The organism is Brevibacillus panacihumi W25, from assembly GCF_000503775.1.
Taxonomy (GTDB): domain Bacteria; phylum Bacillota; class Bacilli; order Brevibacillales; family Brevibacillaceae; genus Brevibacillus; species Brevibacillus panacihumi_A.
This window is the reverse complement of the sequence record NZ_KI629782.1, coordinates 1187182-1231887: the sequence shown is the minus strand read 5'-3', so window position 1 is coordinate 1231887 and position 44706 is coordinate 1187182. Positions and strand designations below refer to the sequence as shown.

Annotated in this window: 39 protein-coding genes and 4 pseudogenes; 24 read left to right on the top strand and 19 right to left on the bottom strand. The window is 48.8% G+C overall.

Going from position 1 to position 44706, the window contains the following annotated elements; all coding sequences use genetic code 11:
* Positions 1-942, top strand: a pseudogene (locus T458_RS0128465) (type I restriction endonuclease subunit R); the annotation flags it as partial.
* 61 nt (positions 943-1003) lie between these two features.
* Here the strand turns inward: T458_RS0128465 and T458_RS35260 are convergent.
* The 4 genes from T458_RS35260 to istA (T458_RS35250) form a co-directional block, all read right to left on the bottom strand.
* Complete coding sequence (locus tag T458_RS35260) at positions 1004-1621, bottom strand: hypothetical protein (RefSeq protein WP_023555735.1); 618 nt, start codon at positions 1619-1621, stop codon at positions 1004-1006.
* A 240-nt stretch (positions 1622-1861) separates the two neighbouring features.
* On the bottom strand, positions 1862-2119 hold the full coding sequence (locus T458_RS57875) for a helix-turn-helix domain-containing protein (protein WP_035316347.1): 258 nt from the start codon (positions 2117-2119) through the stop codon (positions 1862-1864).
* A gap of 30 nt (positions 2120-2149) precedes the next feature.
* Positions 2150-2872 carry an IS21-like element helper ATPase IstB gene (gene istB / locus T458_RS35255; protein ID WP_023555614.1) on the bottom strand — a complete coding sequence of 241 codons (723 nt, stop codon included), beginning with the start codon at positions 2870-2872 and terminating at the stop codon, positions 2150-2152.
* On the bottom strand, positions 2872-4380 hold the full coding sequence (gene istA, locus T458_RS35250) for an IS21 family transposase (RefSeq protein ID WP_023555613.1): 1509 nt from the start codon (positions 4378-4380) through the stop codon (positions 2872-2874). The genes istB (T458_RS35255) and istA (T458_RS35250) overlap by 1 nt, the downstream gene beginning before the upstream one ends.
* A gap of 166 nt (positions 4381-4546) precedes the next feature.
* On the opposite strand from istA (T458_RS35250), the pseudogene ltrA reads away from it, so the two are divergent.
* Positions 4547-5354, top strand: a pseudogene (gene ltrA / locus T458_RS35245) (group II intron reverse transcriptase/maturase); the annotation flags it as partial.
* A 95-nt stretch (positions 5355-5449) separates the two neighbouring features.
* On the opposite strand, the gene T458_RS57550 reads toward ltrA, so the two are convergent.
* The 3 genes from T458_RS57550 to istA (T458_RS56360) are packed head-to-tail and all read right to left on the bottom strand — an operon-like array spanning position 5450 to position 7699.
* Positions 5450-5548: an ATP-binding protein gene (locus T458_RS57550; protein WP_252989787.1), complete on the bottom strand. Its 99-nt coding sequence runs from the start codon at positions 5546-5548 to the stop codon at positions 5450-5452.
* 43 nt (positions 5549-5591) lie between these two features.
* Complete coding sequence (gene istB, locus T458_RS35240) at positions 5592-6194, bottom strand: IS21-like element helper ATPase IstB (RefSeq protein ID WP_252989786.1); 603 nt, start codon at positions 6192-6194, stop codon at positions 5592-5594.
* Entirely contained in the window at positions 6191-7699 is a 1509-nt protein-coding gene (gene istA / locus T458_RS56360; protein WP_023555611.1) for an IS21 family transposase, read from the bottom strand. The genes istB (T458_RS35240) and istA (T458_RS56360) overlap by 4 nt, the downstream gene beginning before the upstream one ends.
* Positions 7700-7907: 208 nt before the next feature.
* Between istA (T458_RS56360) and T458_RS35230 the strand changes: the two genes are divergently transcribed.
* Positions 7908-8636, top strand: a complete 729-nt coding sequence (locus tag T458_RS35230; protein WP_023555734.1) for a hypothetical protein — start codon at positions 7908-7910, stop codon at positions 8634-8636.
* Between the two features lie 125 nt (positions 8637-8761).
* On the opposite strand, the pseudogene T458_RS56355 reads toward T458_RS35230, so the two are convergent.
* From T458_RS56355 to istA (T458_RS56350), 3 genes and pseudogenes are all read right to left on the bottom strand, one after another.
* A pseudogene (locus tag T458_RS56355) lies at positions 8762-8912 on the bottom strand (IS3 family transposase); the annotation flags it as partial.
* Between the two features lie 94 nt (positions 8913-9006).
* Positions 9007-9603, bottom strand: a 597-nt coding sequence (gene istB, locus T458_RS35225; RefSeq protein WP_023555733.1) for an IS21-like element helper ATPase IstB, incomplete at its 3' end; no start/stop codon positions are given.
* Positions 9600-11108 (bottom strand): IS21 family transposase, encoded by a 1509-nt coding sequence (gene istA / locus T458_RS56350; RefSeq protein ID WP_023555611.1) that lies wholly within the window; start codon positions 11106-11108, stop codon positions 9600-9602. The genes istB (T458_RS35225) and istA (T458_RS56350), both read right to left, overlap by 4 nt.
* Positions 11109-11244: 136 nt before the next feature.
* Between istA (T458_RS56350) and T458_RS35215 the strand changes: the two genes are divergently transcribed.
* Entirely contained in the window at positions 11245-11634 is a 390-nt protein-coding gene (locus tag T458_RS35215) for a group II intron maturase-specific domain-containing protein (RefSeq protein ID WP_023555732.1), read from the top strand.
* Positions 11635-11739: 105 nt separating this feature from the next.
* Here the strand turns inward: T458_RS35215 and T458_RS35210 are convergent, their stop codons facing one another.
* From T458_RS35210 to T458_RS56345, 4 genes are all read right to left on the bottom strand, one after another.
* On the bottom strand, positions 11740-12564 hold the full coding sequence (locus T458_RS35210) for a leucine-rich repeat domain-containing protein (RefSeq protein WP_023555731.1): 825 nt from the start codon (positions 12562-12564) through the stop codon (positions 11740-11742).
* Between the two features lie 407 nt (positions 12565-12971).
* On the bottom strand, positions 12972-14267 hold the full coding sequence (locus tag T458_RS35205; RefSeq protein WP_023555147.1) for an IS110 family RNA-guided transposase: 1296 nt from the start codon (positions 14265-14267) through the stop codon (positions 12972-12974).
* A gap of 1222 nt (positions 14268-15489) precedes the next feature.
* Positions 15490-15702: a helix-turn-helix domain-containing protein gene (locus tag T458_RS35195; RefSeq protein WP_023555728.1), complete on the bottom strand. Its 213-nt coding sequence runs from the start codon at positions 15700-15702 to the stop codon at positions 15490-15492.
* On the bottom strand, positions 15659-15919 hold the full coding sequence (locus T458_RS56345; RefSeq protein ID WP_252989785.1) for a sigma factor-like helix-turn-helix DNA-binding protein: 261 nt from the start codon (positions 15917-15919) through the stop codon (positions 15659-15661). The genes T458_RS35195 and T458_RS56345 overlap by 44 nt, the downstream gene beginning before the upstream one ends.
* 600 nt (positions 15920-16519) lie before the next feature.
* On the opposite strand from T458_RS56345, the gene T458_RS35190 reads away from it, so the two are divergent.
* From T458_RS35190 to T458_RS35170, 6 genes are all read left to right on the top strand, one after another.
* A complete protein-coding gene (locus T458_RS35190) occupies positions 16520-17203 on the top strand; it encodes a response regulator transcription factor (protein ID WP_023555727.1) in 684 nt (227 codons plus the stop codon).
* Positions 17196-18605: a HAMP domain-containing sensor histidine kinase gene (locus tag T458_RS0128445; protein WP_031305456.1), complete on the top strand. Its 1410-nt coding sequence runs from the start codon at positions 17196-17198 to the stop codon at positions 18603-18605. Before T458_RS35190 ends, T458_RS0128445 begins: the two co-directional genes overlap by 8 nt.
* Positions 18606-18752: 147 nt before the next feature.
* Positions 18753-20417, top strand: coding sequence for an efflux RND transporter periplasmic adaptor subunit (locus T458_RS35185; RefSeq protein ID WP_023555726.1), 1665 nt, complete (start codon positions 18753-18755; stop codon positions 20415-20417).
* Positions 20414-21136, top strand: coding sequence for an ABC transporter ATP-binding protein (locus T458_RS35180; RefSeq protein WP_023555725.1), 723 nt, complete (start codon positions 20414-20416; stop codon positions 21134-21136). The genes T458_RS35185 and T458_RS35180 overlap by 4 nt, the downstream gene beginning before the upstream one ends.
* Positions 21133-22344, top strand: a complete 1212-nt coding sequence (locus T458_RS35175) for an ABC transporter permease (RefSeq protein ID WP_023555724.1) — start codon at positions 21133-21135, stop codon at positions 22342-22344. Before T458_RS35180 ends, T458_RS35175 begins: the two co-directional genes overlap by 4 nt.
* A 537-nt stretch (positions 22345-22881) precedes the next feature.
* Positions 22882-23085 carry a hypothetical protein gene (locus tag T458_RS35170; protein ID WP_023555723.1) on the top strand — a complete coding sequence of 68 codons (204 nt, stop codon included), beginning with the start codon at positions 22882-22884 and terminating at the stop codon, positions 23083-23085.
* 340 nt (positions 23086-23425) lie between these two features.
* Here the strand turns inward: T458_RS35170 and T458_RS35165 are convergent, their stop codons facing one another.
* Positions 23426-23761 carry a hypothetical protein gene (locus T458_RS35165; protein ID WP_023555722.1) on the bottom strand — a complete coding sequence of 112 codons (336 nt, stop codon included), beginning with the start codon at positions 23759-23761 and terminating at the stop codon, positions 23426-23428.
* Between the two features lie 159 nt (positions 23762-23920).
* Between T458_RS35165 and mscL the strand changes: the two genes are divergently transcribed.
* Positions 23921-24379 carry a large conductance mechanosensitive channel protein MscL gene (mscL, locus tag T458_RS35160; RefSeq protein ID WP_023555721.1) on the top strand — a complete coding sequence of 153 codons (459 nt, stop codon included), beginning with the start codon at positions 23921-23923 and terminating at the stop codon, positions 24377-24379.
* A 66-nt stretch (positions 24380-24445) separates the two neighbouring features.
* On the opposite strand, the gene T458_RS35155 is transcribed toward mscL, so the two are convergent.
* Complete coding sequence (locus tag T458_RS35155) at positions 24446-25045, bottom strand: undecaprenyl-diphosphatase (protein WP_023555720.1); 600 nt, start codon at positions 25043-25045, stop codon at positions 24446-24448.
* A 251-nt stretch (positions 25046-25296) separates the two neighbouring features.
* Here T458_RS35155 and T458_RS35150 point away from each other — a divergent pair, with 251 nt between their 5' ends.
* The 10 genes from T458_RS35150 (at position 25297) to T458_RS35110 (ending at position 36866) form a co-directional block, all read left to right on the top strand.
* Positions 25297-26517: an anhydro-N-acetylmuramic acid kinase gene (locus T458_RS35150; protein WP_023555719.1), complete on the top strand. Its 1221-nt coding sequence runs from the start codon at positions 25297-25299 to the stop codon at positions 26515-26517.
* A 23-nt stretch (positions 26518-26540) separates the two neighbouring features.
* Positions 26541-28109, top strand: coding sequence for an ABC transporter substrate-binding protein (locus T458_RS35145; RefSeq protein ID WP_023555718.1), 1569 nt, complete (start codon positions 26541-26543; stop codon positions 28107-28109).
* A 93-nt stretch (positions 28110-28202) separates the two neighbouring features.
* Positions 28203-29144 carry an ABC transporter permease gene (locus T458_RS35140; protein ID WP_023555717.1) on the top strand — a complete coding sequence of 314 codons (942 nt, stop codon included), beginning with the start codon at positions 28203-28205 and terminating at the stop codon, positions 29142-29144.
* Between the two features lie 16 nt (positions 29145-29160).
* Positions 29161-29994, top strand: coding sequence for an ABC transporter permease (locus tag T458_RS35135; protein ID WP_023555716.1), 834 nt, complete (start codon positions 29161-29163; stop codon positions 29992-29994).
* Between the two features lie 15 nt (positions 29995-30009).
* Positions 30010-31230, top strand: a complete 1221-nt coding sequence (locus T458_RS35130; RefSeq protein WP_023555715.1) for a serine hydrolase domain-containing protein — start codon at positions 30010-30012, stop codon at positions 31228-31230.
* A gap of 17 nt (positions 31231-31247) precedes the next feature.
* Positions 31248-32222 carry an ABC transporter ATP-binding protein gene (locus T458_RS35125; RefSeq protein WP_023555714.1) on the top strand — a complete coding sequence of 325 codons (975 nt, stop codon included), beginning with the start codon at positions 31248-31250 and terminating at the stop codon, positions 32220-32222.
* Complete coding sequence (locus T458_RS0128440) at positions 32219-33181, top strand: ABC transporter ATP-binding protein (RefSeq protein ID WP_031305454.1); 963 nt, start codon at positions 32219-32221, stop codon at positions 33179-33181. The genes T458_RS35125 and T458_RS0128440 overlap by 4 nt, the downstream gene beginning before the upstream one ends.
* 45 nt (positions 33182-33226) lie before the next feature.
* Entirely contained in the window at positions 33227-34132 is a 906-nt protein-coding gene (gene murQ, locus T458_RS35120) for an N-acetylmuramic acid 6-phosphate etherase (RefSeq protein ID WP_023555711.1), read from the top strand.
* Positions 34133-34153: 21 nt separating this feature from the next.
* A complete protein-coding gene (locus T458_RS35115) occupies positions 34154-35569 on the top strand; it encodes an FAD-binding oxidoreductase (RefSeq protein ID WP_023555710.1) in 1416 nt (471 codons plus the stop codon).
* Positions 35562-36866: a (Fe-S)-binding protein gene (locus T458_RS35110; protein ID WP_023555709.1), complete on the top strand. Its 1305-nt coding sequence runs from the start codon at positions 35562-35564 to the stop codon at positions 36864-36866. The genes T458_RS35115 and T458_RS35110 overlap by 8 nt, the downstream gene beginning before the upstream one ends.
* A gap of 75 nt (positions 36867-36941) precedes the next feature.
* On the opposite strand, the pseudogene T458_RS35105 reads toward T458_RS35110, so the two are convergent.
* Positions 36942-38177: pseudogene (locus T458_RS35105) on the bottom strand (pyridoxal-phosphate-dependent aminotransferase family protein).
* A gap of 252 nt (positions 38178-38429) precedes the next feature.
* On the opposite strand from T458_RS35105, the gene T458_RS35100 reads away from it, so the two are divergent.
* The gene (locus tag T458_RS35100; protein ID WP_023555708.1) at positions 38430-39698 is read left to right on the top strand and encodes a cation:dicarboxylate symporter family transporter; all 1269 of its coding nucleotides are present in this window, start codon (positions 38430-38432) and stop codon (positions 39696-39698) included.
* A 76-nt stretch (positions 39699-39774) separates the two neighbouring features.
* Here T458_RS35100 and T458_RS35095 read toward each other — a convergent pair whose 3' ends face one another.
* Complete coding sequence (locus T458_RS35095; protein WP_023555707.1) at positions 39775-40641, bottom strand: MurR/RpiR family transcriptional regulator; 867 nt, start codon at positions 40639-40641, stop codon at positions 39775-39777.
* 84 nt (positions 40642-40725) lie between these two features.
* Positions 40726-42084, bottom strand: coding sequence for an aspartate aminotransferase family protein (locus tag T458_RS35090; RefSeq protein WP_023555706.1), 1359 nt, complete (start codon positions 42082-42084; stop codon positions 40726-40728).
* Between the two features lie 98 nt (positions 42085-42182).
* Here T458_RS35090 and T458_RS35085 point away from each other — a divergent pair, with 98 nt between their 5' ends.
* Together T458_RS35085 and T458_RS35080 are read left to right on the top strand one after the other, a co-directional pair.
* Positions 42183-43421 (top strand): dicarboxylate/amino acid:cation symporter, encoded by a 1239-nt coding sequence (locus T458_RS35085; RefSeq protein ID WP_031305452.1) that lies wholly within the window; start codon positions 42183-42185, stop codon positions 43419-43421.
* Between the two features lie 129 nt (positions 43422-43550).
* A complete protein-coding gene (locus T458_RS35080; RefSeq protein ID WP_023555704.1) occupies positions 43551-44507 on the top strand; it encodes a Gfo/Idh/MocA family protein in 957 nt (318 codons plus the stop codon).
* The last annotated feature ends 199 nt before the right edge of the window (positions 44508-44706 follow it).

The following is a 44706-nucleotide window of genomic DNA, read 5'->3' as shown; positions in this document are numbered from 1 at the left end:
ATTAAGGCGGTACAAACTCTCTCCAGGCTGAACCGAACATGCAAAGGTAAAAACGATACCTTTGTCCTTGATTTCGTTAATGAAGCCGAAGATATTAAAGAGGCATTCCAACCGTACTATGAAGTTACAGGGCTTGAGGAAGTAACCAATCCGAATCTGCTATATGATTTACAGCGGGAATTGGATGTTTGTCAGGTATATACAGAAGAAGAGATCATGGAAGTATGTAAGCTGGAGTTTAGCGGAAAGAAGAAAACGCCGAAAACTCAAGAAAAGCTAAACGCAATTCTTGATAAGGCAGTGGAACGCTATAAGCATGAATTGCCTAAAGAACGGCAAGAAGATTTTAAGAGTACAGCAGGAAAATTTATCCGCACGTATTCATTTATTCTACAGATTGGTCCATTTGTCGATGTTGATCTACATAAATTATATGTTTATCTGAATTATCTTTTGAAGAAGTTGCCCAAGCATGGTTCTGAATCGGTTTATTTGGCAGACGAGGTAGCTTTGGAATATTACCGAAATACGATGGTTTTCGAAGGCAGTATTTCACTTGTAGTACAGGGCGGTGCTGACTTGAAACCAACCTCCCATGGTGGCGGAGGTGGAAAAGAGGAACCAAAGGATAAACTCTCTTCGATTATCAACCGACTCAATGAACGCTTTGGAACCGATTTTACCGAGACGGATCGCTTGTCGTATGAACAGATTATGGAAGACATTATTAATAACGAAGATCTGGCTCAGAAAGCGAAGAACAACACCAAAGAAAACTTCAAATTCAGCTATGAGAAAGCGTTTCTGGACATCGTGATTGGCAGAATGGGTCAAAATGAGAAGTTCTTCATGAAAATATTGGAAGATAGCGATTTTAAGGCAACAGTTATGGAATACATGTTTGAGGAAATATACAAAGGGTTACAGGATCGGATATCGTAAGAGGGAAAAGTAAGGTGTTGGAAAAATAACCTCCAACACCTTACTGTATATTTGTAATTACTCAGGCATTGAAAAATAGTCGTTCTAATTCTTTTCTTCGGCACACCTCGTCTTTAATTTCATTCACCTGATTAACTGATGTTAGAATTTTCTGTATATAATCTTTGAGCAAAGTTTCAGATTTGAAGTGAACTCTGTAGTCTAATTCAATCAAAGGCACTTGTAGTATATCACGACAGAATGCAACTTTTTGTTTATAGTATGTTTTCAAATTGCCTTGATTGCTCCAAGTAAAATGATGATAGTCATTAATTTCAAAGACGCAATATGGCACTATATCCATTTCATTTTCAAATAGTGCTGCATCAAATCGTAAAGGTCTATTAAGGTGACTTCGCAATCTCTGATCTGTGTACTGTGGCATAACATATTTAAGGTCAAGAGTGTTCAGAGTTTCAAAGAATATGCTTTCATAAGCTCTCCACCAAGAATTGCAACCTGGACAAGCATTGAACGGTGCATTTTTTAATTTTGACTTGAAAACGGATGGTATTCTGTCAAAAATCATTCTACATTTATAACAATAAAATCGAACCTTGTTTGGATCTTTTGAGGAGACCCCGATTGCTTCAAATTTCCCAGACAGTAATTTTTCAAAGTCATTATTGAGCACTATCATGGCTTCCACCTCTCAGTAGTTGTTGATCATAGTTGTACTGGATGACATGATCGATCATGGTTAGGCTGTTCTGTCGACAAAAGTTATTATATAAAACAAGCAGCTGTTGATAAATGTTGAAAATATGGAAGATAAATACAGTCAACAAATGATAAATGGTTGTTTATTGTCAACGTTATATATACAAAGAAACCTATAACATCATACCAATACAATGTTATAGGTTTCCAGGTTTATCAATTAGTTCGAGTGCTTCTTTGATTCAAGCCTTTGTAAAAGAATCGACGTTTTGATGCCTAACCCTTGTAATAAGCATTCAATAACTGAAAATGAAGGTTTTTTGATTTGCCCATTCTCAATTCGTACAATATAAGATGAACTTATACCTGTTTTCTCAGAGAGGTCATGCAAGCTCATTCCACTCTTTATTCTCAACGCTCGAATGGATTCACCAAAACCATTATGTTTTTGGCAAGTAAGAAATGTATCAAATGGCAATTAAAAATGTACCACTTGCCAACCCCTAAATTATTTACCGTGTAATAACGATTCTTTGTACCGATGGCTTTCGCCATTAAAGACGATCAGGTGAGAGTGATGAATCAAGCGATCAATCACTGCCTCTGTCAAAATTGGATCACCAAATATATGATTCCATTGGCCAAATTGTAGATTGGTCGTTATGATAATACTTTTTCTTTCGTAGCACATGGAAATAATCTGAAATAGCAGTTCTGCTCCTTGTTTATGCAGGGGAATATACCCTAGCTCATCGAGTATTAATAGATCTAACTTCTCAATATGGTTAAAGAATCGGCTCAACGAGCCGGTCTCGTGAGCATCTAGCAGCCGATTGACTAATCCAGCGACAGTAAAGAACTTTATCTTTTTTCCTTGCTGTTGAATGGCATTTAATCCAATCAGCGTTGATAAGTACGTTTTCCCCGTCCCCACTCCACCATAAAAGATTAGATTTTCTTTCTCCTCTATAAATCCACCATGAAGGATATGGTCCTGTGTGAGACCTTGTCCCATCTGAATATGGCCCCACTCAAATGGCTTTCCTGTTATTCTTGGCAAGGAAGATTGCTTAAAGAGCAGATTGATTTTTCGTGCTTCTCGTTGTTGTATCTCACTTTCTAATATTTTGAGTAAGTATTCTTCATTTGTAGTAGCTTCAACTTCATGGAAATGTTGCCGAACCCAACTCAATTTGAGGCGCTTTGAATACTCCTTTATCAATGCTTCCACTAGCGATGACCTCCCGTTCCCTTAAAGAATTCATTGTAATGGGCTAATCCTCTAGTGGCTGTTGGAACGGCAGGAACAAAACCTTTCGGTTGGATGGTATCCCTTTGACCACGACCATTGATGAGTTGGTAATAGATCTGTTTAATAGAATCAACGGATGGGTGGCCATTCTCAGAGGCAAGCTGCAAAGCTTGCGTGGGTATTTTCATATCATCGTCTTTTAGAATGACGGATAGTAGCTGGAGAGCTTCTTGTTTTTCTGGGACCGTGCAATTCGAGAGATAGACTTGCCATTCGATTGGCAATTGTTCATAAAAACTTGTGTATTTAAGGGCAGTTGGCCGTTTTGCCATCAATGTCAAATAGGGCTGCCAAATCACTGATTTTGGCTCTTTGCCATATAATCTGGCATGCTGCACAATCACCTCATACTCTTCTGTTAAAATATCCACTCGATCAAATGAGATCTTTGCCAAAACCGTACATTTGGCAAAACGGGGAGACGTTGAGTAGAGTTTATTTTCGACTCGGATATATCCGTATTTATCAGCTTTTACTCGTTCGTATCGGATACAATCAAATTCTTTGGCAGGTAATTGAAGAAGATGTTCCTTGTCTGCCAAATATAATTCGGAGAGCATCGTTTCTTTTACATAATGAGGTCGCTCCCGATCTCTCTCGGCTTTTTTCCACAGGGTTTCGTTTAGCTGATCAAGACTGTGTATCTGTAGCTCTGGCAGAAGAAAGTTGTTGCGAATGTACTTTACCATCGCCTCCACATGACCTTTTTCATTACCACTACCGGGATTACAAAACTCGTATTCAAAATCATAGTGAAAAACGAAGTTTTGGAATTCCTCTGTTAGTTCTCGCTGACCGTTCGGCATGATCCTTTTCACCGCTGGTGATAAGTTATCAAATCGAATCACCTTAGGCACGCCACCTATGTAGTGAAAGATACGCTTCAATCCCTCCAGAAAACATTCTCGGTTCTGAGACTGAAAAACTTGGAAGTAAAACGTATTGCTATGAGGAAATGAGAGAACGAGAAATGGCAAGGTAACACTTTCTCCCAGATATTTAAATGGTGCTTCTCCGAAATCAACCTGTGCCGATCCAGGTTTCGTCTCCAATGGCAATGCCGCAGCATCACTTGTCTCTGCTAACTGGTGTTTTCGTTGAGAAACATACTGTCTGACAGAGCGAGATGATCCTGTAAATTGGTGTTCTTCCACTAATTGTGTAAACAAGCGTTGTGCGGTTCTTCGGAACTTCTTTTTCTTGTTCAAATCCTCTTTGATCCATTGATCAAGAATGGGTTTTACAGGCTCCATGACTCTAGCTTTTCGAATTTGCTTGGGCTTTTCTTGTAGATTGAAGTCATCCATTTCTGCATACTTCTGAACTGTTCTCGAATCACGATTCATTTGTTTGGCAATCTTGCTATAAGCTCGCCCTTTCTTGTTTGCCTCGTGCCTGATATAATGAATTTCTGCCACTGCTAACATCTCCTAACTTTATACCTCCCGTCGTTCTGTAGTGCCCAACAGGGAGTGTATTTTGATAAGGGGATGTTGGCAAGTGGTTTTTTAATTTATGCAGCCCCTACGGGTCTGCATAAATTAACTGCCATAACCTACATTTTTAGTCTGCCATAAACAGGCACTCGAAAGAGTGGAAAGAAACAAAGGGTCAGCGGGAATCGACGGTGTTTCAACCGAACAACTGCGCGATTATATCCGTGAACACTGGTTAACCATTAAAGAACAGATTATGAAAGGAGTCTATAAGCCTTCTCCTGTCCGCAGAGTCGAAATCCCGAAAACTGACGGAGGAGTAAGGTTATTAGGTATTCCTACCGTGATAGATCGCTTCATCCAACAAGCCATTCTCCAAGTTCTTACCCCTATATTTGATCCCCACTTCTCAGAATCCAGCTTTCGATTCCGGCCGAATCAGTGCGTACGACGCTATGAGACAAGCACAATCTTATATCTCCGAAGGATATCGCTTTGTCGTGGATATGGACTTAGAGAAATTCTTCGATCGGGTAAATCACGATATTTTAATGAGTCGGGTTGCTCGAAAAGTAAAAGATAAAGCTCTGTTGAAACTTATCCGCGCATACTTGAAAGCTGGTGTCATGGTCAATGGAATCTGCCTCTCGGCAGTAGAGGGCACACCACAAGGTGGCCGGCTTAGTCCGTTATTGGCGAACATCCTGCTTGACGACTTGGATAAAGAACTGGAAGAGAGAGGACATCGCTTCTGTAGATACGCAGACGATAGCAATATCTACGTGAAAACAAAGCGGGCGGGAGAACGGGTAAAGAAGAGCATCTAAAGCTACTTGGAGAAGGTACTTAAGCTAAAAGTAAATGAGCAGAAAAGCGCAGTGGATCGACCATGGAAACGCAAGTTCCTCGGTTTCAGTTTCACTAATGCAAAACAAGCAAGGATTCGGCTTCATACAAAATCACTGTGAATGTCAATTAAAAAGTTGACCACCGTGCTCATCAAAAAATTGACCACCATGACAAAATGAATCCACCCGTTGGGTGGGTAACTTTTTCATGATCACGATCTTTGAATGCTCTGCTTAAAGCGATAACTGTCTCCATTCATAGCAAAGATATGGGCTCGGTGCGTTAGCCGATCAACCAGGGCTGACGTCATCTGCTCATCTTTAAATATCTGGGTCCAATCAGCAAATTTCAGATTACTCCGTAATGATCATGCTTCCTTTCTCATAACGAACTGCACAAAATTGAAACAATAGCTCCGCCCCTGTTCTGCTGAGAGGGACAAATCCTACTTCATCCAAGATGATCAAATCAGTTTTCAGCCACTGTTTCTCTAGCTGGAGGATTCGCTTTTGGGACTGAGCTTCCATCAGCTCGTTGCATATCTTAGCCGCTGTCCAAAACTGTACGGAATAGCCATGATGGCATGCTTCTTTCCCGAGTGCTATGGAGAGATGAGTCTTGCCAGTGCCGGAGTTTCCAATAAACATGATGTTCTCAGCTTTTTCAATGTATTCACAACGAGCCAGTTGAAGTAATTTGGGTTTATTGAGGGATGGAATCGCTGAAAATTCATATTGATCGAGAGTTTTAACGGACGGAAACTTGGCGTGCTTTATTCGACTTGCGATTTGATTGGCATCTCTTTGCTGAACTTCTTGCTCCAAAAGAGCTAACAGGAACTCCTCGTAGGGAATTTGTCGTTCAGCAGCATCATGGGCCATTTCCTTATAGACACGCTTGATCGCGGGTAGTCGTAGACGTTTCGCATAGTTTTCGAGCAAAAAGGTTGTACTCAATGAACCACACTCCCTTTATGTAACAAACGATTGTACTGGCTAAGATCAGGCGATTTTACTTGAATACGCGGAATAGAGCTATCCTCGGCCAACGCGAGTTGGGGGACACGATGTTCTGGCAATGTACGCTGAAACAACAATTGCCTTACGGCATCGTACTGGAACATACCCTTTTGACAAGCTTCATTAAGTGCTTCTTCCACAAGGGATGCATCGAATTCTCGGTGTAATAGCAAGAGTCGAACGAATTCCTTCATTCCCCCAGGCCGATAACGGCACTTGTCCAAGAACTTTTGGTAAATGGCAGGCAATCCCGCCTGATGTATTGGCCTCGCATATAAAACGGCTCCTGGGCGAGTAAGAAGCAAATCCAGATAATGATCGTACTGCAAAAGCTCTTTTCCCTTATCTAAGCATCGCTCATGCGTAGCAATCAGGTTTTTGCCGTGGTAGACCTCGATTCTTTCGGCAAACACACGACAAATAAGCTCAGTTGACGCATGAGAAACTGGGACAGAATAAGCATTTTTCTCGAAGTGAATCATGGACAGCGTATTACTTTTCACGGATACGATACGACAACATTCCAATGGTCGTGGGGGCAATGAGAGCATGATAAGCTGCTCTTGAGCAAATGCTTCTCCAACGGTTAGGGAAGACCTCGGAACGGTTGTTTTCTCGTAAGAGATACATTTTTCGAGGAGAATTTGATTCAATTCATCTAAAGAAGAAACACTTGGTACAGGGGTAAAGAATTGCTTCTGAACAAACTGCACGAGATTTTCCACTTGGCCTTTTTGATGCCCTTTTCCCGGATCACAGAAATAGCTTTCGAACAGATAATGGGCACGTAGCTGAACAAACCGTTCTTGCTCCTCACGGTTTTTGCCCTCCAAAACCTTTTTTACGGCGGTCGTCAGGTTGTCGTACGTAATGATCTGGGGAACAGCACCGAAAAAACCAAAAGCATCTACATGACCTTGGAGAAGTGCTTCTTGCTTTTGATGAGCGAATGTTTTGATAAAGATCTTTCTGCTGTAGGTGCAACGCATACAAAAGACTTGAATTTTCACCTGTTTACCCTGTAAAAGAACTGTAACCTCACCCCAGTCAAATTGAGCAAATCGCCCTGGCGGGAAATCGAGGGGGACAAATGCTTTGGGAGGAGAAACCCGCAATTGCCTGACATAACGGCGTACCGTTGATTCACCTCCGGTAAATCCGTATTCATCGACGAGTCTCTGGTAGATTCGTTTGGCAGTATGTCGCTGCTTTGGGGGTGCTTGTTCATCTTGGCGTAGCCATTCCAAGATGATGGGCTGGACAGAATCAATGACTGGCTTTGGCTTCGGTTTTGAGAGTTGATACATAGGGATCTCAGAGGATTTCAAGGCTTTTCGTATCACTTGGCGGGAATAGCCGGTTTCGCGAGAAATTTGACGAATTGGCTTTCCTAGCAGAACGTGTTGTTTCCTGATAAACTCATAATTAGCCATCTGAAGCATTTCCTTTCCTCCTATATCTTGGTGTCTCGACAACTTCAAGATACAGGAAAGAGGTGCTCAGGTGGTCAACTTTTTTATGAGCGATGTACCACTAGGTGGTCAATAATTAGATTAGCATTCACATTATGGATTATTTGAATAATTTTGAAAGGCATTGTAACCTCCGTAAAGTAATTATCGTCTTATAGGAAAGGAAGGAGCTGATGTTTTGACAAGATTTATTATGCTTTTTATAGCAATTGGACTTATATTAGTTGGGTGTAGTGCAGATAAAACAAATGGTAGTAACGAAAAAAATACGCCTGTAGTCCCTGGAGATAGCAGCGAAGATCATGCTATAAACATTGAAATTACGCCCAACACTGAAGGGAATGTATTACAAGATTCTCCCGAATATGTAGCTAAAAATGAAAGGGAAATATCTATTCAGGATGCTGAAACGGCTTATGAAATGTGTGTGAGAGTGCTGACTGACTATTATAAAGCGGTCTGGAACGGCACGGATATTGAATTGGGTGTATTTATCGATAACGAAAACCTTAAACGGTATACGCAAAAGAAGATTCAATACCAATTTGACTTGCATTCAAGGCACAATCTTACTGATAATGTGGTGAAGAGTGTTAATATTGGCACTCAAGGAGTGGATTGGGAAGTGGAGTATACTGATGACGCAGATGGGGGTTTTCTCTATTTAAAATTACCTGCGGAAATAAAAATGGCTGAAGGTAGTCGTGGTGAAGTTACTGAATTTCTTGTACGTAATGTAAACGGCAAGTTAGTCATTGTTGATTGGTATGATGGTGGAAAAGATAGTTATGATTTCATAGTGCGTGGAGAAAATCTAACGATTGACAACCCTAATAGATGGAATGATAGTGAATGGGTAAAGAAGTTAAATAGTAAGCAGGTTGAATTTTCAGGCTCAGTTCGGTAGTCAGTTATTTAACTGTCGCTTATACAATACCCATTGGTCTGTTCAATTAAATGGTGCGTTAGTTGAACAAAATACGGGGCCGACTGGTCATAACCCCGTCAAGTAGACAACAATAAAATGTCTGTTTATGCAGCGACTGCTTTCCGGTATTCAATCGGAGAGCGGTCGCTAAATTTTTTCTGGAAACGATCATGGTTATAATAGAAAATGTACTCAGATATAGCTTGCAGAAGTTTTTTCCGTTTTTAAATGGGAAAAGAACGATTCAATGGCTGCCTAGTAGACTACGTACCCCTAACTGTGCTGCAATCCGATACGGACTCCATCCCTCCTCTAGGTACAGTCTAACTGCTTCAGCTTTAAATTCATNCGTAATGATCATGCTTCCTTTCTCATAACGAACTGCACAAAATTGAAACAATAGCTCCGCCCCTGTTCTGCTGAGAGGGACAAATCCTACTTCATCCAAGATGATCAAATCAGTTTTCAGCCACTGTTTCTCTAGCTGGAGGATTCGCTTTTGGGACTGAGCTTCCATCAGCTCGTTGCATATCTTAGCCGCTGTCCAAAACTGTACGGAATAGCCATGATGGCATGCTTCTTTCCCGAGTGCTATGGAGAGATGAGTCTTGCCAGTGCCGGAGTTTCCAATAAACATGATGTTCTCAGCTTTTTCAATGTATTCACAACGAGCCAGTTGAAGTAATTTGGGTTTATTGAGGGATGGAATCGCTGAAAATTCATATTGATCGAGAGTTTTAACGGACGGAAACTTGGCGTGCTTTATTCGACTTGCGATTTGATTGGCATCTCTTTGCTGAACTTCTTGCTCCAAAAGAGCTAACAGGAACTCCTCGTAGGGAATTTGTCGTTCAGCAGCATCATGGGCCATTTCCTTATAGACACGCTTGATCGCGGGTAGTCGTAGACGTTTCGCATAGTTTTCGAGCAAAAAGGTTGTACTCAATGAACCACACTCCCTTTATGTAACAAACGATTGTACTGGCTAAGATCAGGCGATTTTACTTGAATACGCGGAATAGAGCTATCCTCGGCCAACGCGAGTTGGGGGACACGATGTTCTGGCAATGTACGCTGAAACAACAATTGCCTTACGGCATCGTACTGGAACATACCCTTTTGACAAGCTTCATTAAGTGCTTCTTCCACAAGGGATGCATCGAATTCTCGGTGTAATAGCAAGAGTCGAACGAATTCCTTCATTCCCCCAGGCCGATAACGGCACTTGTCCAAGAACTTTTGGTAAATGGCAGGCAATCCCGCCTGATGTATTGGCCTCGCATATAAAACGGCTCCTGGGCGAGTAAGAAGCAAATCCAGATAATGATCGTACTGCAAAAGCTCTTTTCCCTTATCTAAGCATCGCTCATGCGTAGCAATCAGGTTTTTGCCGTGGTAGACCTCGATTCTTTCGGCAAACACACGACAAATAAGCTCAGTTGACGCATGAGAAACTGGGACAGAATAAGCATTTTTCTCGAAGTGAATCATGGACAGCGTATTACTTTTCACGGATACGATACGACAACATTCCAATGGTCGTGGGGGCAATGAGAGCATGATAAGCTGCTCTTGAGCAAATGCTTCTCCAACGGTTAGGGAAGACCTCGGAACGGTTGTTTTCTCGTAAGAGATACATTTTTCGAGGAGAATTTGATTCAATTCATCTAAAGAAGAAACACTTGGTACAGGGGTAAAGAATTGCTTCTGAACAAACTGCACGAGATTTTCCACTTGGCCTTTTTGATGCCCTTTTCCCGGATCACAGAAATAGCTTTCGAACAGATAATGGGCACGTAGCTGAACAAACCGTTCTTGCTCCTCACGGTTTTTGCCCTCCAAAACCTTTTTTACGGCGGTCGTCAGGTTGTCGTACGTAATGATCTGGGGAACAGCACCGAAAAAACCAAAAGCATCTACATGACCTTGGAGAAGTGCTTCTTGCTTTTGATGAGCGAATGTTTTGATAAAGATCTTTCTGCTGTAGGTGCAACGCATACAAAAGACTTGAATTTTCACCTGTTTACCCTGTAAAAGAACTGTAACCTCACCCCAGTCAAATTGAGCAAATCGCCCTGGCGGGAAATCGAGGGGGACAAATGCTTTGGGAGGAGAAACCCGCAATTGCCTGACATAACGGCGTACCGTTGATTCACCTCCGGTAAATCCGTATTCATCGACGAGTCTCTGGTAGATTCGTTTGGCAGTATGTCGCTGCTTTGGGGGTGCTTGTTCATCTTGGCGTAGCCATTCCAAGATGATGGGCTGGACAGAATCAATGACTGGCTTTGGCTTCGGTTTTGAGAGTTGATACATAGGGATCTCAGAGGATTTCAAGGCTTTTCGTATCACTTGGCGGGAATAGCCGGTTTCGCGAGAAATTTGACGAATTGGCTTTCCTAGCAGAACGTGTTGTTTCCTGATAAACTCATAATTAGCCATCTGAAGCATTTCCTTTCCTCCTATATCTTGGTGTCTCGACAACTTCAAGATACAGGAAAGAGGTGCTCAGGTGGTCAACTTTTTTATGAGCGATGTACCACTAGGTGGTCAATAATTAGATTAGCATTCACAATCACTCCAGAAGTTGAAGGAGAAAATTCGCTTCATTACAAATCCTGTATGGAGCCTCTCTATGGATGAAAGGATTCGGAAATTAAACCAGTATCTTATGGGATGGATCGGATACTTCGCCCTTGCGGATGCAAAGAAAATCCTACAATTCACCGAAGAATGGATACGGCGTAGACTTCGACTGTGCTTGTGGTCTCAGTGGAAGCGAGTAAGAACCGGATATCGAGAACTTCGCTCTCTGGGTCTATCGCACGTTCATGCAATAGAAACTGCAAACACCCGAAAGGGTGCATGGCGTACCACGAAGACTCCTCAAATACACAAAGCCCTCGGAGTCGCATATTGGCAACAACAAGGGCTAAAAAGCTTAGTACAACGGTATTCTGTCATTCGTCAAGCTTGATGAACCGCCGTATACCGGACGGTACGTACGGTGGTGTGAGAGGATGGGAGTTAGTCACTCCCTCCTACTCGATCAACTGACAATCCATATCTATTACAATTCTACTTAATCTGTAATAGAAGTTGCAGATACCCTAACTGACTTAGGTAATAAATGCAGATCCTTCATTTCATTATTATTCGTGAGCAATATTTCCAACCCTTCTATATTAACTAGGGGCTTAACAGTCGAGATTGGTGTATCCCGAATATCTAAATAACGTAAATGCTTTAGATTAGATAATACATCTAGATTCTGGACAGAAGTATCCATAATTTGAAGGCGCTCCAATGAAGATAAATTGGAGACGGCCGCAATATCATTAATAGGATTGCTGGATATGTCGAGGAAAACCAATTTTTTCATTTCCTTAATAGGAGAAAGATCTGTAATTTGATTATGATCCAACGAGAGTGTTTCTAAGTTTGTTAACGGTACTATGAAATCAAGTGATTCGATATCTCCATCTGTTAACATAAGGTTCTTCAACTCTTGTAATTGTTTTAAAGAAGGCAATTGACTCATCTGAAAACCTGATATCGAGAGGGATTTTAATTCATTTAAATTAGATATAAAATAGAAATCCTTCACTTTGATGTCATACAAACTGAAATGTTTAAGATTTTTCATTGATGAGATAAAGGAGAGATCAAGAGGTTCACTTTCTAATTCATCTGAAGCCAAGTATAACTCTTCTAACTGAACCAGGTCTTCTGTATTTAGTTCATTTACTGACTTACCTAGTTTTTTACTTGCATATTGTAATACTGCACTTGGAATGCTGGCGATGTTTATCTCTTGACTGGTGGGGGGGGAGAGTTCGGAAGATTGCTGTACACATCCAAATAAGACAAAAGTTGAAAGTGTAGCAACAAGGACTACTTTTTTCAAATGACTCACTCCCACTATAAATTAATGTTTTCTCGCGTTTGCTCACTCATTCTTAGATTTTCAACCATCAACATTCCAGAGAAGTGGGCGAAGCATGTAATTATGGAATATTTTTCTGGATGAGCCGGTGGCGGGAATAAAGATTCGAATCTTTTTTCCAATCTATTGGTAAATCGTATGACCGCACATTTGGATATCCACTCCATTCCCCTGACGGCTTACCCTCCCATGTCACGCTGGGTCTTCGCCCTTACATTCCTTCGTTCTGCCTCTCAAGGTGTGGACGCCGCTTCTTGCTCCTTTACTGGGTCGTTGCCCTTACGGAATAGATCCTGCGGCTGCTCCGTGCTTCTGTTGTCATTGGTTTACTTCCAAGCTCTTGTGAGAAACGAGAATATCGTTTGAATTTAAGCTACCATCTGTATTTGGGACTGGCGTACAGGTCCTAATACGTCGGACGCATTGTACGGAATGCACTTCGTGCCTAGTGTGTACAGTACGCGAATGAGCTTCCCGCAGAGTGCCACTATAGACTGCTTCTTCTTGAGCGGATTATGACTTCGCTTCGTAAAGTAATGGTGCAACGCCTTGAATTCGGCGTTTTTGGCGACCATCGGCATCATCGCCCGAAATAGCAAGGCTCTTAGTCGGGATCGTCCACGCTTGGTAATCGTGGACTTGCCCTTCTTCTTGCCGGAACTGTTCTCTTTGAGGTTAAATCCAGCAAGACGGATGATCTGCTGCCCATGGTCATAACCGCTAAGATCACCAACTTCAGCCAAGAAGCCCGCCAGCGTAACAACGCCGATTCCTGGTACTGTCAGCATTTCATTTGTACCTGGAATTTGTGCAAGCAATGCTTCCACTTGCGCCATGATTTCTTCAAGTTGCCTTGAGAATAGTTCATATTGTTCCAGTAAGGCCTTGAGCTCGATTTTCGCCGCCGTCAGCCCTTCGGTAAGTCCAATTGAGTTTGTGGCAGCTTGTAGGAGTTGCGCTGCACGTTTGGAGCCAACCGCTCGCTTCACGTCTTCCTTCCATCGGTTCACGATTGTACTCGCGCCAAGCGATACAATCTCCTGTGGCGTCGGAAATTCACGAAGCGTGATGAGCGAGGCCTTTCCTTCCCAATCTTTAAACACAAGGCTGTACTCCGGAAAGAAGCGATCAAGCCAGTTCTGGATACGCCGTTGGACTTGACCGAAGTTCACCATCACCTTCTCTCGAAGGTTCATGAGAATACGAAGATCGGCATAAACGCTCGTAGGCAATTTGGGCTCGCTGTACTTGCCATTGCGAACTAAATCAGCGATTAACCTAGCATCCTTGTAATCATTCTTCGTCGGTGAATTGTCTTCAAGTTCTTTGCTTTTATTGACGTGATGAGGATTCACGATAACGACTTTGATGTTTTCTCGATGCAGAAATTCGGCCAGTGGAAACCAGTAGTGTCCGGTTGGCTCAATGCCCAAGATGATATCCGTCTTGGCGTATTGCCGCTGAAGCTCCTTCATCCACGAAACGAGTTTCGTCAGGCCAGAATGGTCATTGCCGAACACACAGTCCTTACCAATCTCGATTCCGCGGAAATCGACAGCTCTGGCAACATGCGTTTTCTTGGCAATATCTGCACCGACAACAAGGGTTAATTCGGTAATTTGTTGAATACGTTGATTCTGCTTTTTCGATTGCTTATACTTCATTGTGGAGTACCTCCTGTACGGGTAATTGTTCTTTGGACGGAACGTTTCCCAGTTTACAGAAGGTGCTTTTTTTATTCAAACCCCAAATTCATTCATTACAGGAATGGCTCCTATCTGATAGTTAGAAGGGGTAATTACACCATAACAAAAAAATACAAATTAGGCAATAATTGCAATTTATATAATCCGCTTGACATTAATGAAGTGTTTGGTATTGAGAATAAATATCGATGACTCATTTGATATCAAATTTTTAACCATTTTAAAAGTTAAGCACAAGTACAACTGTAAGCATTGTTAAAAGTGAATAAAAAAGGTCGACGGGATGGCGGTTAAGTGGAAGACTACACTGATAACGAAACAGAATCCTCATCTTCGAGTAGTGATTCTATCAGTGATTATATTATCATTTGATATAGGCTCCAAATATATATCCAAAATTTGTTTATTAAGAAAGTTCTCTTAAAATAAAAAGAGAAAGAGCGTATAACTCCCCCATGAAAGCGATAAATCGTTCTTCATGGAGGAGTTTGTCGAAATGCATTTTCTTTTAATATCTTTACTTTCATCCGCCTGTTTATTTGTCAACAAGGTTATTTTTTAATCGAATGAGATAATTGGTAATCATTTGTTGGCTTCCAAAAATGATTAAAAGAGTTCCACTGCTTACCAATAGTAGTATTTCCGCCATGAATTTATCAACTCCTCTCATATTAATTTTCATGCTAGACGTTAATACTTGACCCTCGCAAAAAAAGTTCTTTCCGTACCTTGATTATTCAAGTGCATCGATGACACGTTTTCAATAAAATTAACATAAAATATTTTACAGACTTAGAGCCAAAGATTCAGTAGCATCCTCAACTACTGGATATGGATTAGTACCGATTATTTTTGTTCAAAGGTAAATCAGTTTTAGTTAAGCTGTACGCGTAATCGACTTCAACGTCCAAACTACCGTTCGTCCCTTTGTTTTCAACACTTAATTTGCAAAAATCACATTAAATACCGTTTTTTCATCCATATTTTCCATCTGTGTCTTGTTTTGATTTCGTTTCTTCACTTTGTTTGCCGATTTTTCTGGCTTTCAAGTGTACGTTTATAATGTTTCTTATCTTGATGGTTAGATCAATACTTTTGTATAAAACTAGTAAGACGAGGACTGCAAGCAATATAGCGATAACGGTTAGGATATCTAAATCCATATACCCCCCTGGTTTTTTTATACTTTTCCACTCATTATCTCCTCAATGAAATCGACTTTTATTTGCTGCAGGCTCTCTTCGCGTGGCATTCTTATAAAGCTTGCTAACTGCTCCATATCACTTTCAAATATCTTAAGAATTTGTTCCATTGCATGTTGGTCACCCATTTCTGCAAGCTTCAGTAGTTTACCGAATGGATACTTTTTTGGTTGGGTGTGAGTACGACTCATAATTTCTCCTCCCAGTGTTGATTATCAATTTTTCTTTGAGCATTTTTAAGGTCTTTTGTTTATAAGCGTTAACTCGTTGTTGTGAGAGGTTTAGTTGTTTGGCCACCTCTTTTTCAGGTATTCCCTCAATTACAACCTTTTGAATAATGAAGCGTGCTTTATCTGGAAGACTCTGAAGAAGTTCCTCCACAAATAATTCTGAATCTACTGCAACCATAACATCCTTTCCCCATACATCTTCATTTAATGGCATTTCTCGATTTGAGATTTTTTAACCTGATACTGTAACCGCCATGCAATTCTTTTTAAAACTATTCTGCAAGCTTCCTTTTTTAATTCGTCGCTCATAATTATCACCCCAATAACTAGGTAAAGTTAAAGAGGAAAGTACAACATATTAATGGTAAAATTCGTTATATTTTACCTGAATTTGTCGTTATAAACAAACGAATTACTATTCTTGCTTTGATAAAATATTTTAGTCCCAAGCACTACTGGCCAGATGATCCACTCCAAGCGATCCCTACCCGCCACACCCGTCCAAAAGCCTAACGGTCCCAGGAATGGAGCGGAGATATTTCTCGCCATTCTTAGGCGAACGTTCCTAATTTGCTAGTACGATATTCGCGAGTCCGGTGATCTGTGAAACCTTGGACAAGCATTCTGACGTCTGGAGAGTATTGCTTCTTCACGTACTCCCCCCTGGATGATGGCTGCTTGATTTTTCAGGCAGCCTTCCTTTTTAGACATCTGGTTGACATCATTTTCCCATACCCTAGAGAGTAGAGATCAGAGGCGTCAGAAGGGAATGAGAGGGATGAAAAACATCCTGGTAGTGGAAGACGAATTGCCGATCTCCCGGGTGTTGAAGGCGTATCTGGAAAAGCATCATTTTCAGGTCGTACAAGCCTTCACGGGGGATGAAGCACAACAAAAATTCGATACGTGCAATCCAGCACTGGTTCTATTAGATGTCATGCTCCCTGGCCGCAGCGGATGGAGCATTCTGGAGTATATTCGGGCGAAAAGCTCATGTCCCGTGATCATGCTGACCGCTTTGGGGCAGATCGACAACAAGCTGGCAGGGCTGCACCAAGGGGCGGATGATTACATCACGAAGCCGTTTATCGCAGACGAGGTAGTCGCGCGCGTACAGGCTGTCCTTCGCCGATCCACTCAGATTATGGAGGGGGAGCATGTCACGCAGTTTGGCAGTCTGAAGGTAGACTTCAAAGCGCGTACGGTCATGCTGCACGGCATCGAGATCTCGTTTACCCCGAAGGATTTGTCGCTGTTTTTATTTCTCGCCCAGTACAGAAATCAGGCATTTACACGTGAGCAGTTGCTCGATCAGGTATGGGGCATGGATTACGAGGGGAGCGATCGGGCTGTCGACCTGGCGATCAAGCGGATCAGACGGGCGCTGGAGCACTGGCCGGCAGCAGAAGGGGAGATCCGTACCTATCGGGGACTGGGGTACAAGTTAAGTGTCTATGAATAAGAAGAATAGAAGAACATCGCTGTTTCGCTATTGGACGACGCGCTATCTGCTCACATTATGTGTCGGTCTGCTGGTGGTAGGGGTGACTTCCAGTTATTGGATACAACATAGCGAGACGACGAAGCGTTTGGACATTATGAAGCTGATGGCGGCGGAAATTGCCGAGCGGGTGGTGGACGTCAATGGACAGATCCGGATGGCTCCGTTTCTCTTTCGCATCCTGGACAGCAGGCAGAAATCCCTGCACCTGGACTACAAGCCCATTCTGCTGGTGGTTGATGCGAAGAAAAAGCCGCTGCTTGACGGACCAGGCCCTTTTTCGGCAGAGCTGAGACAATTGCTTCCCGCCCTGCTGGAAGAGAATCAGGATACGAAGAAGATTACCTTGTCACGCGGGGAGCAAGTCCTCTTTGTCAAACATACGATTCAGGTCAACCAGCAGGTCGCAGGCTGGGTTCTTTTGTTCACGGCAGACAAGGATATCATGCGCAGCAGCACGCAGTTCCAGCTCCTTTTTATCATGCTGATCAGTCTGGGCTTGCTGGGGTGGCTGGTCATCTATTTGCTGACCAAAAAACTGTCTCAGCCGATCAAGGACGTAGCAGTCGCGGCCAATCAAATCGTTACAGGCAATTATGAGATCCATCTCGACAAGGAACGGCCCGAGCAGGAGATCTACGAATTGAATCATTCCTTTAAAGAAATGGCGGATCGCCTGCGCCAATTGGAGATGATGCGAACCGAGCTGCTTGCAGGGGTGACGCATGAGCTGAAAACCCCCGTGACATCCATCAGCGGATTGATCCAGGCGGTGAAGGACGACATCGTGAGCGGAGAGGAGGCCAAGGAGTTCCTCGAAATTTGCTCCAAAGAGACCTCGCGCCTGCAGAAAATGGTAGAGGACCTGCTGGATTTCAACTCTTTTGCAGTCGGCGATATTCGGATTCGCAAAGAACAGCAAAACATGAATGAGCTCATCGTGGAAATCTCCCATCAGTGGCACATTGCGATGGAAAGAGAGGATCTGACTGTCGAGATCGAGAAGCCGGACCATGATGTCATGGCACTGACCGATCCGCTGCGGGTACAGCAGATCCTCTACAATCTGCTGAACAATGCTGCCCAGGCAATCCCGGCAGCAGGTCGCATCGTCCTGCGCCTGTCCGAGACCGAAGACGAGATCTGCATCGAAGTGCAGGACAACGGCTGCGGAATCCCGGCGGAAGAGCAATCGCTGATCTTTGAACGCTATTATCGCGGAGAGGAAAAGAAGCAGATGCTCCGAGGCCTGGGATTGGGCTTATCGTTCAGCCGGATGATCGCCCAGGCTTTGGGCGGTTATTTGTCGCTGAAGGAAAGCTCGCAGGCGGGCAGTACATTCCTGTTGGTATTGCGAAAATAAGTGAGTAAAAGACGACTATTGCCTACGGGCAAGGTCGTCTTTTTCTTTGCCTTCATCTGACATAATGCTGACTCATTAGCGCCTTATAGTGGGGCAAAGGCAGGAGTAGACTTGCAAGATTTTGTACATAGCGGGGGGAGTCTCCAAGTGAATGAGACAAGCAAGAAACGAAGCTTCTTCTCCAAGGCAGGGAAGAACAGAAAACGAATCGTGGTTACAGGTCTGGCCGTCCTGCTGCTGGGCGGCGGAGGAATAGTCGGCTACCAGATGCTCATGGCACCCGTCCAGGCAGAAGCAGCCTACGCGGTCGTCAATGTGGGGAGGGGGGATATTACCGAGACGGTCATGGCGTCGGGTACGGTCCAGGCCTCCAAGAGATCCACGTTGTCCTTCGCGGATGCGGAAAATGCCAAGGACGTCATCTCCTCGATCAATGTCCAGGTAGGAGATGTGGTGAAAAAAGGCGATGTTCTGGCTACCATGGATGATTCCGTCGCGCGGATGCAGCTGATCAATGCCGAAGCCAACCTGCTGTCAGCCCAGGCGAAGCTGGAAGAAGCGCTGAAGAGCAGAACCGAGGGCGAGATGCGGACGCTGCAGGCAAACGTCAACCAGGCGAAAACAGAGCTCGAGATGGCGACCAAAACGATTGATTTGGAAAAGGCGCGCAATGAAGAGGCCAAGGCCAAGGAAAATCTGGACAAAGCCAACAAGAATTTTTCATCGCAAAAGGCGCTGTTTGATGCGGGAGCGATTTCTCGCACAGAGTATGAAACGGCGCAGACAGAGCTGGAACAGGCGAAGCGCGACTACCAGACCGCCACACTGGCATTGGAGCAGGCTGAAGGACAGTCGGCGTACAAGATCGAGCAAGCGCAAGCCGCGTATCAAACCGCTCTGGAAAATCTGGAAGAAGCTCAGAAGGGTCCAGATTCTGCCAGCATCCTGTCGGCCAGGGCAGCAGTAGAGCAGGCAAAAGCCCAGTTGCAGACAAGCCAATCCGCGCTCAATGCCGTCACCTTGAAAGCGCCAATGGACGGCGTGATTGTGGCGGTAAATGGAAACGTCGGAGAAATCCCATCCAACCAGGTCATCGTGATGGACAACTCCAATTCGGGCAATCTGGAAGTGCTCGCACAAATCAGCGAGAGCGACATCGGAAAAGTGAAAGAAGGGCTTTCTGTAACGTTCAGCACGAATACCTATCCGGACAAGACGTTTCATGGCTCCGTCAAGCTGGTGTACCCGGAGGCGACCACCAATTCAGGGGTGACGACCTACGATGTCCTGCTCTCAGTGGATAACAAGGAAGGCTTGCTGAAAATCGGGATGACGATGAATGTGACCATCGAGATCGGCAGCCATACCAATGTGCTTGTGATTCCAGCATCTGCCCTGCAAAGCCGCAATGGAACAGACGGGGTCCTTCTGATGAATACCAGCGGCTCTGCTGAGAACAGAAGCGGCGCAGCCGAAAGCAGAACGGGCAATGGCGAACAAAAGCAAGCAGAGCGGCAAGGCAAGCAGTCGTCATCTACCCAACCAAACAGCCAGCAACAACAGCAGGAGGGCAGACAGGCAAGCAACGCAGATAACCGTAGCAACCTGCCGTATCGCTTCCAGCCGGTCAAAATCGGTTACTTTGCTTCCGGCCGCGTCGAAATCGTCGAGGGCTTGTCTGAAGGCGACCAAATCGTCATCCTTCCGACAGCAGGCGGCAGCTCCGGTTCTACTCAGGGCAATATGCGCATGGGCAGCGTTCCAATGGGCGGATTCCCAGCAGGTGGCGGCATGAGGACGATGATCCGATGAGACCAGTCATTCAGATGGAAGATTTGCGCAAACGGTATCAGATCGGCGACCAGGAGATTCAAGCGCTGCGCGGGGTGAGCCTGTCCATCGAGACGGGGGACTTCGTCGCGATCATGGGACCTTCTGGCTCCGGCAAGTCCTCGATGATGAATGTGATCGGGTGCCTCGACAAGCCCACCTCGGGCGAGTTTTATTTGGACGGTTATCCCGTATCACAGGCCCATGACGATGAGCTTGCAGAGATTCGCAACCAGAAAATCGGTTTTGTCTTTCAAAATTTCAACCTCTTGCCACGGACGACAGCCGTCGAAAATGTGGAGCTGCCCATGCTGTATGCGGGAAAATCTGCCAAGGAGCGTCGCGAGCGTGCCATCCGCGCCCTCGTTGAGGTGGGATTGGAACAGCGGCTGTACAACAAGCCCAACGAATTGTCTGGCGGACAGCAGCAGCGCGTCTCGATCGCCCGAGCCCTGGTGAATGATCCGGTCATTCTGCTGGCAGACGAGCCGACTGGAGCCTTGGATACGAAGACCAGTGAAGAGATCATGGGAATCTTCCAACAGCTTAACGATGCAGGAAAAACCGTTATCCTGGTCACGCACGAGCCGGATATCGCGGAATACGCCAAGCGCATTGTTCGGTTCCGGGACGGACAGATTGTCTCCAATGAAGTGGTGGAAGAACGCAGAAGAGTGTTGCCGGAGGTAGGAAGAAGATGAGCTTTATAGAGAGTTTGCGCGTCTCATTTCGCAGCATCAAAGCCAATGGCCTGCGCTCCGTGTTGACGATGCTCGGGATCATTATCGGGGTCGCCGCGGTGATCGCGATGGTCGCAATCGGGGAAGGAACCTCTGCCAGTGTGGCATCCCAGATCAATGGGCTTGGCAGCAATCTGCTTATCGTCTCTCCCGGGCAAGCTACGCAAGGCAGGATCAGTCTTGGGGCGGGATCGCTCAACACGCTAACCCTCGCTGATGCCGAGGAGATCGCCCAGAAGGAGTCGGTGTCCGGGGTAGCTCCCAGCGTCAACGGCAGGGCACAGCTCGTCTGGGGCAGCAACAACTATTCGACGTCATTGGAAGGGACGACAGAGTCCTTTCCGGAGGTGCGCAACGTACAGGTGGCACAGGGACGCTTTTTTTCCAACTTCGAGGTGAAAAAGCAGTTCAATGTGGCAGTCGTCGGGACAGAAATCGTCACCAACCTGTTTGGAGGAAGCAACCCAATCGGAGAAACCATTCAGATCAACCGGATTCCCTTTACGGTGATTGGCGTGCTGAAGAGCCAGGGAAGCTCGGGAATGACCAATAATGACGACAGGGTCTTGATCCCCGTAACCACTGCGATGAGCCGTTTGACCGGAGGCAAATACGTCAATTCCATCTATGTCTCGGCAGCATCGGCAGAGCAGATGACACAGGCGCAGGCAGACACTGCAGAGACGCTGCGCGCCCAGCACAATTTGCGGCCCAGTGAGTCCGACGATTTTCGCATCACTTCGCAGTCGGATATTCTCAGTACGGCCCAGGCTGTGTCCGGGTCGATGACAGCCCTGCTATCCGGCATTGCGGCTATTTCCCTGATCGTCGGGGGGATCGGCGTGATGAACATCATGCTGGTCTCGGTTACGGAGCGTACACGTGAGATCGGCATCCGCAAAGCAATCGGAGCCAAAAAACGCGATATACTGCGTCAATTCTTGATCGAAGCGGTCACCCTCAGCCTGCTTGGCGGCATCATCGGCATTCTTCTCGGTATTGGCGCTGCCTTGGCTGTGAGCAAGCTGGCCGGGATGGAAACGGCAATCACGATCTCGCCTGTCCTGTATGCATTCCTTACGTCAACCGCTGTAGGTGTCATATTCGGCGTCTATCCAGCACGAAAAGCAGCTCAGCTCAAGCCAATCGATGCCTTGCGCTATGAATAATACAGGAAGCTAGCGCCGAGAGCGGAATATTACAGGCTAGAAATAGTATATATTTGGCTAACGCAATCACAGGTAAAAGGACGCGAAAATGAAGTATTTTTCGCTATTGAACTTGGGCGTTAGCCCTTTTTCTATGGATATCAAGATTAAATCAGTTCAGTTGGGAAAAAAACCACCAAGAGTAGATGGAGGACCAGGATTAGCTGGTCGAGGAAAAAGGGAAAAAAGCGCAAGGCATTTGGGATCTTAACCAAGGCGCAACGGAAAAGGCGGAACACGCTCTTAGCGGACAACCCTGAATCACTTCTTCGAAGTGGCTACTTTTGGCCGCGGTTCCGCCTTTGAAGTGGAGACGGCCAGGGCTAGCCCTCAGCAAAGACCCCACCCCGCCTGGAGCGTTTTCCCTTTTCCTCCTCTGCACTACAGCTGGATAGCCACCAAACCAAAAGACCGCGACCTCCCGCGATTTTTCTAATCGTTAATGGCATGAAATGGTACAAAAATCGGGCATACTAGCGGCATTGAGGTGATGCCGATATGGAACAGTATGCAGAATTTTTTACAACCTGGAGGGAAGCGGCAAGTATCCGCAAGAAGATGAACAGCAGCAATATCCCGTATTCTCTTCGGCAATTGCCGGGGAAATCCAATCTTCTCTTTGTGTTTCCGAAGGTAAGCATCAGCCAATATGTCTATTTGCATATCGTGTTTGGGACCAAAGCGGGGGGAGCAAAACGGTGATACGGGCAGAAAAAAGGGGAAAATCGAGCTATATTTCAAATATTTCGTTAAAAAACAAAAGCTGACACTTTTCGATAGAAGAGTTTCATAGTACAATGCCTGTATGAACGAACTTGGGGAAGTTCGGGATGGCGGCTCAAAACTGTGCAGCAGAGCCGCCTCTTTTTTTTCGCCAAATTCCTTCCCCACTATCCAAAGGCAGAGGATAAATTAGGTTGCAATACCTAAATGTACTTCTAGAAATAATGGGTCAAAGGATATATGATTACCTTATTCACGTGAATACTTCCGTACTACCCTCTCCCAGGTTTGAAAACCTGGGACTTTTTTTCTTCCGTTTCTAACAGGATTCCGGTAGGCGAGGGGCGAAACTTCCTTGCAGCAGTGCGTCGATTAATTGTTCCTGCGTCAACGAGATCGTGATGCCCGGTTCCGGCAAATCCGCAAGATAATGCTTCTCCCGAAATACATACCACAACGTGCCGGAGGGGTGTACGGAATAGATCCGAATATTTTCCTGTTTGCGTTCTCCCAGTTTGGCGATTTCCCGCAATGCGGAAAAAAGTTCACCCCAGATCGGCAGATACGGCTTTTGCTTGTATTGGACGAGTGCCTGGATGAGCTGATTTCTTGCTAGGTCCAACCAGGGATCAGACTGTTGCTCGAGGGAAATCATCGTAGATCGAACTCCTTAGTAAGAACAGTGCTGTGGGGAATGAAAGCTTTACAGAATTTGTCGAATTCAAAAATAAGTGTAGAATAGAAGAGGATTGGATGCAAGACGCAGAAATTGTGAGACTGTCCCGTCCTTTGTATGTATGAGGAGGAGAAGAAATTGCTGAAAGAGTTTAAAGAATTTGCCCTGAAAGGAAATGTGATCGATCTTGCCGTCGGTGTCGTGATCGGGGCGGCCTTTGGAAAGATTGTTTCATCGCTCGTCAATGATTTGATTACGCCAACGATTGGGCTCCTACTGGGAAAGGTGGACTTTTCCAATCTTTTCATTGCTCTCGGGGATGGCACCTTCAAAACGATTGAGGAAGCGAATAAAGCAGGTGTCGCTACGATCAATTACGGTTTATTCCTTAATTCTGTGATTGATTTCTTGATTATTGCCTTTGCGATCTTTATCTTCATCAAGCAATTGAATCGGTTCAAGAAAAAGCAGGAAGAGGCCAAGCCGCCTGTCACCACCAAGGAATGTCCGTTCTGCATCACACAGATTTCATTGCAGGCGACGCGTTGTCCCAACTGCACCTCTGTGCTGGATGCAAAAGAGAAGGAGCTTGCCTAAGATTTTTCCCGAAAAAAAGGATAGACCAGGGTACCGATATACGGACCTTGATCTATCCTTTTTCTTTTACATCTCTTTTGCCTTGTCTTTTCCCGGTAAAACAGCTTGTTCGGCCTTGTTGTAGATGGCCAGGAGTTTTTGCGTCAGGAGAGCTCCAGGAACAAATTTGTAGGCAAAAATAGCCGAAATCATGCCGAACAGGGCACCTGTCAAGACATCGAACGGGTAGTGGACTCCGACCCCGATCCGGGAAATCGCCACACAGCAGGCCAGGAGCAGCCAAACCAGGCGAAATCTCTTGCCAAACAGCCAAAAGGTAAAGCAAAAGGTGAAAAAGAGGATGGTGTGGTCGCTTGGAAAAGAATTGTTGACCGCCTTCTGAACCAGCTGATGGACGTCGGGCAGTTCGGCAAATGGCTGGCTGTTATAGTGGATCATGCCGGCGATTTTCGCCAAGATTTCCGCCAAAATAAAGGAAATTCCAGCACTGATGACCATCATCCTGTTTTCGTTACGCCTCGTAAACCAGTAGCAAAGAACGGCGAAAGCCAGCAGAAAAACGCTGTGCTCGGCTAGCGTGTAAAAAACGGGATCGAGGAAGCTGTACGTTTTTCCAAGATCATTAATGCTGCGAAAAGCAGAGGTATTGATATCCCAAAGTTCCATTCAAACTGCCCCCTTGATTTTTCCAGGTTGCGGATAATAAAGAAAATACCCTATATGGACTGCCAGTTCAAATCGAACTATCTTACGTCTTCCTTACAAATCTGTAAGGAAGCGAAAAATTTTCTTTTCTATTGGAAATATTGTTTACTACTATCTGATTGACCGGTGTAATTTTATTTCATATAATGTAAACGTAATCATTGAGAAAATCGTAGAATCTTGGTAAAGAATCCCGTACAGGGGGGAGTAGGATGAATCAACCTGCGAGTTTGCTAGACTACCGTAGGAAGAGTGATCATTTGCTCATCGGTCTGATGTCAGGAACATCACTGGATGGGATTGACGCCGCACTGGTAGCGATTCGCACGAATGCGAGTGGGGAGATCGAGCAGGCAGAATTGCGAGAGTTTACGTCCCTGCCGTATTCCGATGAAGTGCGCGATTACGTACTGAATCTGTGCAGCGTCGAGTCGGCACGCATCGATCAGCTTACGACTGCGCACTACGGCTTATCCGAGTGGTATGCGTGCGTCGTCGAGCAATTGATCCAGAAGGCGGCGATCCATGCTTCCGATGTAGATGCGATTTGCATGCACGGACAGACTGTCTGGCATATCGCTGGCCGTACTCCTTTTCCGGGACCGACTGGCCCGACAGAAGTGAGGGCATCGCTGCAAATCGGGGATTTGTCCCTTTTGGCTGAGCGCACAGGCACCCCGGTGGTCGGGAATTTTCGCGCCAGAGATCTGGCTGCTGACGGTGAAGGCGCACCGCTCGTCCCGTATGCAGACTACATTCTTTTCCGCGATCCGCAGAAGGGAAGGCTTTTGCAAAACATTGGCGGAATTGCCAATGTAACCATTCTTCCGGCAGGAGCAGACATCGAAAAGGTCGTCGCTTTCGACACGGGACCGGGCAATATGATTATCGATCAGATTGTTCACCTGGTTACAGATGGAAGAATGCGGTATGACGAAGGGGGCAAATGGGCTGCAACAGGCCAGGTCTGCAAGGAAATGCTTGACCGCTTGCTCCAAGACCCGTACTATCAACTCCAGCCGCCAAAAAGCACCGGGCGGGAAGTGTACGGCAAAGCATTTGCACAGGAGCTCATGGCGCAGGCGAAGCAGCAGGGGATCAGTGACGCAGATTTGATCGCCACGGTGACTGCCCTGACGGCGTCGACCATCGCCCAAGCGTATATCCAGCATGTGCTGCCGCATACGAAAGTAGAAGAAGTGATCGTCTCAGGCGGAGGGGCTCACAACCAAACCCTTCTGCGCATGCTTCAGGAGCAATTGCCTGCGGGCATGAAGGTGATGACGACGCAGCAGTTCGGGATGCCGGATGATGCGAAGGAAGCGGTCGCTTTTGCCATTCTGGGCCACGAGACACTAATGGGCCGGCCTTCCAATGTTCCATCTGTTACGGGAGCAAAAAGAGCCGTGCCGTTAGGAAATATTTGCTTTTAAAAGAAAACGTAGGGGGTAACATCGTGAAAAAACGCGTGTTGGCAGGAATTTTCCTATCTATGTCCCTTGCTCTTTCGGCTTGCTCCGGGGGAGGAACCGCTCCGTCTGAACAGGCGAAGCCGCAAGAACAACAAGGTCAAACGCAAGAACAGCCGCAAGCTTCTGGAAAAACAGAGCTGATCGTAGCAGCCGAGCAGGAACCGGTTGGCTTTGACCCGCACAAGGTGCCGGCGGCTTCCAGTGTGCGCATCTATTCCCTGATTTACGACAGCTTGACCAAGCTGGATGAAAACATGGAGATCATCCCGAATCTTGCAGAAAAATGGGAAACGTCTGAGGATGGCAAAACCATTACTGTCTTCCTGCAAAAAGGCGTGAAGTTCCACGACGGCAAGGATTTGACTGCAGAAGACGTGAAATTTACGTTTGAGCGCATTCTGAATCCGGATACAGGCTCGATCTCCAAATCGTATTTCTCCAGCCTGGAGTCCATCGAAGTGAAAGACCCGACTACTGTCGTGTTTCATCTGAAAAACCCGGATGCTGCTTTCATGGCAAATACAAGCAGCGCTTCCACCTCGATCGTGCCTGTTGGCTCCGAGGATCTGACCAAGGATACGGCGGGAAGCGGACCGTACATGCTGGAGAAATATGAGCCAGGCCAATACGTTCTGCTGAAGAAAAATCCGAACTACTTCCGCAGCGATCTCGCGAAGGTAGAAACAATCAAGTTCCAGATCATGAAAGACGAAGCGGAGCGTCTGGCTGCGATTCGCGCCGGTAAAATCGACGTCTCCATGGTTTCCGCTGATTCGGCGACTCTCTTGAATGGCAAGCCGGGTGTGGAAGTAAAAGGCTATCAGTCGCTGGAATACAGCTACCTGGGCATCAACGTGAAGAAAAAACCGTTTGACGATCCGAAAGTGCGTCAAGCGATCAGCTATGCAGTAGACCGCAACCAAATCGTGCAAACAGTCTGGAAAGGCGAAGCCGCTCTGACTGGTCCAATCGCTCCTGCTGTAAAAGGATGGGCGCTGGATACCAACAGCTATGACTCTTACAAGCTCAACGTAGAAAAGGCAAAAGCTTTGCTGGCTGAAGCAGGCTATCCAAATGGCTTCGAGACGCAAATCGATACAGCCGCGACGTACCCGGATATGGTCGAGACTGCGCAAGTTTTGCAGCAGCAGTTGAAAGCAATCGGCATCAACGCTAAAATCAACCAGCTTGAGTGGGGCAACTACATCGATGTCTGGAAATCCAAAGACGGCAATCTGATGGTAGGACGCAACACTTCTGGTGTGGACGCTGACCGCTCCATGCGCTTCTTCTTCCATACGGAAGGCTCCGCAAACGTATGGAACTACTCCAACCCTGCTTATGACGAGCTGGTACAAAACGCTCTGATGGCTGTCGATCAGACAGAACGCAAAGCCATGTATGAAAAAGCTCAAAAAATGCTTGTAGAGGAAGATGTTCCAAACCTGTTCCTGGCATCGCCGAAGAATTTCTACGCTGTACGCGACAACATCGAGTTTTCACCATCTGCAGCGGGAGAGAGCTTCGCGCTGGTCAGAGCCTCAATCAAGTAGCATAAATCATTGTGGCTCCGCCTTTTGATCTGGCGGAGCCATGTTTCTAACTGCCTGCCTCCACGCGAGGTTTGAAAAGAGGGAGGGACCTTAGTGGGAGCCTATCTGTTCAAACGACTTGTCAGCTTGATCCCGATCTTGTTTGGAATCTCTGTATTGGTTTTTACCATCCTGCATCTGGTGCCGGGTGACCCTGCCTCGATCATGCTTGGGACCAACGCGACGGAAGAGTCGATCGCGGCTTTGCGCAAAAGCATGGGACTGGATGAACCGCTTATCACGCAATACCTGACCTGGGTGGGTGGACTCCTGCAGGGGGACTTCGGCGTATCTGTCCACTCCGGCGAGGAAATTCTGCCGCAGATCATCAAACGCTTTGGCATCACGCTGCAATTGACGGTATTTGCTGTCGTGATCGGGTGGCTGGTCGCCATTCCTTTTGGGATTATTTCCGCAATTCGCGCGCATTCCAAGACGGACATTGCCGTACGAGTCGCGACCCTGTTGGGAATTTCCGTACCGAACTTTGCGATTGGTACACTCTTGCTGCTGGTAACGTCCTTGTATTTCAACTGGTTCCCGCCGATTGACGTGGTCAGCTTCTGGGAGAATCCGCTCGAGGCATTCAAGGTGTTTGTCCTGCCCGCTGCGACGATGGGGATTGTTGTCGCTGCAGGGGTCATGCGGATGACCCGCTCTGCCTTTTTGGAAACCATGGACAAGGATTTCATCCGTACGGCAAGAGCCAAAGGGAACAGCAAATGGACCGTCGTCATGGGTCATGCTTTCCGCAATTCATCCATTCCGATCGTGACGATCGCCGGCATGCAGATTGGGTATCTGCTCGGAGGGTCCGTCATCGTCGAGCAGCTTTTTTCGATTCCTGGCCTGGGCCAGTACGTACTTGAAGCGATTTACCAGCGTGATTATCCGGTCGTGCAGGGAGGCGTGCTCTTTGTCGCCCTGGTCTTTGTTCTGGTCAATCTGCTCATCGACCTGATCTACACCTGGATTGATCCACGAATCAAGTACTGACACGGGGGGATAAGACATGAGCACTTTTCGTAAACGATTTTGGGCCAATAAAACGGCCGTTATCTGTTCCATATTGCTCGCCTTGCTTTGTTTGATTGCGGCTCTGGCCCCGGTACTGGCTCCCCATGATCCGACCGAGATGTTTCAGAACAACCGGATGGAAGGCAGCTCCGACACGTTTTTGCTGGGAACGGATCAGTTCGGGCGCGATTTGTTGAGCCGGGTCATCTACGGCGCACGGGTTTCTTTGGTCGTCGGGATCTCCGCCGTCATGGTGAGCGTTATTTTCGGGACCATTTTTGGTTTGATTGCCGGGTACTTCGGCCGTTGGATTGACGGCTTTATCATGCGGGTCATGGATGTCCTGTTCGCGTTTCCCGAAATTTTGCTCGCGCTGGCGATCGTAGCCGCACTGGGGCCCGGGACGTTCAATACGATTATGGCGATCGGAATCGTAAACATTCCGATTTTTACGAGAACGGTGAGGGGGGCGGTCCTCTCGATCAAAAACCTCGAATTCGTGGAGAGCGCCCGCGCCATCGGAGCCAGCACACCGCGTATTCTGTTTAAAGAGATTTTCCCCAACGTGACGGCACCGCTGTTGGTGCAGTCTTCTCTAGCCATCTCAGGTGCGATTCTGACGGAATCAGCGCTCAGCTTCTTGGGACTGGGGATTCAACCGCCTGATCCGTCGTGGGGCGGCATGATTTCGGAAGCGCGCCGCTATATGGAACTGGCTCCCGGCATGATTATTTGGCCATGTGTTGCCATGACGGTCACCATTTTGTCTTGCAATATGTTCGGGGATGCTGTTCGCGATATTCTGGATCCGCGTCATCGCGGCAAATAAGCAGGAGGGAAGCGAATGGACGAGTTGGCGATCGTCGAGCAAATCGAAAAGAGCCTGGATCTAGGCATCAGCCAAGGAATTTTTCCCGGTGGAGCGGTATGGCTGCATCGTGAAAATAAGCCGGCGATTACGGTCTGCCGAGGCAAGGCAGGGAGCGGTGAGCAGGAACCTCTGGTTACAGAGCAGACCCTGTACGATCTGGCTTCCTTGACCAAGGTAGTGGTGACACTGCCAATGATCCTCTTGAGTGTGCAGCATGGCAAGCTGTCATTGACTGACAGCGTCGTGACGCATCTGCCGCAGTTGGGAGAAGGACAAGGAAGGGCGGAGAAGGAAAAAATCAAGATCATCCACCTCTTGACCCATTCTTCCGGTCTGCCCGCATGGAGACCCTTTTTCCTAAAAGGCTCCGGAAAGCAGGAATATCTGCGCATGATCGCGGAGGAGCAGATGATCTACAAGCCTGGCGAACAGGTCGTGTACAGCGATCTTGGGTTTATGCTGCTGGGCTTCATTTTAGAGGAGGTCTGGCAGGCAGAGCTGAGCGCTTTGGCAAAGCAATGGATCTTCGAGCCGAGCGGAATGACGCATACCGGTTATCGGCCGCAGTCGCATTCCGTCTTGCGTGATTGTGTCATCGCTCCTGCGGAGGAAGGCACTCCATTCGAACGGAATATGGCCGAGCAGTATATCTGGCAGCTGGAAGCGGCAGAGGACCCGCGAGCAGCAGGATGGCGAGCGGCATGCGAAGGGTTTGCCTGGAGGCAGGACGTCATTCGCGGCGATGTGCATGATTGCAATGCCTACCATGGACTTGAAGGCGTGAGCGGTCATGCAGGCTTGTTTTCCACCCTGACCGATGTGGCGCGCTACATGCGCATCTGGACAGCGGAGGATGCACCTGTGCGCATCGACCCCCTTCTGCTCTCCTTTGCTGCCCGTGCCCAGACTGGGGCAGCCGTACCGCGAAGAGCGGTAGGCTGGGAGGCGTCGGCGACAGGCGGGACACTGGATCAGATCGCGCACGGTTGTACAGGCGGAGACCTTTTATCGGAAAAGGCCTTCGGGCACACCGGCTTTACGGGTACCTCCATCTGGTCTGACCCGGTGCGAGGAGCGACCCTGATTACCTTGACCAACCGCGTTCACCCGATCGTGCATACAGCGATGAACGCCTGGCGTCGCGCGCATCACAACCAGATCTTCAGCAGTATCAAGCCTGTCGGCACATCCTGAGTAAAGGGGGAGCACCCATGACAGCCATGCTACAAATCAGCGATTTACGCACTTCTTTTTTGCAAGCGAAAGAAAAGCTTACCGTCATCGAGGGGGTCAGTCTGACTGTTGAGCCAGGCGAGACTGTCGGCGTCGTAGGCGAGTCAGGCTGCGGGAAAAGCGTCACCAGCCTTTCTGTGATGCAGCTATTGGGACGAAATGTACAGCTGGAGGGGAGCATCCGCTTTCAGGGGAAAGAACTCCTCTCCTTGACAGATAAACAGATGGAAGCCATTCGCGGCAATCAGATCGCGATGATTTTTCAGGAACCGATGACCTCGCTCAATCCGCTCCATACGATCGGCAAGCAAATCGGGGAACCGCTCCGCCGCCACCTGGGATTGAACCGGCAGCAAGCGAAGGAACGGACGATCCAGCTTTTGAAAGAGGTCGGCATCCCGCGTGCAGAGGAGATCATCAACGACTATCCGCATCAATTATCCGGCGGGATGAGGCAGCGCGTCATGATTGCGATGGCGATGGCCTGCACGCCCAAGCTGTTGATCGCCGACGAACCGACGACCGCTCTGGACGTCACGATACAGGCGCAAATCCTGGAACTGATGAAAAAGGTGAGGGATGAGCATGGAACCTCCATTCTGCTGATCACCCACGACCTGGGGGTCGTCGCAGAGATGTGCCATCGCGTGATTGTCATGTACGCCGGACAGATCGTCGAAGAGGCAGACGTCAAACAGCTTTTCGACGAGCCCAAACATCCCTACACACGCGGACTTTTGGGCTCAATGCCAAGTCTGAACACCAATCAGGAGAGATTGGATGCGATCCCGGGAGCCGTGCCGCTGCTGCAGGAAATGCCTGCGGGATGCCGTTTTGCACCGCGCTGCCCGGAGGCGATGGAGATCTGCCGGAACAAAAATCCGGAGTTGTTGACCATCTCGGATACGCAAAAATGCCGCTGCTGGCTGTACGGTGAGGAGGAAGCGCAATGACCCAACCACTGCTGGAAGTGAAGGCATTGACCAAGCATTTCACGAGCAAGCAAGGATTTTTCAACAAAGAAAAAGTAGTCCGGGCAGTCGACGGGGTCAACCTGACCGTCTATCCGGGCGAAACCGTCAGTATTGTTGGCGAATCCGGCTGCGGCAAGTCGACGACCGGCCGCTGCATCCTCCGCCTGATCGAGCCAACGGACGGTGAGATCTGGTTCGAGGGGGAAAATATCCGCAATTTGAACGAGGCCGAGCTGCGCAAGGCGCGCCGCAACATGCAGCTGGTCTTTCAAGACCCGTTCGCCTCGTTGAATCCACGCAAGACGATCGGTCAGATCCTGGAGGACCCGTTGATCGTTCACGGGATCGGTTCGGCAGCCGAAAGACGCAAGCAAGTGGAGGAAATGATCGGAATCGTCGGATTGTCCAAGCAGCAGTTGAACCGGTTTCCGCACGAATTTTCAGGTGGACAGCGTCAGCGGATCGGAATCGCGCGTGCGTTGATCCTGCGTCCTAAGCTGATTATTGCGGATGAGCCGGTCTCCGCCCTGGACGTATCCATCCAGGCGCAAATTTTGAATCTCATGCAGGATCTGCAAAAAGAGTTCAAGCTGACCTATCTGTTTATTTCCCATGATTTGAGCGTAGTACGCCATATATCGGACCGGGTAGCCGTCATGTACCTGGGGAAAGTGGTGGAGGTAGCCGACAAGAAATCCTTGTATGAAAAACCGACCCATCCTTACACGCAGGCACTGCTCTCGGCAGTTCCCGTACCCGATCCACACCAGACGACACAGCGCATTATTTTGGAGGGAGACATGCCGAGTCCGGCGAATCCTCCTGCTGGCTGCACGTTTCACCCGCGCTGCCGTCATTGCATGGAGATCTGCAAAACAACAGTCCCTCCGCTCAAAGAACAAACAGCCAGCCACTGGGTCTCTTGTCATCTGGAGTAACGAGAGCTTGCCGCGAGTATGAGAACAGAGGAGGTTGGAGCGAAGATGATGGAGAACTTGCAAGGTTTGATGACTGAGGAAAAAAATAGCAATACCACGGATCTGGATTGTTTAAGCTCCAGAGAAATCGTACAACGGATGAACGACGAGGATAAAAAGGTTCCCTACGCGGTGGAAAATGTACTCGATGAAGTGGCCAAAGCGGTCGACATGATCGTGGCTTCTCTAGAAAATGAGGGACGGCTCTTTTACTTCGGGGCAGGAACGAGCGGCAGGCTGGGCATTCTGGATGCCTCGGAGTGTCCGCCGACCTTTGGGACACCTCCAGAGCTGGTGCAGGGTGTGATCGCCGGGGGACAGAAAGCCATGGTCCGCGCCGTAGAAGGAGCAGAGGATTCCGCAGAACTGGGACGAGATGATGTGCGCATTCACGGGGTAACGGAGCGGGATGTCGTCGTGGGCATCGCCGCCAGCGGTCGGACGCCGTACGTGCTGGGTGCGCTCAAGGAAGCCCAGGCGATCGGGGCCAAGACCATCTCTGTCTCCTGCAATGAAACAGCGATCATCAACGAAGGTGTCGATGTCGCGATTGGAGTGGTGGTCGGTCCAGAAGTATTGACCGGTTCCACTCGCTTGAAAGCAGGAACAGCGCAGAAGCTGGTGCTGAACATGCTGACTACTGCGAGCATGATTCGCTTGGGAAAAGTGTACGGCAATCTGATGGTCAACGTACAGGCGACCAATCAGAAGCTGCGGGAGCGGGTAAAAAGAATCATCATGGAAGTGACCGGAGTCAGCTACATGGAGGCGGAAAAGCTCTCCACACTGGCAGACGGGGATGCCAAAACAGCGATTTTGATGCGTTTGACCGGGACGAGCAGGGAAGAGGCCATGCGTCTGTTGAAACTAACCAAGGGAAGAATCCGGGAAGCGATCCAGCAGTACAGTTAGAAAAAGGAGAGGAGGATTCCCATGCTGTCAGATGCGATAAAAGCTGAGCTTCGCGCTATCGTCGGGGAGAAGAACTGCCTGGACCGACAGGAAGCGCTGGTCGCCTATTCGTATGATGCGACACCGATGCAGCAGGCTTTGCCTGACGCCGTGGTGATGCCCGCAAGCACAGCGGAGGTGCAAAAGGTCGTGCAGGTGGCAGCCCGCCATCAGATTCCGATCGTGACGCGCGGAGCCGGCTCCAACCTGTGCGGTGGGACCGTCCCAGTCGGCGGCGGAATCGTCATGAGCTTGCATCGGATGAATCAAATCGTCGAAATCGACGAGCAAAACCTGACCATCACCGTACAGCCGGGTGTTCGCACCGTGGATATTCATCAGGCGGTCGAAGCAAAAGGCTTGTTTTATCCGCCTGACCCGGGAAGCATGGTCATCTCCACGATCGGCGGCAACATCGCGCTCAACTCTGGAGGGCTGCGCGGCTTGAAATACGGGACGACAAAGGATTATGTACTCGGTCTGGAAGCCGTATTGCCGAATGGAGAAGTGATTCGCACCGGGGGCAAGCTGATGAAGGACGTAGCGGGATACGATCTGACCAAGCTTTGGGTCGGGAGCGAAGGGACATTGGCAATCATCACGGAAGCGATTCTCAAGCTGATTCCCAAGCCGACTACCCAGCGCGTCATGCTGGCGATGTACGCGGACATGGAGCAGGCCGCCCGCTCTGTGTCTGACATCATCGCCAACCGGATCATCCCCGGGACACTCGAGTTTTTGGATCAGGGAACGATACGCGTCGTCGAGGATTTCAAGCAGATCGGTCTGCCGACGGATGTAGCCGCGATTCTTTTGATCGGGCAGGACGGAGAAGCCCAGATTGTAGATCGGGACATGGAGCGCATAGCTGAGATCTGCCAAAAGAATCAGGCTGTTCAAATCAAGGTAGCGAAGACAGACGAAGAAGCCGACGAAGTCATGACAGCGAGAAGAAGCGCTTTGGCAGCCCTGTCGCGGATGCGCCCGACGACGATTCTGGAGGATGCGACAGTGCCGCGTGCCCAGATTGCGCCGATGGTCGCTGCCATTCAGGAAATTACGGATCGTTTTGGTCTCAACATCTGCACGTTTGGACATGCGGGGGATGGCAATCTGCATCCGACCTGCATGACGGATGCCCGCGATCATGAAGAGATCGAGCGGGTGGAGCAGGCGTTTGAAGAGATTTTCGCTGCCGCGATCGACTTGGGCGGCACCATCACGGGAGAACACGGGGTGGGCATCGTCAAGGCGCCGTACCTGGAATGGAAGGTCGGGGCTGCCGGGATGGAAGTGATGAAGGGCATCAAGCGCGCCTTTGATCCGCATAATCTGCTTAATCCCGGCAAGATGTTTGCCAAGGAATCCCGGAACAGAGTGGTGGTCAACCGTGCTTAAAGAAGCCTTGCAGAAAAATCTCGACTATGAAGAACTGGCCAACTGTATGCGTTGCGGCTTTTGTCAGCCCGCTTGTCCGACCTTTCGCGAGACTGGCTATGAGGCAGCTTCCCCACGCGGTCGGATCGCCTTGATGAAAGCCGTGGCAGACGGCGTCATGGAGCCGGATCAGGACTTTGTCGACCAGATGAATCTCTGTCTGGGCTGCCGTGCCTGCGAACCTGTTTGTCCGGCAGGCGTCCCATACGGACAATTGATCGAACAGACTCGGGAAGCGATCGAACAGGTGCAGGAGCACCCCTGGTATGTTCGCCTGGTGCGCAAGACGGCGTTTACCCATCTGTTTCCGCATCAACGCAGGCTGAACCTGCTTGGGGGACTGCTTGGCTTTTACCAGCGTTCCGGTTTGCAGACCGCTGTGCGCAAGCTCGGTGTCTTGAATATCCTCCCGAAACAGATGCGAGAGATGGAAGCCATCATGCCGGATGCTTCAGCAAAAAGCCTGACGGACCGCCTGGGAGCGACGGTCATCCCTGCCGTCGGGGAGCGCAAGCGGCGTGTCGGCATGTTTCACGGCTGCATCATGGACGTCCTGTTTCAGGATACGAACATCAATACAGTCCGCCTTTTGGCCGAAGCAGGCTGCGAAGTGGTGATTGCGCCAGATCAGGTGTGCTGCGGCGCCCTCCATGCCCACAGCGGAGAGCGTGAAGCAGCGAAAAGCCTGGCCCGCAAAAACATCGCGGCTTTCCAGGAGGCCGAGGTGGATCTCATCATCTCCAATGCCGGAGGATGCGGAGCGTTGCTGCAGGAATACGACCACCTCCTCCACGACGATCCGGAGTGGCAGGAGCAGGCCAAATGGTTCGCGGCACGGGTCAAGGACGTAAGCGAGGTCTTGACGATGTCCGCAGAGCCCCAAGCGTGGGATCCCCTGCCGCAGCGCGTCACCTACCAAAGCTCCTGTCATCTGCGCAATGGCATGAAGGTGACAAAAGAGCCTGTGAACCTTTTGCAATCCATTCCGGGCGCAACTTATGTGCCGTTGAAAGAAGGCGACCGCTGCTGCGGCTCGGCCGGCATCTACAATCTGGTGCAGCCGGAGATGGCAGGCAGCCTGCTGGATGAAAAAATGGGTCATGTGGCAGCGACCCAGGCTGACATTCTCGTTACCTCCAATCCCGGCTGTCTCTTGCAGATGAAAGCAGGCATCAAGCGAGCAGGACTGGAGGACCGGATGGAAGCCGTTCATCTGGTCGACCTGTTGGCGCGTGTGCAGAAAAAAGAGGCGAACTGAATACAGCCCTGATCGAATTCCCGTTCATTGCCGGGATCAGATCGGGGCTGTTTTTTGTGGTCGTGCTCAGTGGAATCAGATATTTTGCTTGGTCTCGTGATAGACGTCAAGCGCAGCCTGGACTGCTCTCCCCAAGGGGATCTTGGCTCCATGGCGCTGCAGTACGGCTTCCAATGCTCCCAGTAGATGCAGGATGTTTTTCTTGCGGCAGCTGTAGCCCATGGTGCCGATCCGCCAAATTTTCCCCTTGAGCGGACCGAAGGAGCTGGCGATCTCGATGTGAAAATCATCGAGCAGCATGGCGCGGACCGATTCGCCGTCCACTTCATCGGGAATCGTGATGCAGGTTACGACGGGAAGTTTGCAGGCTGGATTTCCGTAGAGCGTCAACCCCATGGCGTCAAGCCCGCGTACCAAGGCTTTTTCATGCAGCCGATGGCGGGCAAATCGCTCCTCAAGCCCTTCCTCCAGTACAATCCGCACTCCTTCTTACAGAGCGTACAGCATGGTTGTCGCTTCCGTGTGATGATTGAGCCGCGTCGGACTCCAGTAATCCATCAGCTGGCTCAGATCAAAGTAGTTGCTGCGGATCATCCGCTCTTGTCCGAGCGAAGCAGCTTGCGGCTCTGCCAATCCCCGCTCGATCTTTTTTCGTTGGCGCAAGACCGTCTCTACCCGTTCATTGAAGGTAATCGGGGCCATTCCTGAGGGGATCGACAAGCATTTTTGCGTCCCGCCGATGCACGCATCGATTTTCCACTCATCCACCTTGACCTGCGTTCCTCCGATGGTAGCGACGGCATCGACGACAAACAGAACATCCTGCATGCGGCAGGCTTCCCCGATTTCTTGCAAGGGCTGGATGCGTCCTGTCGAGGTTTCTCCATGCACCATAGCTACGATTTTCGGCCGGATGCGTTTGATCTCTGCAATCACCTGCTCTGGTGCAAAAACTTCTCCCCAATCCGTCTCCATCGTTGCCACCTGGGCACCGTACCTCTCCGCAATTTCTACCAGCAGATGTCCGAAGCGCCCATAGATCGGCACCAGCACCAGGTCGCCAGGTTCGATCAGACTGCACAAAACCGCTTCGATGCCTGCCCGCGAGGTCCCATCGATGGGGTAGCACCACTCGTTCTCCGTCTGAAAAAGCTTCCTCAGCATCTGCATCGTTTGATTCATGATGTGAGTAAATTCTGGATCGAATTGACCCAGTATCGGAGTGCTCATCGCACGCAAAACTCTTGGATCTGCCTCGACTGGACCCGGTGTCAGGATTGTCCGCAGGGAAGGAGAGAGCTCTTTGAACATACGTACCGCCTCCTCGATCGATTATCCTTGCCAGAAACGTTGTAAAAGACTTACACATTGCGGACCAAAGTCCTTTAAAAACGATAAAAATTTCAGTATATTTTTAATTTATACATTTAATTTTAATGTAGTTTAAAAATTCTAAAACCACGGTTTTGTTACAAATTCGTGATATATTAAAGACCTCCCTAATTCGTCACTAGTGTCAGCGGCCTTCTTGCAGATTTACATCATGGATAGTGAGGTGTCAGGATGAAACGATTTGGTTTAGCGATTCAAATTGTCGTTGGTCTCATTCTGGGTATTCTCGTGGGTGCTATTTTCTATGGCAACCCGGCCGTGTCTACCTACTTGCAGCCGATCGGCGATATTTTTCTTCGCCTGATTAAAATGATTGTCGTTCCCATCGTTATCTCCACGTTGATCGTGGGCGTAGCCGGTGTGGGGGATATTAAAAAGCTGGGGAAAATTGGCGGTAAAACCATTCTCTATTTTGAAATCGTTACCACGATTGCGATTGTGATTGGTTTGCTCGCAGCCAATGTGTTCCAGCCTGGTGTAGGCGTAGATATGTCTACCCTGCAAAAAACAGATATCCATACTTACGTGGAGACAGCCGAGACAACGCAGAGCCACGGATTTGTAGAGACGTTCGTCAACATCGTTCCGAAAAACGTGTTTGATGCCATTGTGCGTGGTGACATGCTGGCGATCATTTTCTTCTCGGTTCTGTTTGGATTGGGTATTGCGGCTGTAGGAGAGAGGGGCAAACCAGTGCTTGCCTTCTTCCAGGGTGTGGCGGATGCCATGTTCTGGGTCGTGAATACGATCATGAAATTTGCTCCATTCGGGGTATTCGCGCTAATTGGGGTAACCGTTTCCAAATTTGGACTGAGTTCACTGATTCCACTAGGCAAACTGGTTCTGCTGGTTCATTTTGCGATGATCTTCTTTATTCTCGTGGTTTTGGGCATCATCGCCCGGATCAGCGGAATTCGCATCACGCAGATCATTCGCATTTTGAAGGACGAGCTGCTGCTTGCCTACTCGACCTCCAGCTCTGAGACCGTTTTGCCAAAAATCATGGAAAAAATGGAGAAGCTGGGATGTCCGAAGGCGATTGCCTCGTTCGTCATCCCGACTGGGTACTCGTTTAATCTGGACGGTTCCACGCTGTATCAAGCACTGGCCGCATTGTTCATCGCCCAAATGTACGGGATTCACATGCCGATCAGCGCTCAGATCACGTTGATGCTCGTCTTGATGGTGACATCCAAAGGGATTGCCGGTGTACCGGGCGTATCGTTCGTCGTACTTTTGGCTACACTCGGTTCGGTAGGTATCCCACTCGAAGGACTGGCCTTTATCGCGGGTGTTGACCGTCTGATGGATATGGCTCGCACCGTGGTAAACGTAGTCGGAAACTCTCTGGCTGCCGTTGTCATCTCCCGCTGGGAAGGACAGTTCGACACAGCCAAGGCCAAGAAGTACCTTAGTGAGATTTCAGGGAAAGCCGCTTAACACTATGTTGATTATATAAGAAGAAAAGGCGTGTTTGGGCCATGAAAAGCTCAAACGCGCCTTTTTTGTCGTTCATTCATTTCTTCGGATCATAATAAATCCCCAGCTCCTGCCAGGATTCTTCCATCTCATTCAGCAGATTCGTCGCCACATCTGCATCCTTGAGCGACATCGAGCGCAGGATGGCGGTCAGCAAAGAGATGGGCGCAACGAAGGAATCCATATGCGACGCGATGCCTGTGGGGGTAAACAACACCTCATCGGCGTATTGGCAGAGAGGGGAGGAGGGGTAGTCGGTGATGACGACGATCCGTGCTCCTCTTTTTTTCCCTGCCGCCAGACAATCAACGATAAAGCGCGTGTAGCGGGCAAAGCCGATTCCCACGAGGACATCTCCGGGAGCGAGCCGCAGGATGCGGTCTACCGTGCGCGGCTCGCCACTGAAGAGATACGTTTCTTTGTTCAACAAATTCAGGTAAAAATCGAAAAACATTCCGAGCGACAAGGAGCCGCGAGAACTGGCAATGCCGATGCGGTTGGCTGTCGTCAGCAGCTGTACGACTCGCTCGAGGGCGTTCAGATCGATTCGCTCCATCATCAGCGCCAGATTGTTCATATCTTCCTCAAAATGCTGCAGGACCGTTTGCTGCTCGGCCTTCGTCGCATTTCGCGATAGCTGGAAGCGTTCCCCGGTCGTCAGCCGAGAGCGAACCAGCTCCTGCAGCTCGCGGGAAAGGGCGGGAAAGCCGGAATAGCCAATAAATGTGGCGAATCGAGTGACCGTAGATTCGCTGACGGCAGCTTCTCTTGCCATTTCTGCTACATTATAAAAGGCCGCAGACTCTGGATCGCGCAGGATGAGATCCGCAATCGCCTGCTGCGACGGACTCATCTGGGGATAGAGCTGGGAGATTTTCAAGAGAACAGTAGGACCTTGATTCAAATGGGATCACCTCGTATACAGTCCAACAAATGCTGGGTTAAGTATACGATAGGATGCACATGGAGACAATCATCCCCCCAACCCTTATGCCAAAGGGTCTTTTTTCAGTGCGGCCATGCTTTTGTCAAAGGCGTCGAGAGTAGCCTTGATTTCCTCAGGTCCATGCGCCGCCGACATCGAGAAGCGATTCAGGGGCTTGGAATAGACGCCGTTTTCCATCAGCAAATAATCCAGCGCCAGACGAAGCTGGTTGTGGTTGGCCCCGAGATCACGGTAGTGGTGAACATCTTCCTGCGTCGTCAACACGTTGAAGATCGTGCCTGTTCCGAGCGTCTGCAGCGGCAGGCCGTACTCCTTCGCCAATTCGTCAATGCCTGTGCGCAGCTCGAGGGTACGTTGGACGATTTGATCGAAGTTGCCGGGCTGTTTCAGATAGCGAATCGTCGCCAAGCCTGTCGCGATGGACAGCGGATTGCCGTTGAAGGTGCCGCTGTGGAAGACGACCTCGCTCTTTTTATGGGAACGCAGAGGAGATGCCAACTCCATGATCGAGCGCTTTCCTCCCACGATGCCGATCGGGAATCCGCCGCCGACCACTTTTCCCAGCGCCGTCAAGTCAGGTTCTACATCGTAATAGGTTTGCGCGCCGCCTACCTCGATGCGGAAGCCGGTCTTCACTTCATCAAAAATCAGGATGATTCCTAACTGTTTGGTCAAGTCACGCAGGTTTTTCATGAACTGCGGCTCTGCAGCGATATAGCCGGAAAGCATCGGTTCCATGATGACCGCAGCAATTTGAGCTGCCTTTTCGGTGAGAATGCGCTCGCACGCATCCCAGTCATTGAACGGCAGGATGACGCTGTGCTCACGGTAGTAGTCCGGGGTTCCGAGGGATTCCGGTACAGGCAGTGGGGCTGTTGCTGCGCCTGCTGCTCCCACCTCCGGGTTCACGCTTTGCAGGACGTGATCATGTGCCCCGTGATAATGGCCTTCAAATTTTGCGACATGTGTCCTGCCAGTGGCCGCCAGCGCCAGACGCAGGGCGAACAAAGTAGCTTCCAGTCCGGAGTTGGTGAAGCGGATTTGGTCAAAGCTGGGGAACAAAGCGACCAGTTCTTCCGCCATATCCAGTTCCAGCGGATGGGTGGCACCGAAGCTGCTCGTTCCTTGCTCGTCCCAGACTCGCTGGACGGCTGCCATTATCTCAGGATGATTGTGACCGAGCATCAATGCCCCATAGGAAAGAAGATAGTCTACGTAGGCGTGACCATCTACATCGTGTAGTGTCGCGCCTTTTGCTTTTTCAAAAATGATCGGAAACGGCGCAAAATAGCGAAGATTGCCATTCACGCCTCCAGACATGGTTTGTTTGGCTTTTTCAAAGAAAGCAGCGGAATGGGGACGGTTCGATTGAAAGGCTGTCTGCAGCGATGAAATTTTCATTTCATTACCTCCTTGTTTGTGAAATTATTATTGCATGAATGCATTTCTTTTGCAATAATCACTTCAAGGGCGTGAATTTTTTGAACAGGAGGAATGTTATGAAGACGAGATTTGCCTTTTATATTTTAGCAGCTACCATATTGGGCGCCATATTTGGTCACTTCTTTCCCGAGATCGGAAAAGATATCAAGATTTTGGGCGATGCCTTTATCCGTTTGCTCAAGATGATTGTGATTCCCGTCATTGTCACGACGCTGCTGGTAGGGATCGCGGGAATCGGCGACATCAAACGGATGGGCCGGATCGGAGTCAAAACGGTGATCTGGTTTGAGTTCATCACGACTCTCATCCTCTTCATTGGCCTTGCCATCGCCAACCTGGTACAGCCGGGCAAGGGACTTGACCTGAGCAATCTCCCGCAGGCTGATATCTCCAACATTTCTGCCAATACCTCCAAAGTGCTGGATGGAAGCACCTTGCTGCTCAACATCATCCCCACGAATATCATTGATGTCATGGCAAAAAATGATCTTCTCGCCGTCATCTTCTTCTGTATTATGTTCGGGATTGCCCTGGTGAAGCTGGGCAACGAGGCAAAGCCGTTCGTCTCGATCATTGAGATTGCTTCTAAGGCCTCCTTTCAATTGGTAAACATGGTCATGCTGGCGGCGCCCATCGGCGTATTTGCGCTCATGTCTGCGACGATTGGCACGTATGGAATCGGATTGATTATTCCTCTCTTGAAACTGATTGGAACCGCTTACTTGGGATTGGCTGTTGTCGTGTTCGGGTTGTTTACCGTGATCGCATTCCTGCTGCGAGTCCCACTGCGAGAGATCTACAAAATGGTGTGGGACCTGATGATCGTAGGGGCATCGACCGGAAGTACGGAAACAGTCGTCCCGCAGCTCATGCAGCGCCTGGAAAAGTACGGGGTCCCGAAGTACATCACCTCGTTCGTCATCCCTGCTGGAATGCCCTTGAATTCCGACGGCACGACGCTTTACCTGACGATTGCAGGACCTTTTATTGCCCAGGCATTCGGGATTGACATGACTTGGTCGCAACAACTCATGATGGTCTTGTTCTTTATCGTGACCAGCAAAGGAGTCGCCGCTGTACCGTCATCATCGATGGTAATCCTGCTGGCGACGATCACGGCAGTCGGTCTGCCGCCGGAAGGGGTCGCCTTGATCATCGGGATCGACCGCATCATCGATATGGCTCGTACAGCAGTCAATGTGTTTGGACATGTCTTCTCGTGCATCGCTGTGGCCAAGTGGGAAGGCGTCTTCCGCAAAGAGCCTCACCCGGTTGAAGAGCAGGTTGCCGGCTAGGAACTCAAAAGCAAGAGCCTGGAGAATGTGTCCAGGCTCTTTTGCCGATTTGGAAAGGAAAGCAGGAAAGCTTTTACCCGATCTCGAAGGGAGGGAGGAGTAAAAACGGACAGATTCGGAGGATGGAAAATGAGCGAAAAAACATACAAAGTCGGGATCATCGGTGCGGGAGTGATGGGGGATCGGATGATTCAAGCCATTGCGAACCACTCGCGCTACCAGGTGGCGGCCATCAGCGACATCTCGGAGGAGCGGGCCAAGGAAGCGGCGAAGCAGGCGGGAGATGCCGCGTGGTACACGGACTATCAGGAGATGCTGGATGACATGCACATCGATCATGTCTATCTGGCTGTGCCGCCCAAGCACCATCATCCGATCGCTTTGGAGGTATTGAAGCGCAAGAAGCATCTGCTGTGCGAAAAGCCGTTGGCCAACTCGCTGGCAGAGGCCCAGGAAATGCTAGAAGCTGCAGAAGCGGCGGGGGTCGTCCATGCGATGCACTTCCCGATGTACTACCAAACCGTATTGCCGCAAATGATTGCCCGTCTGCCCGAGCTGGGCACGATTCGCCGCATCGATATTCTCACCCACTTTCACCAATGGCCGCGCCCCTGGCAGCAGGCTGCCTGGCTGGCGGGACGGGAGCAGGGCGGATTCATCCGAGAGGTGCTGCCCCATTTCGTCCATCTTACTTATGCGCTGTTTGGAGATTTGCAGGTGATCCGCTCCGATGTGGATTACCCAGCTGATCCCGAAGCGTGTGAGATCGGGGTAGCAGCTTATCTGCAAGGTCCCGACGGAACTCCGGTCACCATTAATGGCTTGGCAGGAATCGCCCATCAGGAACACCTGGACTACCGCATTTACGGGACCAAGGGGACGCTTAGTCTTGTAAACTGGACGAACCTCCATTTCGGAAAAGAGGGAGAAGTGCCCCAGCCCGTCACTATTCCCCTCAACGAGCGCCTGATCCAGCTTCTGGACGAAATAGTGAAGAAAATGAACGGAGAAGAGGCGAGACTCGTGACCTTCGATACAGGTGTAAAAGTGCAGAAGGTGCTGGAGGATTTGCTTGGTAAGGCTTAATGCAAAAAATGAGAGTGCGCTCAGCACTCTCATTCTTTTATTTATTTTTTTGAGTTGATAGCTATTAGCTACGAGGGAGAATCAGGTTTCCGGTCACAGCCCATTGCGTAGTCCCACCTAGCGGAGCGACGATTGGCGGGAAAAAGAATCGCAACCCTGCGCTACTTCGTAGCGTCGGCTGCTTTTGCGATTCCCCGCC

Excerpts from the sequence above, each read along its gene's own strand:
- T458_RS35260 (WP_023555735.1), bottom strand. The coding sequence starts at position 1,621 with ATGATAGTGCTCAATAATGACTTTGAAAAATTACTGTCTGGGAAATTT.
- istA (WP_023555613.1), bottom strand. The coding sequence starts at position 4,380 with ATGTTAGCAGTGGCAGAAATTCATTATATCAGGCACGAGGCAAACAAG.
- T458_RS57550 (WP_252989787.1), bottom strand. The coding sequence starts at position 5,548 with ATGACGTCAGCCCTGGTTGATCGGCTAACGCACCGAGCCCATATCTTT.
- istA (WP_023555611.1), bottom strand. The coding sequence starts at position 7,699 with ATGCTTCAGATGGCTAATTATGAGTTTATCAGGAAACAACACGTTCTG.
- istA (WP_023555611.1), bottom strand. The coding sequence starts at position 11,108 with ATGCTTCAGATGGCTAATTATGAGTTTATCAGGAAACAACACGTTCTG.
- T458_RS35205 (WP_023555147.1), bottom strand. The coding sequence starts at position 14,267 with ATGAAGTATAAGCAATCGAAAAAGCAGAATCAACGTATTCAACAAATT.
- T458_RS35195 (WP_023555728.1), bottom strand. The coding sequence starts at position 15,702 with ATGAGTCGTACTCACACCCAACCAAAAAAGTATCCATTCGGTAAACTA.
- T458_RS56345 (WP_252989785.1), bottom strand. The coding sequence starts at position 15,919 with ATGGTTGCAGTAGATTCAGAATTATTTGTGGAGGAACTTCTTCAGAGT.
- T458_RS35190 (WP_023555727.1), top strand. The coding sequence starts at position 16,520 with ATGAAAAACATCCTGGTAGTGGAAGACGAATTGCCGATCTCCCGGGTG.
- T458_RS0128445 (WP_031305456.1), top strand. The coding sequence starts at position 17,196 with ATGAATAAGAAGAATAGAAGAACATCGCTGTTTCGCTATTGGACGACG.
- T458_RS35180 (WP_023555725.1), top strand. The coding sequence starts at position 20,414 with ATGAGACCAGTCATTCAGATGGAAGATTTGCGCAAACGGTATCAGATC.
- T458_RS35175 (WP_023555724.1), top strand. The coding sequence starts at position 21,133 with ATGAGCTTTATAGAGAGTTTGCGCGTCTCATTTCGCAGCATCAAAGCC.
- T458_RS35170 (WP_023555723.1), top strand. The coding sequence starts at position 22,882 with ATGGAACAGTATGCAGAATTTTTTACAACCTGGAGGGAAGCGGCAAGT.
- T458_RS35165 (WP_023555722.1), bottom strand. The coding sequence starts at position 23,761 with ATGATTTCCCTCGAGCAACAGTCTGATCCCTGGTTGGACCTAGCAAGA.
- T458_RS35155 (WP_023555720.1), bottom strand. The coding sequence starts at position 25,045 with ATGGAACTTTGGGATATCAATACCTCTGCTTTTCGCAGCATTAATGAT.
- T458_RS35150 (WP_023555719.1), top strand. The coding sequence starts at position 25,297 with ATGAATCAACCTGCGAGTTTGCTAGACTACCGTAGGAAGAGTGATCAT.
- T458_RS35135 (WP_023555716.1), top strand. The coding sequence starts at position 29,161 with ATGAGCACTTTTCGTAAACGATTTTGGGCCAATAAAACGGCCGTTATC.
- T458_RS35130 (WP_023555715.1), top strand. The coding sequence starts at position 30,010 with ATGGACGAGTTGGCGATCGTCGAGCAAATCGAAAAGAGCCTGGATCTA.
- T458_RS35125 (WP_023555714.1), top strand. The coding sequence starts at position 31,248 with ATGACAGCCATGCTACAAATCAGCGATTTACGCACTTCTTTTTTGCAA.
- T458_RS0128440 (WP_031305454.1), top strand. The coding sequence starts at position 32,219 with ATGACCCAACCACTGCTGGAAGTGAAGGCATTGACCAAGCATTTCACG.
- murQ (WP_023555711.1), top strand. The coding sequence starts at position 33,227 with ATGATGGAGAACTTGCAAGGTTTGATGACTGAGGAAAAAAATAGCAAT.
- T458_RS35115 (WP_023555710.1), top strand. The coding sequence starts at position 34,154 with ATGCTGTCAGATGCGATAAAAGCTGAGCTTCGCGCTATCGTCGGGGAG.
- T458_RS35100 (WP_023555708.1), top strand. The coding sequence starts at position 38,430 with ATGAAACGATTTGGTTTAGCGATTCAAATTGTCGTTGGTCTCATTCTG.
- T458_RS35090 (WP_023555706.1), bottom strand. The coding sequence starts at position 42,084 with ATGAAAATTTCATCGCTGCAGACAGCCTTTCAATCGAACCGTCCCCAT.
- T458_RS35085 (WP_031305452.1), top strand. The coding sequence starts at position 42,183 with ATGAAGACGAGATTTGCCTTTTATATTTTAGCAGCTACCATATTGGGC.
- T458_RS35080 (WP_023555704.1), top strand. The coding sequence starts at position 43,551 with ATGAGCGAAAAAACATACAAAGTCGGGATCATCGGTGCGGGAGTGATG.